62 protein-coding genes and 1 pseudogene are annotated in these 57,671 nt (G+C 35.2%); 52 read left to right on the plus strand and 11 right to left on the minus strand.

Annotation, left to right across the window (positions count from 1 at the left end; all coding sequences use genetic code 11):
* On the minus strand, nucleotides 1-118 hold a 118-nt coding region (locus JOD07_RS16025), incomplete at its 3' end, for an IS3 family transposase (protein WP_207756954.1).
* A gap of 86 nt (nucleotides 119-204) precedes the next feature.
* Nucleotides 205-726, minus strand: coding sequence for a helix-turn-helix domain-containing protein (locus tag JOD07_RS11660; RefSeq protein WP_204614087.1), 522 nt, complete (start codon nucleotides 724-726; stop codon nucleotides 205-207).
* Between the two features lie 155 nt (nucleotides 727-881).
* On the opposite strand from JOD07_RS11660, the pseudogene JOD07_RS15925 reads away from it, so the two are divergent.
* A pseudogene (locus tag JOD07_RS15925) lies at nucleotides 882-1,248 on the plus strand (N-acetyltransferase family protein).
* Between the two features lie 30 nt (nucleotides 1,249-1,278).
* Nucleotides 1,279-1,914: a uracil-DNA glycosylase gene (locus JOD07_RS11670; protein ID WP_207756952.1), complete on the plus strand. Its 636-nt coding sequence runs from the start codon at nucleotides 1,279-1,281 to the stop codon at nucleotides 1,912-1,914.
* Nucleotides 1,915-1,967: 53 nt separating this feature from the next.
* Here JOD07_RS11670 and JOD07_RS11675 read toward each other — a convergent pair whose 3' ends face one another.
* Together JOD07_RS11675 and JOD07_RS11680 are read right to left on the minus strand one after the other, a co-directional pair.
* Nucleotides 1,968-2,711, minus strand: a complete 744-nt coding sequence (locus tag JOD07_RS11675; RefSeq protein ID WP_158741530.1) for a peptidylprolyl isomerase — start codon at nucleotides 2,709-2,711, stop codon at nucleotides 1,968-1,970.
* Between the two features lie 144 nt (nucleotides 2,712-2,855).
* Nucleotides 2,856-3,131 carry a hypothetical protein gene (locus tag JOD07_RS11680; RefSeq protein WP_158741531.1) on the minus strand — a complete coding sequence of 92 codons (276 nt, stop codon included), beginning with the start codon at nucleotides 3,129-3,131 and terminating at the stop codon, nucleotides 2,856-2,858.
* Nucleotides 3,132-3,317: 186 nt separating this feature from the next.
* Between JOD07_RS11680 and JOD07_RS11685 the strand changes: the two genes are divergently transcribed.
* The 5 genes from JOD07_RS11685 to JOD07_RS11705 all read left to right on the plus strand — a co-directional run bounded on the left by JOD07_RS11685 (nucleotide 3,318) and on the right by JOD07_RS11705 (nucleotide 8,140).
* Nucleotides 3,318-4,349, plus strand: a complete 1,032-nt coding sequence (locus JOD07_RS11685) for a TFIIB-type zinc ribbon-containing protein (protein WP_158741532.1) — start codon at nucleotides 3,318-3,320, stop codon at nucleotides 4,347-4,349.
* A complete protein-coding gene (locus JOD07_RS11690; protein WP_204614089.1) occupies nucleotides 4,342-5,181 on the plus strand; it encodes a TPM domain-containing protein in 840 nt (279 codons plus the stop codon). The genes JOD07_RS11685 and JOD07_RS11690 overlap by 8 nt, the downstream gene beginning before the upstream one ends.
* A gap of 186 nt (nucleotides 5,182-5,367) precedes the next feature.
* A complete protein-coding gene (gene mnmL / locus JOD07_RS11695; RefSeq protein WP_243144630.1) occupies nucleotides 5,368-6,348 on the plus strand; it encodes a tRNA modification radical SAM protein MnmL/YtqA in 981 nt (326 codons plus the stop codon).
* Nucleotides 6,349-6,476: 128 nt separating this feature from the next.
* Nucleotides 6,477-7,376 carry a M23 family metallopeptidase gene (locus JOD07_RS11700; protein WP_243429314.1) on the plus strand — a complete coding sequence of 300 codons (900 nt, stop codon included), beginning with the start codon at nucleotides 6,477-6,479 and terminating at the stop codon, nucleotides 7,374-7,376.
* A gap of 74 nt (nucleotides 7,377-7,450) precedes the next feature.
* On the plus strand, nucleotides 7,451-8,140 hold the full coding sequence (locus JOD07_RS11705; RefSeq protein ID WP_158741533.1) for a metallophosphoesterase: 690 nt from the start codon (nucleotides 7,451-7,453) through the stop codon (nucleotides 8,138-8,140).
* Nucleotides 8,141-8,190: 50 nt separating this feature from the next.
* On the opposite strand, the gene JOD07_RS11710 is transcribed toward JOD07_RS11705, so the two are convergent.
* Nucleotides 8,191-8,427 carry a hypothetical protein gene (locus tag JOD07_RS11710; RefSeq protein WP_158741534.1) on the minus strand — a complete coding sequence of 79 codons (237 nt, stop codon included), beginning with the start codon at nucleotides 8,425-8,427 and terminating at the stop codon, nucleotides 8,191-8,193.
* A gap of 202 nt (nucleotides 8,428-8,629) precedes the next feature.
* Here JOD07_RS11710 and JOD07_RS11715 point away from each other — a divergent pair, with 202 nt between their 5' ends.
* The 5 genes from JOD07_RS11715 (at nucleotide 8,630) to JOD07_RS11735 (ending at nucleotide 13,862) form a co-directional block, all read left to right on the plus strand.
* Entirely contained in the window at nucleotides 8,630-8,902 is a 273-nt protein-coding gene (locus JOD07_RS11715; RefSeq protein ID WP_158741535.1) for a PilZ domain-containing protein, read from the plus strand.
* A 90-nt stretch (nucleotides 8,903-8,992) separates the two neighbouring features.
* Nucleotides 8,993-10,354 (plus strand): RsmF rRNA methyltransferase first C-terminal domain-containing protein, encoded by a 1,362-nt coding sequence (locus tag JOD07_RS11720; RefSeq protein WP_158741592.1) that lies wholly within the window; start codon nucleotides 8,993-8,995, stop codon nucleotides 10,352-10,354.
* Nucleotides 10,339-12,225 (plus strand): YgiQ family radical SAM protein, encoded by a 1,887-nt coding sequence (locus tag JOD07_RS11725; RefSeq protein WP_279380861.1) that lies wholly within the window; start codon nucleotides 10,339-10,341, stop codon nucleotides 12,223-12,225. The genes JOD07_RS11720 and JOD07_RS11725 overlap by 16 nt, the downstream gene beginning before the upstream one ends.
* A gap of 47 nt (nucleotides 12,226-12,272) precedes the next feature.
* Nucleotides 12,273-12,803 carry a PspA/IM30 family protein gene (locus tag JOD07_RS11730; RefSeq protein WP_204614091.1) on the plus strand — a complete coding sequence of 177 codons (531 nt, stop codon included), beginning with the start codon at nucleotides 12,273-12,275 and terminating at the stop codon, nucleotides 12,801-12,803.
* Between the two features lie 12 nt (nucleotides 12,804-12,815).
* A complete protein-coding gene (locus tag JOD07_RS11735; protein ID WP_158741538.1) occupies nucleotides 12,816-13,862 on the plus strand; it encodes an SPFH domain-containing protein in 1,047 nt (348 codons plus the stop codon).
* Between the two features lie 48 nt (nucleotides 13,863-13,910).
* Here JOD07_RS11735 and JOD07_RS11740 read toward each other — a convergent pair whose 3' ends face one another.
* The gene (locus JOD07_RS11740; RefSeq protein WP_158741539.1) at nucleotides 13,911-15,677 is read right to left on the minus strand and encodes a M3 family oligoendopeptidase; all 1,767 of its coding nucleotides are present in this window, start codon (nucleotides 15,675-15,677) and stop codon (nucleotides 13,911-13,913) included.
* Between the two features lie 191 nt (nucleotides 15,678-15,868).
* On the opposite strand from JOD07_RS11740, the gene JOD07_RS11745 reads away from it, so the two are divergent.
* Complete coding sequence (locus JOD07_RS11745) at nucleotides 15,869-17,335, plus strand: DUF1538 domain-containing protein (RefSeq protein WP_330636297.1); 1,467 nt, start codon at nucleotides 15,869-15,871, stop codon at nucleotides 17,333-17,335.
* Nucleotides 17,336-17,340: 5 nt separating this feature from the next.
* Complete coding sequence (locus JOD07_RS11750; RefSeq protein ID WP_158741541.1) at nucleotides 17,341-18,036, plus strand: P-II family nitrogen regulator; 696 nt, start codon at nucleotides 17,341-17,343, stop codon at nucleotides 18,034-18,036.
* Between the two features lie 88 nt (nucleotides 18,037-18,124).
* Here the strand turns inward: JOD07_RS11750 and JOD07_RS11755 are convergent, their stop codons facing one another.
* On the minus strand, nucleotides 18,125-19,714 hold the full coding sequence (locus JOD07_RS11755; protein ID WP_158741542.1) for an ABC-F family ATP-binding cassette domain-containing protein: 1,590 nt from the start codon (nucleotides 19,712-19,714) through the stop codon (nucleotides 18,125-18,127).
* Between the two features lie 174 nt (nucleotides 19,715-19,888).
* Here JOD07_RS11755 and JOD07_RS11760 point away from each other — a divergent pair, with 174 nt between their 5' ends.
* The 10 genes from JOD07_RS11760 (at nucleotide 19,889) to JOD07_RS11805 (ending at nucleotide 30,501) form a co-directional block, all read left to right on the plus strand.
* Nucleotides 19,889-20,509 (plus strand): DNA-3-methyladenine glycosylase, encoded by a 621-nt coding sequence (locus JOD07_RS11760; RefSeq protein WP_158741543.1) that lies wholly within the window; start codon nucleotides 19,889-19,891, stop codon nucleotides 20,507-20,509.
* Nucleotides 20,510-21,274: 765 nt separating this feature from the next.
* Nucleotides 21,275-21,649 carry a class II SORL domain-containing protein gene (locus JOD07_RS11765; RefSeq protein WP_158741544.1) on the plus strand — a complete coding sequence of 125 codons (375 nt, stop codon included), beginning with the start codon at nucleotides 21,275-21,277 and terminating at the stop codon, nucleotides 21,647-21,649.
* 118 nt (nucleotides 21,650-21,767) lie between these two features.
* Nucleotides 21,768-22,868 carry a rhomboid family intramembrane serine protease gene (locus JOD07_RS11770; RefSeq protein ID WP_204614095.1) on the plus strand — a complete coding sequence of 367 codons (1,101 nt, stop codon included), beginning with the start codon at nucleotides 21,768-21,770 and terminating at the stop codon, nucleotides 22,866-22,868.
* Between the two features lie 239 nt (nucleotides 22,869-23,107).
* Nucleotides 23,108-23,638, plus strand: a complete 531-nt coding sequence (locus tag JOD07_RS11775; RefSeq protein WP_158741546.1) for an NfeD family membrane protein — start codon at nucleotides 23,108-23,110, stop codon at nucleotides 23,636-23,638.
* Nucleotides 23,639-23,650: 12 nt separating this feature from the next.
* A complete protein-coding gene (locus tag JOD07_RS11780) occupies nucleotides 23,651-25,111 on the plus strand; it encodes a flotillin family protein (protein WP_158741547.1) in 1,461 nt (486 codons plus the stop codon).
* Between the two features lie 112 nt (nucleotides 25,112-25,223).
* Nucleotides 25,224-26,468 (plus strand): competence/damage-inducible protein A, encoded by a 1,245-nt coding sequence (locus tag JOD07_RS11785; RefSeq protein WP_158741548.1) that lies wholly within the window; start codon nucleotides 25,224-25,226, stop codon nucleotides 26,466-26,468.
* Nucleotides 26,469-26,608: 140 nt separating this feature from the next.
* Nucleotides 26,609-27,709, plus strand: coding sequence for a recombinase RecA (recA, locus tag JOD07_RS11790; RefSeq protein WP_274596596.1), 1,101 nt, complete (start codon nucleotides 26,609-26,611; stop codon nucleotides 27,707-27,709).
* 55 nt (nucleotides 27,710-27,764) lie between these two features.
* Nucleotides 27,765-28,379: a RecX family transcriptional regulator gene (locus JOD07_RS11795; RefSeq protein WP_158741549.1), complete on the plus strand. Its 615-nt coding sequence runs from the start codon at nucleotides 27,765-27,767 to the stop codon at nucleotides 28,377-28,379.
* Nucleotides 28,380-28,568: 189 nt separating this feature from the next.
* Nucleotides 28,569-30,053, plus strand: a complete 1,485-nt coding sequence (rny, locus tag JOD07_RS11800; protein WP_207756958.1) for a ribonuclease Y — start codon at nucleotides 28,569-28,571, stop codon at nucleotides 30,051-30,053.
* 187 nt (nucleotides 30,054-30,240) lie between these two features.
* Nucleotides 30,241-30,501, plus strand: a complete 261-nt coding sequence (locus tag JOD07_RS11805) for a stage V sporulation protein S (RefSeq protein WP_158741550.1) — start codon at nucleotides 30,241-30,243, stop codon at nucleotides 30,499-30,501.
* Between the two features lie 24 nt (nucleotides 30,502-30,525).
* Here JOD07_RS11805 and JOD07_RS11810 read toward each other — a convergent pair whose 3' ends face one another.
* Nucleotides 30,526-30,693, minus strand: coding sequence for a DUF1540 domain-containing protein (locus JOD07_RS11810; RefSeq protein ID WP_204614097.1), 168 nt, complete (start codon nucleotides 30,691-30,693; stop codon nucleotides 30,526-30,528).
* Between the two features lie 123 nt (nucleotides 30,694-30,816).
* Here JOD07_RS11810 and JOD07_RS11815 point away from each other — a divergent pair, with 123 nt between their 5' ends.
* From JOD07_RS11815 to JOD07_RS11835, 5 genes are all read left to right on the plus strand, one after another.
* Nucleotides 30,817-31,758 carry a dipeptidase gene (locus JOD07_RS11815; protein WP_158741552.1) on the plus strand — a complete coding sequence of 314 codons (942 nt, stop codon included), beginning with the start codon at nucleotides 30,817-30,819 and terminating at the stop codon, nucleotides 31,756-31,758.
* Between the two features lie 159 nt (nucleotides 31,759-31,917).
* The gene (locus JOD07_RS11820; RefSeq protein ID WP_158741553.1) at nucleotides 31,918-33,111 is read left to right on the plus strand and encodes a pyridoxal phosphate-dependent aminotransferase; all 1,194 of its coding nucleotides are present in this window, start codon (nucleotides 31,918-31,920) and stop codon (nucleotides 33,109-33,111) included.
* 107 nt (nucleotides 33,112-33,218) lie between these two features.
* Nucleotides 33,219-34,676 (plus strand): adenylosuccinate lyase, encoded by a 1,458-nt coding sequence (gene purB / locus JOD07_RS11825; RefSeq protein WP_330576607.1) that lies wholly within the window; start codon nucleotides 33,219-33,221, stop codon nucleotides 34,674-34,676.
* Nucleotides 34,677-34,857: 181 nt separating this feature from the next.
* Complete coding sequence (locus JOD07_RS11830) at nucleotides 34,858-35,271, plus strand: hypothetical protein (protein WP_158741554.1); 414 nt, start codon at nucleotides 34,858-34,860, stop codon at nucleotides 35,269-35,271.
* Between the two features lie 59 nt (nucleotides 35,272-35,330).
* Nucleotides 35,331-35,774, plus strand: a complete 444-nt coding sequence (locus tag JOD07_RS11835) for a hypothetical protein (RefSeq protein ID WP_158741555.1) — start codon at nucleotides 35,331-35,333, stop codon at nucleotides 35,772-35,774.
* A 90-nt stretch (nucleotides 35,775-35,864) separates the two neighbouring features.
* Here the strand turns inward: JOD07_RS11835 and JOD07_RS11840 are convergent, their stop codons facing one another.
* Entirely contained in the window at nucleotides 35,865-36,857 is a 993-nt protein-coding gene (locus tag JOD07_RS11840; RefSeq protein ID WP_158741556.1) for an SPFH domain-containing protein, read from the minus strand.
* A gap of 41 nt (nucleotides 36,858-36,898) precedes the next feature.
* Nucleotides 36,899-37,336: an NfeD family protein gene (locus JOD07_RS11845; protein ID WP_243144633.1), complete on the minus strand. Its 438-nt coding sequence runs from the start codon at nucleotides 37,334-37,336 to the stop codon at nucleotides 36,899-36,901.
* Between the two features lie 192 nt (nucleotides 37,337-37,528).
* On the opposite strand from JOD07_RS11845, the gene proC reads away from it, so the two are divergent.
* Genes proC through JOD07_RS11860 form a run of 3 tightly spaced genes read left to right on the plus strand, consistent with a single transcriptional unit; the run spans nucleotide 37,529 to nucleotide 40,038 of the window.
* Entirely contained in the window at nucleotides 37,529-38,326 is a 798-nt protein-coding gene (proC, locus tag JOD07_RS11850) for a pyrroline-5-carboxylate reductase (protein WP_158741558.1), read from the plus strand.
* Between the two features lie 10 nt (nucleotides 38,327-38,336).
* Complete coding sequence (locus tag JOD07_RS11855) at nucleotides 38,337-38,921, plus strand: ribonuclease H family protein (protein WP_158741559.1); 585 nt, start codon at nucleotides 38,337-38,339, stop codon at nucleotides 38,919-38,921.
* A 55-nt stretch (nucleotides 38,922-38,976) separates the two neighbouring features.
* Complete coding sequence (locus tag JOD07_RS11860; RefSeq protein ID WP_158741560.1) at nucleotides 38,977-40,038, plus strand: DUF3866 family protein; 1,062 nt, start codon at nucleotides 38,977-38,979, stop codon at nucleotides 40,036-40,038.
* On the opposite strand, the gene mciZ is transcribed toward JOD07_RS11860, so the two are convergent.
* Nucleotides 40,027-40,167: a Z-ring formation inhibitor MciZ gene (gene mciZ / locus JOD07_RS11865; RefSeq protein ID WP_158741561.1), complete on the minus strand. Its 141-nt coding sequence runs from the start codon at nucleotides 40,165-40,167 to the stop codon at nucleotides 40,027-40,029. The genes JOD07_RS11860 and mciZ overlap by 12 nt on opposite strands.
* 76 nt (nucleotides 40,168-40,243) lie before the next feature.
* Here mciZ and JOD07_RS11870 point away from each other — a divergent pair, with 76 nt between their 5' ends.
* The 20 genes from JOD07_RS11870 to JOD07_RS11965 all read left to right on the plus strand — a co-directional run bounded on the left by JOD07_RS11870 (nucleotide 40,244) and on the right by JOD07_RS11965 (nucleotide 57,671).
* On the plus strand, nucleotides 40,244-40,786 hold the full coding sequence (locus JOD07_RS11870; RefSeq protein ID WP_158741562.1) for an NUDIX domain-containing protein: 543 nt from the start codon (nucleotides 40,244-40,246) through the stop codon (nucleotides 40,784-40,786).
* A 123-nt stretch (nucleotides 40,787-40,909) separates the two neighbouring features.
* Nucleotides 40,910-41,527 carry a stage II sporulation protein M gene (gene spoIIM, locus JOD07_RS11875; protein WP_158741563.1) on the plus strand — a complete coding sequence of 206 codons (618 nt, stop codon included), beginning with the start codon at nucleotides 40,910-40,912 and terminating at the stop codon, nucleotides 41,525-41,527.
* 124 nt (nucleotides 41,528-41,651) lie between these two features.
* Nucleotides 41,652-42,542 (plus strand): site-specific tyrosine recombinase XerD, encoded by an 891-nt coding sequence (gene xerD / locus JOD07_RS11880; protein WP_204614099.1) that lies wholly within the window; start codon nucleotides 41,652-41,654, stop codon nucleotides 42,540-42,542.
* A gap of 79 nt (nucleotides 42,543-42,621) precedes the next feature.
* Nucleotides 42,622-43,800 carry a phosphopentomutase gene (locus tag JOD07_RS11885; RefSeq protein ID WP_408609352.1) on the plus strand — a complete coding sequence of 393 codons (1,179 nt, stop codon included), beginning with the start codon at nucleotides 42,622-42,624 and terminating at the stop codon, nucleotides 43,798-43,800.
* Between the two features lie 15 nt (nucleotides 43,801-43,815).
* Nucleotides 43,816-45,117, plus strand: a complete 1,302-nt coding sequence (locus tag JOD07_RS11890; protein WP_158741566.1) for a pyrimidine-nucleoside phosphorylase — start codon at nucleotides 43,816-43,818, stop codon at nucleotides 45,115-45,117.
* Nucleotides 45,118-45,255: 138 nt separating this feature from the next.
* Nucleotides 45,256-46,446, plus strand: coding sequence for a D-alanyl-D-alanine carboxypeptidase family protein (locus JOD07_RS11895; RefSeq protein WP_158741567.1), 1,191 nt, complete (start codon nucleotides 45,256-45,258; stop codon nucleotides 46,444-46,446).
* 127 nt (nucleotides 46,447-46,573) lie between these two features.
* Entirely contained in the window at nucleotides 46,574-47,188 is a 615-nt protein-coding gene (locus JOD07_RS11900) for a site-2 protease family protein (protein WP_204614101.1), read from the plus strand.
* 18 nt (nucleotides 47,189-47,206) lie between these two features.
* Nucleotides 47,207-47,986, plus strand: coding sequence for a segregation and condensation protein A (locus JOD07_RS11905; protein WP_158741569.1), 780 nt, complete (start codon nucleotides 47,207-47,209; stop codon nucleotides 47,984-47,986).
* A complete protein-coding gene (scpB, locus tag JOD07_RS11910; protein ID WP_158741570.1) occupies nucleotides 47,967-48,551 on the plus strand; it encodes an SMC-Scp complex subunit ScpB in 585 nt (194 codons plus the stop codon). The genes JOD07_RS11905 and scpB overlap by 20 nt, the downstream gene beginning before the upstream one ends.
* 91 nt (nucleotides 48,552-48,642) lie before the next feature.
* Nucleotides 48,643-49,167: a DUF2953 domain-containing protein gene (locus JOD07_RS11915; RefSeq protein ID WP_158741571.1), complete on the plus strand. Its 525-nt coding sequence runs from the start codon at nucleotides 48,643-48,645 to the stop codon at nucleotides 49,165-49,167.
* Nucleotides 49,139-49,642, plus strand: a complete 504-nt coding sequence (gene ytfJ, locus JOD07_RS11920; protein WP_204614109.1) for a GerW family sporulation protein — start codon at nucleotides 49,139-49,141, stop codon at nucleotides 49,640-49,642. Before JOD07_RS11915 ends, ytfJ begins: the two co-directional genes overlap by 29 nt.
* A 66-nt stretch (nucleotides 49,643-49,708) precedes the next feature.
* The gene (locus JOD07_RS11925) at nucleotides 49,709-50,896 is read left to right on the plus strand and encodes a D-alanyl-D-alanine carboxypeptidase family protein (RefSeq protein ID WP_180322479.1); all 1,188 of its coding nucleotides are present in this window, start codon (nucleotides 49,709-49,711) and stop codon (nucleotides 50,894-50,896) included.
* 38 nt (nucleotides 50,897-50,934) lie between these two features.
* Nucleotides 50,935-51,672, plus strand: coding sequence for a pseudouridine synthase (locus JOD07_RS11930; protein ID WP_158741573.1), 738 nt, complete (start codon nucleotides 50,935-50,937; stop codon nucleotides 51,670-51,672).
* A gap of 22 nt (nucleotides 51,673-51,694) precedes the next feature.
* On the plus strand, nucleotides 51,695-52,522 hold the full coding sequence (gene speE, locus JOD07_RS11935; RefSeq protein ID WP_158741574.1) for a polyamine aminopropyltransferase: 828 nt from the start codon (nucleotides 51,695-51,697) through the stop codon (nucleotides 52,520-52,522).
* A gap of 10 nt (nucleotides 52,523-52,532) precedes the next feature.
* Nucleotides 52,533-53,405: an agmatinase gene (gene speB, locus JOD07_RS11940; RefSeq protein ID WP_158741575.1), complete on the plus strand. Its 873-nt coding sequence runs from the start codon at nucleotides 52,533-52,535 to the stop codon at nucleotides 53,403-53,405.
* Between the two features lie 8 nt (nucleotides 53,406-53,413).
* Entirely contained in the window at nucleotides 53,414-53,977 is a 564-nt protein-coding gene (mnmM, locus tag JOD07_RS11945) for a tRNA 5-(aminomethyl)-2-thiouridylate-methyltransferase MnmM (RefSeq protein WP_243144632.1), read from the plus strand.
* A 181-nt stretch (nucleotides 53,978-54,158) separates the two neighbouring features.
* Entirely contained in the window at nucleotides 54,159-55,649 is a 1,491-nt protein-coding gene (locus tag JOD07_RS11950) for an acyl-CoA carboxylase subunit beta (protein ID WP_465220795.1), read from the plus strand.
* 19 nt (nucleotides 55,650-55,668) lie between these two features.
* A complete protein-coding gene (locus JOD07_RS11955) occupies nucleotides 55,669-56,037 on the plus strand; it encodes an OadG family protein (protein WP_158741577.1) in 369 nt (122 codons plus the stop codon).
* 30 nt (nucleotides 56,038-56,067) lie between these two features.
* The gene (locus JOD07_RS11960; protein ID WP_158741578.1) at nucleotides 56,068-56,463 is read left to right on the plus strand and encodes a biotin/lipoyl-containing protein; all 396 of its coding nucleotides are present in this window, start codon (nucleotides 56,068-56,070) and stop codon (nucleotides 56,461-56,463) included.
* A gap of 47 nt (nucleotides 56,464-56,510) precedes the next feature.
* Complete coding sequence (locus tag JOD07_RS11965) at nucleotides 56,511-57,671, plus strand: sodium ion-translocating decarboxylase subunit beta (protein WP_334299660.1); 1,161 nt, start codon at nucleotides 56,511-56,513, stop codon at nucleotides 57,669-57,671.

Genomic DNA, 57,671 nt, shown 5'->3' on the forward strand with positions numbered 1-57,671 from the left:
GATTCCGCATCTCAAGGGTAATCCGTCGATAGCCATATCGACCTTGATGCTCATGGTAAATCGCCGTGATCTCATCTTTTTCGATACGGTACTTGTCAGGCCGCTGAGCACGCTTCAAATAATAGTAATATGTACTTCTGGCAACACCAGCTAATTTAAGTAATGCTTCAAGCGGATATTTCTGCCTTAATTCAGAAATGACAGCTACTTTTTCTTCTGTTCTGACTTTTCCCGCTCTTGAATTAAGGCATTCAATTTTTTTAGATATTCATTCTCCATGCGAAGACGCTGAACTTCAGCAAGAAGATCCTCATTTTCTTTGATATCTTTCTTATCTTTCCTTGGCTTTTTTGTGCTCATTTTCCGTGACCGACCTCGCCGTTCTTCGTAAAGTGCTTCTTTTCCCTCTTCATAATAAGTACGTTCCCATTTTGATACTGTTGTTGGACTTTGAACTCCAAAAAGTGCTGCAGTTGATCTTATAGACAAAGAGTTCTGATGCATATATTCTACAACATGAATTTTGAACTCTCCACTAAAAGTTCTGCGGGCATTAATAAGCTGGTCTATTCCACCGTTTTTGTAGAGAGCAACCCAGTTTTTAATTATTGACGGGTTAATTCCATATTTAGCAGCTAAAGCACGATAGCCACCTGTATGACCGTCTAAATACTCACTTACAATTGCCAACTTAAACTCATCAGAATATTTCTTTTTCCCTGACATTCGAAAACCCCTTTCATTAGTATTTTGTCTAACGAAAGGGGTTCACTTCATTTTAGGTTAGTGTGTTTTTTATTTAATATTATTGTTAAAAAGCTATATGGATATTAAAATAAAAACGCTTAATGAAAAATATCACATCGAGGATGGATGAAATTATGGAAGTGTTTGTAAGAGAATATCAAGACAAAGATATACCATCTATGATTGCGATTTGGAATGAGATTGTGGAAGAAGGAAATGCATTTCCTCAAACAGATAAACTGGCTTTTGATGAGGCAAAAAGATTTTTTTGATCTCAAACCTATACAGGCGTAGCTTTAGATGGAAATGAAGTCCTTGGATTATATATTTTACATCCTAATAATTTAAAATTCTACAGTTTAATGCTGTAGTTTCTACAAATACAGTTGCAATTCGTTTATATGAAAAATAGGTTTTCATAGATTAGGTGTCATTCCTGGAGGATATTTGCTTAAAGACGGCAGTTACACAGATATAATTTTGTATTATATTGAGTTATAATAGAAACTAAAAAAGAGGATAAGTTTGATCATGAAAAGTATAAGTGAATTTGTGGAGCAATTAGCATCTATGGAAGTTACGCCGAACGTATTTAATCAGTACTCTTACGATTTTCCAGAGAACTCCATAAGAAGAGACAATCTCTTACTGTATTTAAATCAGATGGACCAATTAAAACCTAAAATTTTACTTGTAGGAGAAGCACCGGGATATAGAGGCTGTCGCCTTACAGGAGTTCCTTTTACCAGTGAGCATTTACTTATGAATAACATGGATGGGTTAAAATTATTCGGCAGCGCAAACTGTTATAAGCTGGCAGCCGAAAATTCGAAGTTATCAAAGGAAGCTACAGCTACTATTATATGGAGTACCCTTATAGAGTACAATATTATTGCATTAGGATGGAGTGCCTTTCCCTTTTATCCTCATAAAAAAGGTAATTCGAACAGTAACAGACCACCATTAAAAAAAGAGTTGGAAATTGGACAGAAGCCTCTTCTTCAGATCATAGAATTCTTTGATATAAAAAAAGTAATTGCAGTAGGCAATAAAGCTGATGAAAATCTTAAGGTATTAGGAATTAGCTGTGACAAAGTCAGACACCCTGCGCAGGGAGGAAAAAATGAATTTGTAAAGGGTATGAAAACACTATTAGGTCCTAGATAAAAAAATGGTGCCTTATCACAGGCACCGTTTTTTATTTACATACTATTTACACACTATTCAACAATGGTTACGGAATATTTTTTCATTAATTCTTCTTGTTTTTCTATATATGCTTTTTGTTGTTTATAGAATAAGCATTGGTTTTTTGCTTCATCTTTTACTTCTTCAAAGGAGCTTTCCTTTTCTTCATTTACTTTGTCAACTTTAATGATATGATAGCCAAATTGAGTTTGAACAGGTTTGCTGATTTCTCCGGCTTCCATAGAAAAAACAGCCTGGTCAAATTCAGGCACCATTTTTCCTTGAGAGAATTCACCAAGGACACCGCCGCTATCTTTGGAAGGGCATCTTGAATATTTACGAGCTGCATCAGAAAAATCCAGTCCGTGCTCGATCTCATCTAATATGTTCAATGCTTCTTCTTCACTATCTACTAAAATATGACTGGCAGCTACAGTTTTTGGCTGGATAAACATCGCTTTATTTTCTTCAAAATATTTTTGAACTTCTTCGTCACTTACGGAAACAGAAGACATGAATTTATTTGCAGCATACTGCATTAGTAAGGACTTTTTCATCTGCTCTAATACTGTAACAAAATTCTCTTCTTTGTCAAATTCTTTTTCTAAAGCTTCAGAGTAAAGTAATTCCTGAGCAATAATCTCGTTAAGTAATTGCTTTTGGCCTTGTGGGCTTCTAAAATGTGCAGCCTGTTGACCTAAATTTTGCATAAGTGAATAAATATCTGATTCTTTGATTTCTCTGCCATCAACAATGGCTAATACCTTATTTTCCATGAAAAAATCTCCTTTGTCATATTAAGTATCCACAAAAGTGTACCATGAAATCAGCAGAATGTAAAATGAAGTTTGATCTAAATCAAATAAAAATAGAAGTTAACAGAAAGCACCCTGTTAACTTCTCTATACATATATAATATATTAGCAGCAACGTTCTTTAAAGAGACCTTCTATAACGTCTGCAGGATCAGCAATGACTTCACAGATGCAGTCAATGTCAACGAATTTAATATCTCCATTTGGGCTGGCGATGAGCAGATTTCCTTCTACACCGAGTATAGTAACTTCTTCACATTTTCCGGATTTTAATACGATTATTACATCTTCATCAATGAGACTTTTTAAAATGTCTTTAATGTTGCGAGGTAATACGACATTATTTTTTGTAGTTCCTTGAACTTCCATTTTTCTTTTCATTTTATCACCTCCTTCTAGTATCAATATATGAATTTCTTTCGGACATGTTGCAAAAATTCGACAAAGATTTTTAAAATACTATTGATTTGATTAAAGCTGGAAGGAATCATATGTTTTTGATAAAATATGAATAAAGTGCAATTGGGTATCAAAAGGGTTAGAAAATCATTGAAGAGGAGAGATCAGATGGATGTAGTAAAAGGATATAGGTGTACCAGTTGTGGAGGAGGATTGAAATTTGATCCTGCTTCTCAAAAGTGGAAATGTCAGTATTGCTTGAGTGAGTTTAGTAAGAATGAAATTGAAACGGATACACCAATAGAAGAATCTCTTGAAAAAGATATTTCAGACTTGGATTCTTATCATTGTACCAGTTGTGGAGCTGAATTGATTGCAGACAATACAACTTCTGCCACTTTTTGTTTGTATTGCAGAAGTCATAGTATTATTAAGTCCAGGTTTTCGGGGAAATTCAAGCCAAAGAGTCTTATTCCTTTTAAAATAACAAAGGATCAAGCTGAAGAACTTTATAAAAAGTGGATTAGCAAGCGTATATTTGCTCCCAAGGATTTTAAACGTAAAGAAGAAATTGAAAAGATCACAGGAATATATGCTCCATTTTGGCTGTTTAATTGTAAAAGTGAAGGTATGATTAGAGGAGAAGGCACTCGGACGCGATCCTGGACCAGTGGAAATTATCAGTATACCCAAACCAAATATTATCACGTGATGCGGGGAGGGCATGCTAAATATCACAAAGTGCCGGTGGATGCTTCAAAAAAACTGGATGATAAGTTTATGCATATGATAGAGCCATACAATTATAATGATTTGACTGATTTTTCAATGAAATATATGTCAGGATTTATGGCTGAAAAATACGATGTGGAAGCATCGGAAGCAGAAGTAGTTATGAAAGGCAGAGTAGAGAAATACATGGAAGAACGGTTAAGAGAAACTGTAGACGGGTACACATCGTTTTCTCTCCACGACAAAAAGGTATCTCTTTCAGATATACATAACGAATACTCAATGCTCCCTATTTATCTTCTGAATAACAAATATAAAGGAAAAGACCATATATTTATTGTAAATGGCCAAACAGGAAAAGTAGTAGGAGACACACCGATTAGCCGTTCACGACAGTTTGCATTTATGGGAATTGTTTTTGCAATAGTTTGGATCATATCTGTGTTTGGAGGTGCCTTCTTTGTTTAAAAGATTAAATGTTTTATTGATTGCTTTTATATTTTTCATGATTATTGGTCCAGCTTATGCTGTTTCCGGTGAATTAAGCAATGTTAAAGATTATTTAGATTATCTGACAGATGATGAAGAAAGTGAATTACAAGAGGCTATTGACAGTGTTAGAACCGGTTACAATCTGGATGTTGTTATTGTGATTACGGATGATACAGAAGGCAAATCATCCAAAGATTTTGCCGACGATTATTATGATTATAACGGACATGGTGTCGGCAGTGATTCTTCCGGGCTACTTATGCTTATTAATATGGCTGAAAGAGAGGTCTGGATTTCTACAACCGGTAAAGCGATTGATATATTTACAGACAGCAGAATTGCAGAAATGATTGATGATGTTGTAGGACCTCTTTCTGAGGGTGAGTATTTTGAAGCTTCCAATACCTTTATTGATGATATAAGATACTATGTAGAAATGGGAGTACCCCAGGGACAGCATAGGGTAGAGCAGGAATATCAGGGGCAGTCCAGTACAGCCTATTATCATAAAGTTACTTATTTCGATAAAGTTCTAGGATTGATGCAGTCTTTTTATGTATTTCTTTTCGCTTTGATTATTTCAGGAATCGCTACTATACTAGCATCTCTTTCCAGTAAAGGAACTGTTACGATTAATAACCATACTTATGAAGCAAAAGGTTCATTTGTCCTTTCAAGTAGCAGAGATGATTTCATAAGAGAAACTACTACAAAAACTGAAATTCACAAGGATTCCGGAGATTCAACCAGCAGCATTCATACTGGCAGCAGCGGAACGACCCATGGTGGTGGAGGCGGAAAGTTTTAGAAACATTCTTAGAAGCTTATTTAATCAGAAATTAATTTCTGAATTAAGTAAGCTTTTTACATACTTGGCATAGTAAAAGGATGCAGAAAAAACACCGATTTTTATTAAAAATTCCCTTGATCCCAAATATTTTAGAGGCTTTTTCTTTATGCTATAATAGTAAAAATATAAAAATACATAAAGGTTGTGAAATCATTGAATAACAGCAAGCCAAATAAGGACACTTTATATAGAAGGTATTCAGAGTACTTACGAGAAAAATACGGCGAAAAAGTATATAAACTTCCAATTAATTTACCTGTTACTTGTCCCAATAGAGATGGTATATCAGGATGCGGTGGATGTACTTTTTGCGGAGATGAAGGGGCGGGGTTTGAAAATTTATCTAATTTAATACCTGTACCTGAGCAAATTCGTAAAAATAAAGAATATATCAGCAAGAAATATAAAGCGAGAAAATTTATTGCTTATTTTCAAAACTTTAGTAATACCTATATGCCTTTTGATACTTTTAAAATGGTTATGGAACAGGCTGCCAGAGAAAATATTGTCCAACTGGCCATTTCTACCAGGCCAGATTGCATCAGAGAAGAGTATTTGCAGTTTTTATCGGAATTAAAGATCAAATATAATATTGATATTGCGGTAGAATTGGGCCTTCAGACGGTTAACTATCATTCTCTTCGTAAAATCAACAGGGGGCATACTTTGGCTGAATTCATAGATGCTGTATTGAGAATAAAAAAATATGGTTTTGAAACATGTGCGCATTTAATTTTAAATCTTCCCTGGGATACGAGAATGGATGTTATAGAAAGTGCAAAAATTCTGTCAGCGCTTTCTGTTGATCAGGTGAAGCTCCATTCTTTGTATATTGTAGAAAATACCGTAATGGGGGAGCAATTTAAAAATAGAGAATTTGAGATGATTTCTGTTGAAGAGTATAAAAAAAGAGTTATAGATTTTCTTGAATATCTTTCTCCGTATATCGTTATTCAAAGACTTATTGGAAGGGCTCCTGAAGAAAATACCTTGTTTGTTAACTGGAATACAAGCTGGTGGAAGATCAGAGACGAAATAGAGGAAGAAATGCGAGCAAATCATTATTATCAAGGACGGTTGTGTAATTATCTGAACGGAAGTGCTGTACGACATTTTTTTGATTGAGAAAAGACTAAGAGCCCTTCTTAACAAATAAGAGGGATAAAAGAATTAACATGGATTTCCATAATCGATGCATATAATAAGACAGAACCTAAGGATCTGTCTTTTTTAATTTGTAAAGGGGTGCCAAAATGAAAAAAAAGAGGAAAAAAGTAATATGGAGAAAGAGGAGAAACTATGATAAAATATATTTGATTTTGGTCCTTGTTGTATTAATGAGTATTTTCTTAATAAGAAAATGTGTTTATAAAGACAGCAGACAACTTCCGGCACTTGTTGAAAAAGTAGCAGCATTTAATATTCCGGGGGATATTTTATATAAATTAAAAAATATCTCTGAAATAACAGAAACAGATTTCATTGAAGCGGTTACATTTTATGCTTTGGAAAATGATTTTACTATAGCTGAAAACATCACGATCGATCAGAAAGAACTTTATACATTTTGTACAGAGGACATGAATAAAATTAGAAAAAAGTATAATAAAAAAGAGGTTCAAAAACTTTATAGGATCTATGAACAGGCATTAAAGGATGTTAATGTATTTCCAGTTCCAGATATAGGGGAATATATCTATTCTAATTCCTGGGGGGCAGATAGAGATTACGGAGGAAAAAGAAAGCATTTAGGAACAGATATCATTGATGTTCATAATCAACGGGGAAGTATACCTATTGTCAGTATGACAGATGGGATTGTTGAGCAAATGGGATGGAATGAAAAGGGTGGATGGAGAATAGGCATCAGATCTCCCAGTGGAGCTTATTTTTATTACGCTCATCTGGATTCTTATTCTTCTGAGGTTAGCGAGGGGATGGAAATCAAATCAGGACAATGTATAGGATATATGGGAGATTCAGGATATGGAAAAGAGCCTGGTACAATAGGGAACTTTCCGGTTCACCTGCATTTAGGCATTATGCTTGATGTTTCATTTGTAAAAGAAGAATTGTGGATCAACCCCTATGCTATCCTTAAGTATGCAGAATATAATAAAGTAAATTGGAATGGACCAGATGAAAGGTTTTAGGGTCACGTTTAACGATTTATATGATATAATCTAACAGTTAATAGATTTTTGATATACTAAGGAAGAGGGGTCATATGTCTATATATGCAATAGGTGATTTGCATTTAAGTGGATCAGTTGATAAACCTATGGATAAATTCGGTAAAAATTGGGAGAATCATGCTGAAAAAATTAAAAAGCATTGGCTCGACATCATTTCTGAAGAAGATACAGTATTAATTCCTGGAGATATTTCATGGGGAATGACATTGGAAGAAGCAGAAATTGATTTGCAATACATCTATGAGTTGCCGGGAAAGAAAATACTTATTAGAGGTAATCATGATTATTGGTGGAAGTCTGTAACGAAATTAAATACGATATATGATAACATGTACTTTCTTCAAAATGATTTTACAGTTGCAGAAAGTTTTGCTATTTGTGGCGGAAGAGGCTGGATTTGTCCTAACGATACAAAATTTACTGCCCATGATCAGAAGATTTATGAACGAGAAGAAAAAAGATTACGGTTGTCCCTTTTGGCAGCTAAGAAGGCAAACTATGACAGAATCATTGTGATCATGCATTATCCTCCCACAAATGAAAATCTGGAGCCTTCCATTTATACTCAGTTATTTGAAGAATTTAAGGTGGAAAAAGTTATTTACGGCCATCTTCATGGAAAAGAGTCTTTTAATCTGGGGCTGCAGGGACATTATAACGGCATTGAATATAGATTGGTTTCTTCTGATTATATTGATTTTAAGCCGGTCCTTATTTATTAAGCCATGGCAGGAGCGTTTGCCACGGCTTATATACCATCTAGATCCAAAAGTTACTCGTAATTTTCTACTGCTTTTAGAATCATTTCTTTTAAATCATCTTCATCGTAGTCTTTTGGATCGGTTTCGATATCTAATTCTTCAAATTCACCGGTTATAGAATTGTAATTGGCCTGAAAAGTTGTTAGTAATTCTTCTTCGAAAGTAATTTCGCCTTCAATGAGCCAAACGTCATCGGATTTATCTACAGTAATAATATTAATTTCTGTAATATTCATTACGGTTGCCATAATTAATCTCCTTTCTTATCAATAACTTGGTATTTATATATCAATGTTTTATGTAATTTTGTGAAAATAATACATGCAAAATAATTACAAAGATTAACAATTCGACAAAATCAGATTGTAATTCTGAAATAATTATTATAAAATAAATAAAAAGGAGATTATTATAAAATTATAGATAAATATCAATAGGGGGGAGAAAAAGGTGGAAACTAACGAAAAAAGAAGATTCTTACGTTTCCCTAATGAATCTGAAGTAAAAATAAAAATGAATGATACTTTGTCATCCTATCCTATGGAAGATTTTTCTGCTGGTGGGTTTAGAATAAGTTATGTTGAGGATTTTGAAATAGGTCAAATTGTAGAAGCTGAAATAGACTTTGATTACGGTCAGTTTGTAACAAAAGCAAAAGTTAAATGGATTAATAAAGAAAGAGGAGTAGGTTTTGAATTTATAGATCTTGAAATGTTTTCTTAAAAGAGCTTAAGAAGCTCTTTTTTTGATGAAATGAGTTATAATGTTTATACTATTTATAAAATCCATTTTTAAAGAGGAGTAGATACATTGATTAAGTTACCTGCACAATTTGAAGAAAAGATGAGAGGTCTTCTTAAAGATGAATTTAATGAATATGTTAAGTCTTTTGAAGAGAAAAGATATTATGGATTGAGGGTCAATACCTTGAAAATAGAACCTGGTACATTTAAGGAACGGGTGGATTTTCAATTAAGTCCAGTGCCCTGGTGTAAGGAAGGCTTTTATTACTCAGAAGAAGACAAGCCTGCAAAGCATCCATACTATTATGCAGGGTTGTATTACATTCAGGAACCCAGTGCGATGGCACCGGGAGCTATTTTAGATGTCCAGCCGGGAGATAAGGTGCTGGATTTATGTGCAGCTCCCGGAGGAAAAAGCACACAGCTTGGAGCGAAGTTAAAGCAGGAAGGCGTCCTTTTTGCCAATGATATTAGTGCGAGCAGAATAAAAGCACTTATAAAAAACATTGAGATGGCAGGGATTAGAAATGCAGTGATTACCAATGAAACTCCGGAAAAGCTATCCCTGCGTTTAGAAGAATATTTTGATAAAATATTGGTGGATGCGCCCTGTTCCGGTGAAGGAATGTTCCGGAAAGAACCCCAGGCTCTAAAGAACTGGGAAACCCATGGAGTAGAAAAATGTTGCACGATGCAAAGAAATATACTTCCCCATGCAGCAAAAATGCTTAAGCCAGGAGGATACATGCTGTATTCTACCTGTACCTTTTCTCCTGAGGAAAATGAAGGGACGATAGAAGAATTTTTAAAAACGCATCCTGATTTTGAAGTTGTTCCAATTCCCCACGAAAATGGCTTTTCGCCGGGGAGACCTGAATGGATCGGAGGACGGGAAAGTTTAAGGGGAGCTGCCAGATTATGGCCTCATAAAGTAAAAGGAGAAGGACATTTTTTGGTCCTTCTGCATAAAAAAGAAGGAGAAGTAAAAAATAAAATTTCGATTCCTAAACGGGAAGTATCAGATAAGCAGTTAGAAGATTTTTATAACTTTATGAAAGAGAATATTAATGTTACCTTAAAAGGGGACTTTAAAATTCATAGAGACAATCTTTACCTGGTTCCAAACGATGTACCGGATCTTAATGGTTTAAGAATTATACGATCGGGATGGCTTTTGGGAAGTTTGAAAAAGAACCGTTTTGAGCCTTCTCATGTAATGGCTATGGGACTTACAAAAAATATGGTTAAGAATAGTATTGATTTACCGCTAGGTGATCCCAATGTGATGCGCTATTTAAAAGGTGAAACCCTTCAAATAGCAGGCAATAAGGGATGGAATCTGGTATGTGTAGATGGTTATCCCCTGGGGTGGGGTAAAATGCAGCAAAACATGTTAAAAAATAAATATTATCCTGCATGGCGATGGATTTAGTGGAGGCTGAAATGACAGATTTTTTACCGATTTCAAAAAGAGATATGGAAAAAAGAGGATGGGAATATGTTGATTTTGTTTTGATATCAGGTGATGCTTACGTAGATCATCCTTCTTTTGGAACTGCGATCATTGGACGTATTTTAGAAAGCAGGGGATATAAGGTAGGAATTATTGCACAACCTTCCTGGAAAGATGCTTCTGATTTTAAAAAACTGGGAAAGCCGAGACTCGGGTTTTTAATTACCAGTGGAAACATTGATTCCATGGTAAATCATTATACTGTAGCGAAAAAGAGACGAAATCAAGATGCTTATTCTCCGGGGGGAAAAGCAGGTATGCGGCCGGATAGGGCAACCATTGTCTATGCCAACAGAGCACGGGAAGCCTATAAAGATGTTCCAATAATATTAGGCGGTATTGAAGCAAGTTTAAGAAGACTGGCCCATTATGATTATTGGGACAATAAGGTAAGACGATCGATTTTATTAGACTCTAAGGCCGATTTGATCGTATATGGCATGGGAGAAAAAGCGATTGTTGAAATTGCGGAGGCGTTAGATAGTGGAATACCGGTCAATGAAATAACTTATATCAGGGGAACGGTATATAAGACAAAAGATAAAGAAAGAGCCTATGACTATATGGTGCTTCCGCCTTATAATGAGATTATAAGCTCAAAAGAAAAATATGGAGAGAGCTTCTTAATACAATATGAAAATACTGATGCAATAGCTGCAAAGACGCTTATAGAACCCTATGGGGACATTTATGTGGTTCAAAATCCTCCGGCAATGCCTTTAAGCCAAAAGGAATTAGATGCTGTTTACGATCTTCCTTATATGAGAACCTATCATCCCATATATGAGTCTCAAGGGGGCATTCCCGCCTTACAGGAGGTTAAATTCAGTATTATAAACAATAGAGGATGTTTTGGAAGCTGCAGTTTTTGTGCATTGACTTTTCATCAGGGACGAGTGGTACAGTCGAGAAGCCATGAATCTATTATTCATGAGGCTGAGGCCATGACAGAAGACCCAGAGTTTAAAGGCTACATTCATGATGTGGGAGGGCCTACGGCCAATTTTAGAGAGCCAGCCTGTCAGAAGCAGAAAAGTAAAGGAGCATGTATCAAAAAGCAATGCTTATTTCCTAATCCCTGTAAGCAGCTAAAAGTAGATCATAAGGATTATTTGACTCTTCTTCATAAATTGAGAAACATTCCTAAAGTAAAAAAAGTGTTTATTCGTTCAGGGATTCGTTATGATTATTTGATTTATGATCAGGATGAAAGTTTCTTCAGGGAACTGTGCCAGTATCATATCAGCGGACAACTTAAAGTTGCACCTGAACATATTTCATCCAGAGTGCTTCAGAAGATGGGAAAGCCCAACAGAAATGTATATGATAAATTTGTAAGAAGATACTACGAAATTAATAAAGAGCTGGGGAAAAATCAATTCTTAGTTCCTTATTTGATGTCGAGCCATCCTGGATCGGATATCGAAGCAGCTATTGAGCTGGCAGAATATTTAAGAGATTTAGGCTACATGCCGGAACAGGTGCAGGATTTTTATCCTACCCCCGGGACACTGTCAACATGCATGTATTACACTGAAATGGATCCCAGAACAAAGGAAAAAGTATATGTTGCAAAATCTCCCCATGAGAAAGCCGTCCAGAGAGCATTAATGCAATTTAGAAAGACTGAAAACTACTCGCTTGTCCTGGAAGCGTTGAAGAAAGCCGGCAGAGAGGATTTAATCGGGTATGATAAAAAGTGTTTAATTAAGCCTCGGAAGAAAAACGAACCACAAGAGAAAAGTAAAAAAAGATATAACGGTAAAAGGTTGAAAGATCAACACAAATAATATACAATAAAACAAATTAGCGAGCACGATTTGGGGGGACGGATAACATGTCTCTTTTTAAGAGATTTACTAAGAATACTGCTTCTGATAAAGAAATTACTCAACTTTTAAAAACACTGGATGAAGAAATGGCAAAAATTAAGGTTGAATCCTCAACAATGGAAGCAACTCAGTCCAGAACCAAACGAGAGCTGGACGAATGCCGTGAAGAAATAAAAAAGATGCAGGATTATATAGAACATGCCAGAAACTCAGGAAATACGGAGAACGAAAGGATATTCCTGACCAAAAAGGCTGCACTGGAAGAAAAAGAGAAAACACTGAAAAATGCTTTTGATGCTATGATTAATCATATGCAAAGAATGAATCAGTCTCAAGATCTAATAGTATCTAAAATGAATGAGTTAAAAAATCGCAAGGATGCTATAGATATCAAAATTGAGAGAGCTAAAATATTAGAAAAATTAAATGAGATCAATACCAATGCTTTTTCAGCTTTAGAAGAAAAAGTTAATAGAAGGTTAGACCTGGTAGAAGCACTAGCTGAACTTGATGAGATAGAAAAAGGAAATTTCTAAGGGGGCTAAGTCATGGGTATTTTTGGAAAACAATTATTGAATGTGATTGAATGGAATGAAACAAGGGATGATGTGCTGTTCTGGAAATGGAATAATGATGAAATTAAAAAAGGAAGCAGATTAATCATTAGACCGGGGCAAGATGCCATTTTTCTTTATAATGGTAAGATAGAAGGCATATTTAAAGATGAAGGCAATTATGAAATAGAAACAGAGATCATACCTTTTTTAAGTACATTGAAAGGATTTAAGTTTGGTTTTAACAGTGGACTTAGGGCAGAAATTGTGTTCGTAAATACTAAAGAATTTTTAATCAGATGGGGGACAAAAAATGCCATCAACATTCCTGCTCCAAGTATGCCAGGAGGTATTCCCATACGCAGTTTTGGAACTTTTACGGTTAAAGTGGATGATTATTTAGTGCTTATTGATAAAATCGTAGGAATAAAGAAAACTTTCACAGTGGATGATATCAGGGAAAGGGCCTTAGCAGTCTTAGATCAGCTGCTTATGAAATGGATTGTCAAAGAAGGCAAAAATATGTTTAACCTTCAGGCAAATGCTTTTGATATTGCCAGAGGAATAAGAACGGATTTGGATATGGAAATGATTAAGATTGGATTGACCGTTACCGATCTTACGATATCCAGTTTCAACTATCCGGAACAAATCCAGAAGATGATCGAAAAGAATGCATCTTTTGAAATGGTTGGAAATGTAGACAAGTATCAGAAGATCAGCATAATAGATTCTTTAGAAAAGAATCCCGGTGGTAATATAGGAAGTACCCTTCAAGCCGGTATGGGAATTTCTATCGGAATGGAAATGGCAAAGCAAATGACAAAGCCCCTTACTGAAAACAATCCTTTTGCTGGGCAGAAATTCTGTAAAAAATGTTACGAACCTATAGCCCCTGATACGAAATTTTGCAGCAATTGTGGGGAAAAAGTTGTGGATGATGTTCCAACTGCACCCAAAAAGCAATTTTGCTCTGAATGTGGAGCTAAATTACAGGATGGAGCAAAGTTCTGCAGCGAGTGTGGAAGTAAAATCATATAGATATAAAGGAAAAAAGATGGATCAATATGATGATCCATCTATTGCATTTTATAAATGAATAAATTTGTCTATATCTTTTTCAATAAGCTTAAGAGAATTTTTCCAAAATTCTACAGAGTGAAGATCAATATTCATTTTTTTGGCCACATCCACTAAATTGCTTTTGCCTGTGGCAGCAAGCAAATCATCAAATTCTTTTACAAAGGTTTCGCCTCGTTCTAAATATAAAGCATAGAGTCCTTTAGAGAATAAAAGTCCAAAAGCATAAGGGAAGTTATAATAATTGTAATCGGCATAATAATAATGAGGCTTGCAGACCCACATATAAGGATGAAGGTAATTTTCGTCAAGGCCCTCGCCGTAGGCTTCCTTTTGAGATTCCAGCATCATCTTTTTAAGCTCATTGACAGATAAAGAACCATGTTCTCTTCTTTTAAAAAGTTCATCTTCGAATAAGAAACGACTGTAGATATCCACGATTACTTGAGTTGAACTCATCAGATCGCTTTCAAGTATGGCAAAGGCTTCTTCGGGAGAAGCTTCCTTAAGAGCCGCATTGATGATAATTGTTTCAGCGAAAATGGATGCAGTTTCTGCAATGGGCATAGGATAATCACTGTTTAAATAAGTTTCATTTTTTAAACACTCACCATGATATCCGTGACCAAGTTCATGAGCAAGGGTCACCACGTCATTGAATGTTCCTGTAAAGTTGCTTAAAATTCGACTTTCTTTTATGGCATGGATATTTGAACAGAAAGCACCGCCTCGTTTGCCGTCTCTGGGTTCTGCATCAATCCATCTTTTTTCAAAGGCATTCTTTGCAAAGTTTCCTAAAGCAGGACTAAATTTGCTAAAATTCTTTACGATGAAATCTTTTGCTTCTTCATAAGTGAATTTCATTTCCACTTCACCCATAGGGGCAAACAAATCATAGAAAGGAATTCCATTTTTATGTCCCAGCAGTTCTGCTTTTTTCTTAAGATATTTCCTAAAAGAAGGCAGAGATTCCATAATGGATGAAAACATTGCATCCAAGGTTTCTTGATCCATTCTTGAATGAATCAGTGTCATTTCAAGAGGAGAATGATATCCTCTCATTTTGGATTCAGTGATGACTTCACCCTTGATACCGTTTAAGGATGCAGCAGAGGCTTCTGCAATTTTATCATAGGCCTTAAGTTCAGCTTCATAAGCTGTCTTTCTAAGCTCAGCATCCTTTTCATATGCCATATTGCGTACAATCGGAAGGGGCAATTGCTTGCTTTCTCCATTGATTGTAATATCTACAAGCAAAGTGGATGAAAGGAGTTCCTGAAGTTTTTCCCAGGCTTTTGAACCGGTGTTTTTCATCTTAGCCAGTAAAATTTCTTCTTCGTCGCTTAATAAGTAATTAGTTTCTAAAATAAGTTCTTTTAAATAAAAAGTATGTTCTTTTAAAAGATCCGAACAGCAAATCAAAGTATCTAAATTGCCTAAGGAGTTAAGCCATTTTTTGAACTTCGTTAAGGGTTCGGCAAGATCAGTAATTTTGGCTTCCAATTTTTCTATTACTTGCAGAGCTGTTTCGTTTTTTGCGTCTACACTCATAGTTAAAGAAGCATATTCATATAATCGACTATAAAGATTTCCAAATTCAATTTGCATTTTGAGGTAGTTTTCAATTTTGGAAACAGAACTTTCGATGGAATCTAAATTGTTCTTTGACCATTCTTTTATGGTTTCAATTTTTTCAAATACTTCTTCAAAATCTTTTTGAAACGATTCTGAGTCAAACGAAGGGTATAATTCTTCAAGACTCCAGCGCATATCCATGATGATCACTCCTGTATATATTCTATGGTATAGTATTATAATACCCTTTATTTTAATAAACTACAATATGTATTAATCGAGGAAGTTTAAACTTTACCAGAATGGTCAAGGGAAAAGCTTAACTTTACATAATTTTTATGCTATACTTTAATTGGACAATAAATAAGAAGGGATGTTGATCGCGGTTGAATATGTTAATGCAGAAATTAAAAGAGGTCATAATATCTGTTCTTCCCATTACACTTATTGTACTATTACTTAATTTTACGATAGTTCCTATTGGTAGTAATTTGGTGGGGAGATTTATAGTAGGAGCAGTACTGATTATTTTGGGGCTGTCAATCTTTTTATTTGGAGTAGATCTAGGAATACAACCTATAGGAACGCTTATGGGTGAAAGCATTACAAAAAGTAAAAAGCTATGGGTTGTTTTAATCTTTGGATTTATTCTTGGATTCTTTGTTAATATTGCCGAGCCGGATTTGCAGGTGTTGGCAAAGCAAGTCAGTGATGTTACTTCAGGAGTAATCTCGCAAACGAGTTTACTAGTGGTTGTTTCAATTGGTATAGGCTTAATGGTTTCAGTTGGGTTAGGAAGAATCGTCTTTAATTTCCCCCTTAATAAACTTCTGATCATTTTGTATGGAATTATACTTATCTTAGGATTATTGGCGCCTTCTTCGATTTTAGGCATAGCTTTTGATTCAGGAGGCGCTACAACTGGATCGATGACCGTTCCTTTTATTTTGGCTTTAGGGTTAGGAGTATCCTCCATTCGAGGGGGGAAAGAATCTGAAGAAGATAGTTTCGGTTTAGTGGGAATAGCTTCTACTGGTCCCATGATTGCCGTTTTTATAATGAGTATTTTTTCTGGAATCAAAGAATTAACAGGAGATTTATCAGCGAACACCATAGATGAAATGGGAATCATAGCCCCTTTTATTCATGAAATTCCTAAGATCTCTTTTGAAGTTACAATGGCGTTACTTCCTTTCTTAATCCTTTTCTTTATTTTCCAAAGACTTTTCTTCAAGTTAACCAAAAGACAATTTAGTAAAATCTTAAAAGGTTTGATTTATACTTTTATTGGATTTGTGCTATTTTTAACAGGAGTAAATGCAGGCTTTATGGAAGCAGGCACAATGATTGGTTATGGACTTGCATCTCTGGAGAATAATTGGATTGTCGTACCTATAGGATTTATTCTTGGATTTGCAGTTATTTTAGCGGAGCCTGCTGTTTATGTATTAAATGAGCAAATTGAAGACGTTACTAGTGGACATATTAGAAAAAAAGTAATATTATATACATTGGCAATAGGAGTTGCAGTAGCAGTTTCTCTTTCCATGCTTCGAATAATGGTGAAAGGCATTCAGTTATGGCACTTTCTTTTACCTTTATATGTCTTAGCAATCGTATTATCTTATTTTGCACCCAAAATTTTTGTAGGAATTGCCTTTGACTCCGGTGGAGTGGCTTCCGGCCCTATGACGGCAACATTTATTCTGGCATTTGCCCAAGGGGTGGCGAAGTCCATTGATGGAGCAGATGTTTTAATGGATGGTTTTGGTGTAATTGCTATGGTAGCATTAACCCCACTGATTGCAATACAGATTTTAGGATTAATATATGAATATAAGGCTTCTAAAAGGAGTTGAAATAGATGGAATCGGATACTATGAATAATTATATTCTTACCCTTGTTGTGGTAAATCCCGGAGTGGGCAGTAAGGTTTTGGCAGAAGCAAAACATATCGGTGTAAATGGTGGAACAATTTTTTTAGGAAAAGGAACAACAACCAACCGATTGCTAGAATTTCTTGGATTTGATGAAGAAAAAAAGGAAATTGTATTATTGGGTTCGGAAGATAAATATGAAAGCATACTCCATGAAACTTTAACAAGTAAATTTCATATGGATAAACCTAATCAGGGAATTATCATTACGATACCAATAAAAAGTATAATCGGCAGAATAACTGATATAGGATCTGATGTTGTCAGGGAATTGAAAACAGGAGGGAACCATGACATGCAAATGGAATATGAAGCGGTCTTCACGATCGTAGACAGAGGACTTGGTCATGAAGTTGTGGATGTAGCTAGTTCGGCAGGAGCAAGGGGAGCAACAATTATAAATGCAAGAGGTTCGGGAATTCATGAAGATAATAAATTTTTTGCAATGAATATCGAGCCAGAAAAAGAGATTGTAATGATTATCGTTCCAAAAGAAATATCTGATGCAGTTGTTAAAATTATAAGGGAAAAAATGAAAATAGATGAACCTGGAAAGGGCATAATGTTTGTTATGAATGTTAGCAAGACTTCAGGTTTATTTAGAGAGGATACACACAAATAAAAACATCGACTTTGGTCGATGTTTTTATTTTGAAATGAAGAAAGTATGCTTTGCAAGTTTTTTGAAAATGCGACGAAACACTTTCTTGTTATAAGTTTCTATATTCCAGATATTCGTCATATGTCATTTGCTTATCAATGATACCATCCGGAGTAAATTCAATGATTCGGTTTGCAACGGTTTGAATCAGTTGATGGTCATGGGATGCAATCAAAATATTGCTTTTAAAATCAATCAGGCCATTATTTAGTGCTGTGATAGATTCTAAGTCCAGGTGATTGGTAGGCTGATCCAACATCAGAACATTGGCATTGCTTAACATCATTTTTGCCAGCATACAGCGAACCTTTTCGCCACCGGAAAGGACTTTTACTTGTTTTAGGGCTTCTTCCCCTGAAAAGAGCATTCTTCCTAAAAATCCTCTTATATAAGTTTCTGTTTGGTCTTGAGAATACTGTCTGAGCCAGTCTACTAAATTCAATTCTACATCATTGAAGTATTTTGAATGATCTTTTGGGAAATAAGCAGTGGTGATCGTTACTCCCCATTTATATTCTCCACTGTCAGGTTCCATTTCTCCTGCGAGGATTTGAAATAGGGTGGTTTTTGCAATATCATTTTCTCCTACAAAAGCAATGCGATCTCCTTTTAGTACGGTAAAACTTACATTGTTTAAAACTTTTTCACCATTGATGGTTTTAGATAATCCGTCTACTCTTAAGATATCATTTCCTACTTCTCTTTCAGGCTTAAATGCAACATAGGGATATCTTCTTGTTGAAGGCTGAATATCCTCCAAAGTAATCTTTTCCAAAAGTTTTTTACGGGATGTAGCTTGTCTGGACTTAGAAGCATTGGCACTAAATCTGGCAATGAATGCTTGCAGTTCTTTGATCTTTTCTTCTTTTTTCTTGTTTTGCTCCTTTGCCATTTGAAGAGCCAATTGACTGGATTCATACCAAAAATCATAGTTACCTACATATAATTTGATTTTACCAAAGTCCACATCGGCAATATGTGTACATACATTATTAAGAAAGTGTCGGTCATGGGAAACAACAATAACGATGCCTTCAAATTCTATTAAAAAGTCTTCGAGCCATCGAATGGATTTAATGTCCAGATGGTTGGTAGGCTCGTCTAAAATCAGTATGCCAGGTTTTCCAAAAAGCGCTTGGGCAAGCAGAACTTTAACCTTTTGGGGACCTGATAATTCTTCCATGGTTTTATAGTGAAGTTCTGTTTCAATTCCTAAACCATTTAAAATAGTTGCTGCTTCTGATTCTGCTTCCCATCCATTGAGTTCAGCAAATTCAAATTCCAATTCAGAAGCCTTTACACCGTCTTCTTCAGTAAACTCGGATTTTGCGTACAAAGCATCTTTTTCTTTAATAATCTGATAAAGTCTTGGATTTCCCATAATGACTGTTTCCAGGACAGGATAGGCGTCATATTGGAAATGGTCTTGTTTTAAAACGGAGAGTCTTGTTCCCGGAGTTATAGAAACTTCTCCTGTGTTAGGAGTAATCTCTCCGGATAAAATTTTTAAAAATGTACTTTTTCCCGCACCATTGGCTCCAATTACACCATAGCAATTCCCTGGGGTGAATTTAAGATTTACATCTTCAAAAAGTAATTTATCTCCATATCTTAAGCTAACATTAGTTACTGTAATCACGTCTGTACCTTCCTTTACTTGTGTAATTGCATTCGGGGACTATTATACCATAGATGTTATAGAAATTCATCTTATTTTGATATCTGAAAAAAATAGGTATATTATAAAAGAGTAAAATCTATCTGGAATGAGATCATTTCGTAAATAACAGAGTTGAAAAGGCAGGTGAGAGATATGAAGAAGCTGGATCGATCATTTTATGACAGAGATACTCTAATTGTTGCTAAAGAATTATTGGGAAAATATATTATTCATAAAGTGGATGGAAGGGAGCTTATAGGAAAAATTGTTGAAGCAGAAGCTTATAAAGGAGCAATGGATAAAGCAGCGCACAGCTATCAGAACAGACGAACCAATAGAACTGAAGTGATGTTTGGTCCTCCGGGGCATGCTTATGTGTTTTTGATTTATGGCATGTATCCCTGTATGAACATTGTGACAGAGGAAGAAGGCAATCCATGTGCAGTACTGCTTAGAAGCATTGAACCCATCAAAGGCCTGGATGATATGGCTAAAAGAAGATTTAATAAAACTTATGATGCATTAACTAAGGCACAAAAAATAAATATAGGTAATGGACCCGGAAAACTCTGCTTGGCAATGGATATTACGCTTAAGGATTATGGCTTGGATCTTTGCGGAAATGAATTATATATATGTGACGGAGAAGAAAATGATACATTTGAAATCGTTGAAGCCAAAAGAGTCAATATAGATTATGCAGAAGAAGCAGCGGATTTTCTTTGGAGATTTTATGTCAAAGATAATCCCTATGTATCTGTAAAGAGCAAATAGATACATTTCTATCTATTTCTTAAAATTAAGCTTGAAATTTAAGAAAAAAGAGAGAAATGCTTGAAATTTCTCTCTTTTTAAATTATACTTATTATTAATTAAAACTTAATTTTTCTTATCGGCATTTTCTGAATTATTTACTTTTTGAGATTTTCTTACCAGATAAACAGTCCCAATTCCTGTAAATACTAATAATGCAATCACAAAGATATCAGTACCCATGAAATCACCTCCCGTTTCTAAATTTGAAACAGGTGATTCCTCCATTTAAGATCATTCCCTTGAAAATAATGTGGAAATAATTTAAAGATGTATTTTCTTTTATCCAAAACTACTTGGTTTTTTCTTTGATCACTGTAGGACTCGAAAGGAAAATAGACTGTAGAATCCATTGGCATAAAGGATCGAATCTTAATGGGGAGCAGTTTGTTTACGATAATTCTATTTAAGCCCAAGGACGGGATTACGAATTCCATATGGGTACCATAGGCGATTAACATCAAAGGTGCTGGAGATGATTTTACTTGGTGTTCTGGGGAATAAAGAGGATATACTGAAATATTAACGATATAACATATTAAGATTATGCAACAGATTTTTTGGAGATTTTTACGTAGGCAATTTTTCAATATCGTTCTCCTTTCCGATAAAAATATTAATTGCTTTTATTATACATTAAGGAAAAGCTTTTTTATAGAATAATAATAATTAAAATATTATTTTAGGTAATAATATAATAATGATTATTTTAAAGGAGGGTTTATGATGCAAAGCTTAGGACAACTTATTCAAACTGGAGACTGGAAAGGAGAAAAGCATGTTCCTGTTATTCACATCCCCCAAGGAGTAAAATTGGGAGAAGCTTTCGAATTAAAGGTTTCCATAGGGGATGAAATCAAACATCCTAATGAATTGGAACATCATATCAAGTGGATAAAGTTATATTACTTTAAAGAAGATGGAAAATTTCCAGTTGAAATTGCGTCATTTGATTTTGTATCCCATGGTGAAGCTGGAGTGATTAGTGAACCGGTTGGCTCTGTCAGTGTTAAACTGAACGCACCTGGATTTATTTATGCTTTGGCATACTGCAATATTCATGGTTTATGGGAAAATAAAGCAGAAATTAAGTTTGATTAAAAAGTAAGGGCGTAAGCCCTTACTTTTTCTGTGTGATTCAGCAGCATTTTCAATCATGTTGATTATTGCATTAGAATTTAGTACTATAGTATTGAAAAACATAATGAGGAAGTGGCCTATGTTTACTCGTTTTATACATAATGCTTATCCGGTTTTTGTAGAAGAAGGATTTGAATTGTTATCTGACAGAAAAGAAGTAGATATTTTTTCTGAAGATGTTGAAGTGGTTCGATTCATTAAAAGACATAATACGATTTTATATATCATTAATTTTTGGAATATGCTGAATATCGATTTTGAAGTTTTTACTCATAGGAATAATGCCTATGAGAAGAAACTTACTGAATTCTTTGAGCGACTGAATTGCAGTCACATTATTGTCCTTAATTTACTCATTACTGAAGAAGAAATGGAATTTAAAAATGTAAGTATTTTTCATCCTGATCAAGATATTTACTCTGTATCATGGATTGTGGAATTGCCCACGAAAAAGATCCTTGTTAACAAAGGCGATGCCGACGAGGTATTAAATATAAGACAATTAGTTAATAAGGTTTTTAATATAATGGACCCTTCTTTTGATAGTGAAGAAGAAAATTTACGCAAATATAAAGACAAGATCAGAAGAAAGATCCCTTTAAAAGAAAAAAGTAATAATACTGCATTAACCTATGGAATAATTGTTGTAAATCTTATTATATGGTTTGTACTGGAATTAAATGGTGGTTCTGAAGATGTTAATACATTGCTTTTATTTGGCGCCAATGAACCTTTCCTTGTGTTAAAAAGAGAGCAGTATTGGAGATTAGTTACTTCTATGTTTCTCCATATTGGGTTCAGTCATTTATTGTATAACAATTTTGCCTTATATTTATTTGGAACAAGAATTGAAAGATATTATGGTAAAGTAAAATTCATATTAATTTATTTTACTTCGGGTATTATTGGAAGTATCGCCAGCATCTTTTTTAGTAATACAGTATCTGCGGGAGCATCAGGAGCCATATATGGGCTTTCGGGGGCTTTGTTGTTTTTAGCGTATAAAACCAGGAAAGAAATAGATGGATTCAATACGTACACGATCTTAGTTATGATACTGATTGGTATTGGTTTAGGATGGGTCATGCCTTCTATAGACAATGCTGCCCATTTAGCCGGCTTTTTGTCGGGATTATTTGCTGGGAAATTATTATTATTCCCATGGAAGAATAGGCAATAGACTAATCCATTGATCATATGTTCAAGACAGGGGCATATTAATGTAAAGGGATTGTACGAGTTTTGAGTAATAATTGAATTACTTCTTCTAAAGATGGAAAATATTAAAAGATTTCTTGACAAACCAATAAGAGAGCGTTACAATATATATTGTAGAGCGATACACTACTATCATTCAACCCAATACACGACAGCAATATTTTATAAAATCCAGGATGTGGTTGAGGGAGGAAAGAATATATGCTAAAAGTTTTTTATGTTTGTTTTTTTACCGGAGTTCTATATACTGCCGTTTCATTTATATTAGGTCAGATTTTTGACTTTTTGGGATTGGACGGAGATGTAGATATGGATGGTGATTTTCTTGGCATCGGAATTTCTCCCTTAAAACCTGTCATCATTGCTGTTTTTGTTACTGTATTCGGCGGTGTTGGCATCATAGCGGAAAAGAGCAACTTAGGGGATATTATAAGTTTAATCATTGCACTTATTTTCGCAGTGACTGTTTCATTTCTTATTTTTCGTTTCGTTGTAGTTCCTTTATATAGACTTCAAAGTAAAGGAGCTGTGGAGCAGAAAGCGCTCATCGGACATATTGCCAAGGTAACACTAACCATTAAAGACGGTCAATTTGGAAAAATTCATTATGTTGTAGACGGCCACACTTATTCTGCTCCGGCAAAGTCTGTAAATAATGAAACGATTGCAAAAGGTGATGAAGTAGTTATTGTCGAAATAAGAAATAATGCATTTTATGTAAAAAAATTATGAGGAGGGTTTTATATGGAACTAGAGTCAGCAATCACTATTGCAGGGATGATCGTAGGAGTTATTATACTTTTAACAATCAGTATCCTTACAATGTGGAAAAAAGTCTCCCAAGATAAGGCATTGGTTATAACAGGTCTTAAGAAAAGAGTTATTTCAGGGGGAGGAGGATTTGTTATTCCTCTTTTAGAAAGAACCGATGTTATTTCTTTGGAGAATATGAAAATAGTGGTTAGAACTGAAGGTGCACTTACTGAGCAAGGTGTAGATATTATTGCAGACGGTGTAGCCGTTATTAAGGTTAAATCCGATAAAGAATCGATTTTGGCTGCAGTTGAGCAGTTTAATACAGGTTCTGAAAAAAAGACAATAGAAGTGATTAAAGATACAGCAAACGATGTCCTGGAAGGGAAATTAAGAGAAATCATCTCTAAGATGACTGTTGAGGAAATTTATAAAGACAGAGAAAAATTTGCTTCCCAGGTCCAAGAAGTTGCTGCAGTGGATTTAGCAGAAATGGGTTTGGAGATCAAAGCCTTTACTATTCGTGATATATCTGATAATAATGGTTATTTGGAAGCCTTAGGTAAAAAGCGCATAGCTGAAGTAAAAAGAGATGCACAGATTGCCGAAGCAGAAGCTCAAAAGGAAACAAAGATAAAAACAGCTGATGCTGCAAGATATGGTGAAGAAGCAAGACTGCAGGCAGAAACCCTGATTGCTGAGGCTGCTAAAGAAAAAGAATTAAAAGTACAGGCATATCGAAAAGAACAAGAAACCGAAAAAGCAAAAGCTGACCTTGCTTACGAAATTGAAACCAGTAAAATTCAACAAGAAATTGAAAAAGAAAAAATGCAGATTCAAATCGTAAGAAAGCAAAAAGAAATTGAATTGGCAGAACAAGAAGCGGCAAGAAAAGAAAAAGAATTAGAAGCGACTGTGAAAAAACTGGCGGATGCTGAAAAATATAGTGCAGAAAAGAGAGCAGAGGCCTTAAAGTACAAAGAAATTCAGGAAGCTTTGGCACAGGCGGAAGCCATTAAAGCTACAGGGGCAGCACAGGCAGAAGCTAATCGTCTTGCAGGGATGACTGAAGTTGAAATCATTCGTGAAAAAGGAAAGGCCGAAGCAGAAGCTATGCTTAAGAAAGCAGAAGCTTTCAAATTATACAATGATGCAGCGATTACACAAATGATTATAGAAAAACTTCCAGAGATTGCAAAAGCTATTGCAGAACCTTTATCAAAGGTAGAAAAGATTGTTATTGTGGATTCAGGTAATGGTGAAGGAAAAGGTGCTTCCAAGGTAACTGGATACGTAACGGAAATCATGTCCAGTCTTCCTGAAACTATAGAAACTTTGACAGGGGTTGATCTGAAGAAAGTATTAAGTAATCCTGAAGTTATGAAAACAACACAAAAGATCGCTCCTGAAGTAGAAACAGCACCTGTTACCGACGAAAAAAGTAAAGCATAAATCTATAAAAATTTTTCCTTTAAAAATCGGCAGTTTTGCCGATTTTTTTCTTTTAGAGTTTGTAAAACTGGTATAAAATATAAGAAGCAATTAAGGTAAGAGGAGGAAGTTTATGAATGCAGAGATTTTAGCAGTAGGCACAGAACTGCTCCTAGGGGATATTGTAAATACCAATGCACAATATATCGCCAGAAGATTAGCGGATATAGGAGTAAACGTATATTATCAGTCTGTTGTCGGTGACAATGAAAGTCGTTTATACAAATCTTTTGAATTAGCACTGGAAAGAGCAGATATTGTTATCACAACAGGAGGTTTGGGACCGACGAACGATGATTTAACAAAAGAAACGGCCACAGCCATTGCAGGGAAACCTTTGGTTTTGGATCAAAAATCTTTAGAATGGATAGAATCCTATTTTAGCAAACTTGGCAGGAAAATGACCGAAAACAATAGAAAGCAAGCATATTTTCCAGAAGGCTCTGTTATTTTTCACAATGAATATGGAACTGCTCCAGGTTGTGCCATTGAGGTAGGTAAAAAGAAAATCATATTACTGCCCGGTCCTCCAAGGGAAATGAAACCGATGTTTGAAAATAGTGTGATCCCTTACCTGACTCAATTTCAGGATGGTGTTCTTGTTTCAAAAGTTTTGAGAATCTGTGGGCTTGGTGAAAGTCAGGTGGTGGATATGCTAAAAGACATCATAGATGCTCAAACTAATCCTACTATAGCGCCTTATGCCAAAACGGGGGAGGTAACCCTGCGTATTACCAGCAAGGCAAAAACCAGAGACGAAGCAAGCAAAAAGATCTTTCCTGTTGAAGAAAAAATAAGAAATATTTTAGGTAATCATATTTATGGTGAAGGAGAAGATACGACTTTAGAGTCGGTAGTCGCAGAAATGCTTATTCGTCACAATAAAACTATTGCTGTAGCTGAATCATGTACAGGAGGACTTCTTGCAGCAAGACTGGTCAATTATCCGGGAATTTCATCAGTATTTATGGAAGGAGCAGTAACATACAGCAATGCATCTAAAATCCGCCAACTGAGTGTTAAAGAGGAAACTTTAAGTAAATATGGTGCAGTAAGCAAAGAAACTGCAGAAGAAATGGCAAAAGGAATCTGTCAAAGCGCTGGAACGGATATAGGTATATCCACAACAGGAATCGCAGGACCTGGTGGAGGAAGCGCTGAAAAGCCGGTAGGACTTGTATATTCAGGAGTGTGTATTGACGGAGAAGTGTTTTCTAAAAAATTTAGCTTCACTGGAGACAGACAGAATATAAGAGAACGTACAGTGATTTCTGTTTTAGATTGGGTCAGAAGAATTTTAAGTGAAAAATACATATAAGAAAAATGCCCGTACTTTTTGAATTTTTGTTGACTAATAGGTGAAAGTATACTATAATAAGAACATCAGTTCGATTGTTTAATTTGTATAAAAATGGTTATTACTTTATTATAAAAAGAAGAAAGGTGGTGTCCCGAAAGATGAAAAAGGCATCAATCGGGAGCAGTATGGCTTCAGAGAAAGAAAAAGCATTAGAGGCAGCTATCAGTCAAATTCAGAAACAGTTTGGTAAAGGTTCTATTATGAAATTGGGAGAAGCAACTGAACATAATATTTCAACAATTCCTACTGGTTCTTTGAGTTTAGACATTGCTCTCGGTGTAGGCGGTATTCCAAGAGGAAGGATTATTGAGATCTTTGGACCGGAGTCTTCAGGGAAAACAACTGTTGCCCTCCATATGATTGCTGAGGCACAAAAATTAGGAGGAATAGCTGCATTTATTGATGCAGAGCATGCTTTAGATCCTGGATATGCAGCAAAACTAGGTGTTAATATTAATGATTTATATATTTCACAGCCTGATCATGGAGAACAGGCTTTAGAAATTGCTGAAACGATGGTTCGATCCGGAGCCATTGATATAGTCATCATTGACTCTGTAGCAGCATTAGTTCCCAAAGCAGAAATAGAAGGGGAAATGGGAGACAGCCATATGGGGCTGCAAGCACGTTTAATGTCTCAGGCCCTTAGAAAATTAACCGGAATTGTCAATAAATCTAAATGTATTGTGGTATTTATTAATCAGCTCCGTGAAAAAGTTGGTGTTGTTTTTGGAAGTCCTGAAACAACAACTGGAGGCCGTGCTCTTAAATTTTATGCCTCTATTCGGTTAGACGTTAGAAAAGTAGAAACGTTAAAGCAAAGTAATGATTCTGTAGGAAGCCGTACTCGAATTAAAGTAGTCAAGAATAAAGTTGCTCCTCCATTCAAGCAAGCAGAATTCGATATTATGTATGGAGAAGGCATTTCAAAAGAAGGGGATATATTGGACCTGGCTACAGAAATCGATATTGTTAATAAAAGTGGAGCATGGTATTCTTATGGAGATCTTCGATTAGGGCAAGGCAGGGAGAATGCCAAAGAGTTTTTAAAAGAAAATCCTCATGTATGCAATGAAATTGAAAATTTGGTTAGAAAATATTATGATTTGCCTCCACGAGATGCAGGAGAGCCAGTTGACCAGGAAACAGCAGATCAGGAAACAGAGCAGGAAGAACAGATAAAATTAAAAGATGAGTAATATTTGCAAACCTCTTTGAATTTCAAGGAGGTTTTTGTATTTTGGGAGTGAGCGTATGAAAATAACCAAGATTGAAAAGCAAAAAAACAACCAGGACAGATGGTCTGTTTTTATAGATGGAGAGTTTGCCTTTGGAGTTACGACGGAAGAGGTATTTGTTTTTAAACTGACAGTAGGCAAAGAAATCAGTGAAATCGAATTGGAGAAAATGATCAAAGAAAAAGACTATTCCAAGGCTAAAGATGTTGCGCTTAAATTTTTAAGTTACAGAGCCAGAAGTGAAAAAGAATTAAGAGACAAACTGATCAGCAAGGAATTTGACCCGGTAACAATTGATCGGGTAATTGAGTTTCTTAAAAGATATGATTATGTTAATGATGAAAAATTTGCAAAAAGCTATGTGCGAGAACGTATTCGACTGAAATTTGAAGGAAGAAAAAAATTAATATACGATTTAAAGCAAAAAGGAATAAAACAAGAAATTATTGACCATGTTTTAAATAACACCGATATCAATGAAATTGACCATGCTCTTAAACTTTTAGAAAAGAAAGTGCCTGATAAAACTGAATTGGGCCTAAAAGAAAAGCAAAGAATTTATCAGTTTTTATTAAGAAAAGGTTTTTCTTATGATATTATTCAAAAAGCATTTAATGTGTATTTTCACTAAAGATAATAGTTATTTCCTTATTTATTGTAGTACTTGACATAATTTTTAAAAAGTTATACAATCATTATGTTATCCTATAATAACTTGAACCATGAAAACTGAATAAAGGAGGTGTTACCCATCGAACCATTTTTGATTGCAATAGTTGTTTTAATTACTGCAATTGTTGTTGGAGCAATTACCTTTGCTATGGGGGTTTCTTATAGAAAACGTATTGCTGAAGCACAAATCGGTTCTGCTGAAGAAAGAGCTAGGAAAATCATAGACGATGCTATTAGCACTTCTGAAGCTAAGAAACGTGAAATTATGTTAGAAGCCAAAGAAGAAACATTAAAAGCAAAGAATGAACTTGACCAGGAAATCAGAGAGCGTCGTGGTGAACTGCAGCGCTTAGAAAGAAGATTACAGCAGAAAGAAGAAAGCTTGGATAGAAAAACTGAAGCTTTAGAGAAAAAGGAAGATGCTCTTAATAAAAAAGCAGAACAGATCGAAGAATTACGGGAAGAAATTATTGCTCTTCAACAAAAAGAAATACAGGAATTAGAAAGAATTTCCGGACTCACCTCCGAGGAAGCTAAAGAATACCTGTTAAAAACTATTGAAAATGAAGTTAAACATGAATCAGCTATGCTCATTAAAGAAATTGAAACCAAGGCGAAACAGGAAGCAGAAAAGAAGGCAAGAGATATTATTGCCAATGCCATTCAAAAGTGTGCTGCCGATCATGTTGCTGATACTACAGTATCTGTAGTGCCACTTCCTAATGATGAAATGAAAGGAAGAATCATTGGTCGAGAAGGGCGCAACATTAGAACATTGGAAACGCTGACGGGAATCGATTTGATTATTGATGATACACCGGAAGCTGTTATTTTATCAGGATTTGATCCTATTAGAAGAGAAGTTGCCAGAATTGCCTTGGAGAAATTGATTGTTGATGGAAGAATTCATCCAGCAAGAATCGAAGAGATGGTTGAAAAGGCCAAGAAAGAAGTAGAAACATTAATTCGTGAAGAAGGAGAAGCTGCTACATTTGAAACCAATGTACACGGTCTCCATCCAGAGCTTATTCGTTTACTGGGTAAATTACGATTTAGAACAAGTTATGGTCAAAATGTTTTGAAACATTCTATTGAAGTTGCAAATCTTTGTGGCTTGATTGCTGCTGAATTAGGTGTTGATGTTCGATTAGCCAAACGTGCCGGACTGCTTCATGATATTGGAAAAGCAGTAGATCACGAAATGGAAGGATCTCATATCAGTATCGGTGTTGAATTGTGTAGAAAATATCGTGAATCCAGTATTGTTCTGAATGCAATTGAAGCGCATCATGGAGATGTGGAACCAGAAAGTATTATTGCCGTTATTGTTCAGGCGGCGGATACCATTTCAGCTGCACGACCAGGAGCAAGAAGAGAAACCTTGGAAACTTATATTAAACGTTTGCAAAAATTAGAAGAGATTGCAGATTCGTTTAAAGGAGTAGAAAAATCGTTTGCGATTCAGGCGGGTAGAGAACTTCGTATCATGGTTATACCTGAAGAAACTGATGATGCGCAAATGGTATTGTTATCAAGAGAAATAGCTAAGAAAATCGAAAACGAACTGGAATATCCAGGTCAAATAAAAGTACATCTTATTCGTGAAACTAGGGCAATAGAATATGCAAAATAGAAAAGAGAAAGTGCGAAATCGCGCTTTCTCTTTTTTATTTTGCACAGAATACAACATATGATATAATACAATATATGTAATAATAAACATATTTTAAAAAAATTATATTTTAAAAAAGGATTTAGGAAAAGAATGGAGAATATATTATAGGAATTAGTTTTTATCCTAAGAAAAGGGGGTCATAAAAGTGGAAGTATTAAAAGTTGCTTCAAAATCGAACCCTAATGCTGTTGCAGGCGCCTTAGCAAACACTATTCGTGAAAAAGGTGGTGCAGAACTTCAGGCAATAGGGGCAGGTGCTCTTAATCAAGCACTAAAAGCAGTGATTATTGCACGAGGATATGTAGCGCCCTCGGGAATTGATTTAATCTGTGTGCCGGCATTTACCGACATTGAGATTAATGGTGAAGAAAGAACTGCGATAAAACTAATAATACAAGCTCGCTAAGAGCTTGTATTATTTTTTGCCTTGTTATTCCATTTCAGGTTCAAAACTCATACAGTCTGTTTCGTGTTTTGATTTGGCATCGCTAACATGTTCGCCTACTAAAATATCTTCTAATGTGCAGTATCTCACTTTATCATTAAATTTACAGGATTTTACATTGCATTTAATTACTTGAGAATTTGGACGTGCCAATATACTCATCTCCTTTATTTATTGGACTTAAATTATAAGTCTCTATCATTATTTGCAGAATCAAATGATTTTATTCTTTTGCATATTGGTATATTATAGTTTACTTTGTGGAGGCAGATTTTTATGAATGCATTCTTTCTGGATGCGCATTGCGATACTATTACAAAAATAATGCATACAAAAGAATCTTTGTATAAAAATAATGATCAAGTTGATATAGAAAGACTGAAAAATTTTTCTCATCCAATACAGTTTTTTGCAATATGGATGCATCCTAAATTTTATGGAAATCCGCTTATATACACCTTAAAAGCAATAGACTATTTTTATAAAGAAATCGAAAAAAATGAACCCTATATTGCAGCTGCAGTTTCTTTAAAAGAAATAGAAAGGAATATTGCAGAAAATAAAATCAGTGCTGTATTAACTGTTGAAGGCGGAGAAGCGCTGGAAGGAGAAATAGAGATTCTTAGAACTTTATACAGGTTAGGTGTCAGATGTATGACATTAACATGGAATTATCAAAACTGTGTTGGTTGTGGAGCAATGGAAGAGCAATTAAAAAAAGGTCTTACTGATTTTGGCATTGAGGTTGTTAAAGAAATGAATGCATTAGGAATGCTTGTAGATGTATCTCATTTGTCAGAGAGCAGCTTTTGGGATGTGAAAAAGACTTCTTCAAAGCCATTTATAGCTAGTCATTCCAATGTAAGGGAGATTTGTAATCATCCAAGAAATTTAAGCGACAAGCAATTAAAAGCCATAGCAGATGCAGCAGGTGTCGTAGGAATAACTACTTATCCACTCTTTCTTAATTCTTCAGGAGAGGCGGATATAGAAGATTTTTTTGCTCATATGGATTATATGGTCAAATTGATAGGAATAGATTATATAGGCTTAGGTTGTGATTTTGATGGCATAGCGACTTTTTCAAAAGGTTTGGAAGATGTGTCAAAACTTAAAAAAGTTTGCGAGCGCCTGGAGAAAAAATATGGTTGTAGCGGTGCAGAAAAAATCTTACACAAGAATTTTTTAAGAGTTATAAAAGAAGTATGGATTGAATAGTGAATAGTGAATAGTCAAAAAAATAACTTGCAATGTACTTTATAATAATTTGATGAATATAATAAAATATGGCATAAAAAGAATTATATGAATTGACATCTTGCAAATATCTGAAAAATATATTACAATATTAAAAAATGATAATGGATGGTGAAATAAATGAAGCTTTCAAATAAAGTAATGGATATTACGCCTTCATCAACTTTAGCTGTTACCGCTAAAGCAAAGCAAATGAAAGCAGAGGGAATAGATGTTGTAGGATTTGGTGCCGGAGAACCGGATTTTGATACACCCGAGCATATTAAGCAAGCGGCAATTAAAGCTATAGAAGATGGATTTACAAAATATACTCCTGCTTCAGGTACAGTAGAGTTAAAGAAAGCAATCTGCCACAAACTCAAGAATGAAAATGGTTTAGACTATAAGCAAAATCAAATTGTGATCAGCAATGGGGCAAAACATTCCCTGACCAATGCATTTACGGCAATATTAAACCCGGGCGATGAAGTGATTATCCCGGCTCCTTTCTGGCTAAGCTATCCTCAAATGGTTAAATTGGCGGATGGAGTTCCTGTTATTGTTTATGCAAAAAAAGAAAATGATTTTAAAGTTACAATAGAAGATTTAGAAAAAGCAGTAACAGATAAGACGAAGGCTCTTGTGGTTAATAGCCCCTCTAATCCAACGGGGGTTGTTTATACTGAAAAAGAATTAAGAGCAATTGCAGATTTTGCTGTAAAATATGATTTATATGTTATATCTGATGAAATTTATGAAAAGCTTATTTACGATGGTATAAAACATGTCAGCATTGCATCTTTTAATGAGGAAATTTATAAAAGAACAATTATTATAAATGGTGTTTCTAAAAGTTATTCTATGACAGGATGGAGAATAGGATATCTTGCAGCGCCTGAGGATGTTGCAAAAGCTATTTCAAACGTGCAAAGTCATGCGACTTCCAATCCAAATTCCATCGCCCAAAAAGCTGCTTTAGCTGCTCTTACAGGACCTCAGGATTGTGTGGAGGTAATGCGTAAGGAATTTGAAGCGCGAAGAAATTACATGGTAGAACGATTAAGTAAGATCTCTTCTTTTTCAATTATAAAGCCACAGGGTGCTTTTTATGTGGTGATCGATATCTCCAATATTTTAGGCAAGGAATTTGAAGGAAGAAAGATTGAAACTGCAGATGATTTCTCAGAAATTTTATTGGAAAAAGAAAGTGTTGCAGTAGTTTCTTGTACAGATTTTGGATTTTCTAATTGTATTCGTTTGTCTTATGCTATTTCTCTCGAAAATATTAAGAAGGGATTAGACCGAATCGAAAACTTTGTGAATAATAAATTATAATCTGACGGATAGAGTGTAGACTCTATCCTAAATTTTTGATATTATTTAATGGAAAATTTAAAAAACTAGTGAAAAAGCAGTAATTCAAAGTTAATTTATGGATTACAATGAAAATGAAGAAAGGAATGAATGGAGTGTACGATATTTATCAAAGTCCATTTAGTGAAAGATATTCCAGCAAGGAAATGCAGTATCTTTTTTCCTCAGACAAGAAATTCAAGACCTGGAGAAAATTATGGATTGCTCTTGCAGAAGCAGAGAAAGAATTGGGTCTTCCCATTACCGATGAGCAAATAGAAGAACTTAAAAAATATGCAGAAGACATCAATTATGAAGTGGCAAAGCAAAGAGAAAAAGAAGTACGTCATGATGTTATGTCCCATGTTTACGCTTATGGAGAACAAGCAAAGAAAGCAAAACCGATTATCCATTTAGGGGCAACCAGCTGTTTTGTAGGAGACAATACAGATATTATTATCATGCATGAAGCTTTGGAGCTCATTCGAAAAAAGCTTATAAATGTCATACATAAATTATCTCTTTTTGCAAAGCGTTATAAAGATCTGCCTACCCTTGGCTTTACCCATTTCCAGCCTGCTCAGCTTACGACCGTGGGGAAAAGGGCGTGTCTTTGGATACAGGATTTATGGATGGATTTGCAGGACGTGGAGTACCAGCTTTCCAAAAAAAGATTAAGAGGTGTAAAGGGAACAACTGGAACACAGGCAAGCTTCTTAAGTTTATTTGAAGGGGATCATGAAAAAGTAAGGCAACTGGAGAAGCTTGTTGCAGAGAAAATGGGTTATACGGCATGGTTTCCTGTAACCGGTCAAACTTATCCAAGAAAATTAGATTCACAAATGCTTCAGATCTTAAGTTCTATTGCGCAATCAGCATACAAATTCAGTAATGATATACGACTTTTACAAAATTTAAAAGAAATAGAAGAGCCATTTGAAAAGAATCAAATAGGATCTTCTGCTATGGCTTATAAAAGAAATCCTATGCGCACAGAAAGAATGTCGTCTTTAGCCCGATATGTCATTTGTACGGCGCTTAATCCAGCAATAACAGCTTCTACTCAGTGGTTTGAAAGAACTTTAGATGACAGTGCCAATAAAAGAATTAGTGTTGCAGAAAGCTTTTTAGCTGTAGACGGTATTTTGGACATTTATTTGAATGTCGTGGATGGACTGGTGGTATATCCTAAGGTCATCGAGCAAAGAATCATGTCTGAACTTCCTTTTATGGCTACTGAAACCATTTTAATGGAAGGGGTTAAAAGAGGAGGAGACCGTCAGGAACTTCATGAAAAGATCCGTGTTCATTCCATGGAGGCAGCAAAAGTTGTTAAGATGGAAGGAAAACCTAATGATTTGATTGAAAGAATTATTCAGGATGAAAGTTTTCTTATGACTAAAGAAGAAATATTAGATATTTTAGATCCAAAAAACTTTATTGGACGAGCTCCCGAGCAAGTGGATGAATTCCTTGAGGAGTACATCAATCCGATATTAGAAGAAAGCAAAGAATTATTAGGATTATCCTCACAGTTAAATGTATAAATGCAAAATCTTTTGATATGTAGTTTATACCTGCTGATTAGATCAATCAGGAGGTATTTTTTTATGTACTAAAAAGTGAAAAAGGTAGAGTCACATTATGTCGAATGTGTGAATAGGATATAATAGGTTGTCAACCAAATTAAAAGACAACCCAAAAAAACAAAAAAGAAGGGAGAATTCTATGGCAAAAACCCGTTACAGGTTAGTACCCGTAGAAAAAGATATCGATGTGAATAAACAAGATTTATTAGATATCGATGTCAATCAACTAAAGAATAATAATAAGCAAATTGATATTGAAGAAGAATACGAAGCTGACGAAACCAGCCAAGGGAATAAACAGTATAATAAGCAGATCAACTACAACCTTATGAAGCAATATTCTAAAATTAACTCAGAAGCTGATGCTGAATCCGATTCCGAAGCCGATGCAAAACAATCACAAAAATCTGATGCCGATGCGAAGCAATCACAAAAAGTTGATACGGATGCTATTGCATATTCGGAAGCTATCGCAGCTGCTCTTAGTGAGATCAGCATTGCATTGAATAAAATCAATGCATTTTTAAGCAGTATTGAAGTGGATAAAGAGTAATACAGAAGAAAATAGTGGGGGATTACTCCCACTATTTTTACATTGGAAGGGGGGAGGATATGAAAATTCATAAAGAGTATAGAGGTGTTAAAGATAGAAAAAAATCTCCAATTGAAATAGTACCCCGAGAGCAAACCAATACCCAGGAAAATCTGCAGGATATGGATCAGAATCAAAATGTAGATGTAAAGCCAGCCCAATTTGTATCTGTAACAGTGAACAATCAGATTGAAAACTTTACAGGTAAAATAACTGGATATGTGTATAAGGAAAGGGATGAAGCATATCCTTATCCCATAAACATTATCCTTTATTTCGGTAATTATAGAAAGTATCCGATAGATCAAAAAGTTTTAGATAAAAATTTGGAGTTTGCTTTTGAAGAATTACCTCCCGGATTCTATATGATTGAATTAAATAGTGATGGACAATTATTAAAAAGGATTCCGAATATAAAGATATTACCCAATCAAAACATCCATCAATCTATTATTTTAGAGTAAAGCCTATTATTAATAAAAACCTCCTAAAAAAGATTATTGATATTGCCTCAAAATTCTTTTTAGGAGGTTCACTGTTATAAAAGATATTTCTTACTCTTGCTGATTTGCATTAGACTCATTTATATCTACATCATTATTTATATCTGAATCATGAAGAATTTCTTTTATACCTTTGATTGAGCCTAACAGACTAACTGCTTCTGAAGGAAGAACAAGTTTGCTGGATTTTCCGTCAGCAATTTTTTCCAGAGCTTCCATTGAACGGATGGCAAGTACAGCTTCATTGGGTTCGCTTTCTTTAATAGCCATGTATAGTTTTTTAAGACCTTCTGCTTTGGCTGCTTGAACAGCAAGAAATGCTTCAGCTTCCCCTTGCGCTCGAAGAATTTGAGACAGCTTTTCTCCTTCAGCTCGTCTGATATTTGCTTCTTTTTCAGCTTCAGCCTTAAGAATTGCGGATTCCTTGCTTCCTTCTGCTTCCAGAATGGCAGCGCTTTTTTGCCCTTCCGCTCTTAAAATAGCTTCTCTTCTTTGGCGTTCCGCACGCATTTGCTTTTCCATAGCATCTTGAATGTCTTTTGGAGGATTAATATTTTTAAGTTCTACTCTGTTTACTTTAATTCCCCATTTATCTGTGGCTTCATCAAGAATAGAGCGAAGTTTTGAATTGATGATATCTCTTGATGTAAGGGTTTCATCTAAATCCAGTTCTCCAATAATGTTTCTAAGTGTCGTTGCTGTAAGATATTCTATTGCAGAAATTGGATTTGCGATCTCATAGGTATAAAATATTGGATCGGTAACTTTGTAATAAACTACTGTATCAATTTGCATGGTAACATTGTCTTTTGTAATCACAGGCTGTGGTGGAAAATCTATTACTCTTTCTCTTAAATCTATGATCGTTCTCATGGAATCAATGAAAGGTACTAAGAAGTTAATACCTGTTTCAGCTTTCCTATGAAATTTTCCTAGGCGTTCAACAATTCCAACACTGGATTGTCGTATAATTCGGATACTTGAAAAGGCAAGGATCACTATAAATAATAAAATTATTAAAAAAGCAAGAATAGCGTAAGCCATATTCATTCCTCCTATTATTTTAATTTATTTTGAATTTTAACTCAGTTTAGGGTAACATCTGGACTTACTATTAATTTTACCCCTTTTACCTCAAAAACTATAATCTTAGTATTTACTGCAATAATTTCATCATTAGCTGACAAAGCGGACCATATTTCTCCCTGAACTTTTACTTGTCCTGTTCCTTTGCTATTATTAATCTCCTCTATAACAACTCCTTGGGCATTTTTTAATGCATCTATATTGGTTTTATAAGAGGGTTTAGATGTAATAAAATTTTTTGTAATTTTATGAGTCAAAATAAGCAGTATAGTAGAAATAATCAAGAAGACTGAAAACTGAATGATAAAGTTAGAAGTTAGCAAAGACGCAATCAGTGCTCCGATGGCACCTGCAGAAAACCAAATCATGAAAAAACTTGTATTAGCCATCTCGATGATTGCAAATCCAATTGCTAATATGAGCCATATTAGCCACATTAATTCCACATTACCACCTCCCAAATATTAATAAGTGTAGAGCGACACTCTATGATTTATTATAATCTATACAGCAATCTTTGTCAATGATTTTTCATAGTATTTATATTTTATGTATTGAATTAAACATAAATGTTTCTATTTTTTATGGTATAATTTGATTTAATATTAAAGAAACAAAGGAGGCTAAATATGAAAAAATATGGATTTATTGGTGCAGGAAATATGGGATATGCTATGTTGAAAGGTTTAATCAAGGATGGGAAAAAGGATGATATTATTTTTACAGATGCATCCAAGGAAAGAATCCAATGGATTAAAAATCAATTAGATATAGAACCATGCAGTGGCAATAAAGATCTGGTAAATGGCGCAAAATACATAGTATTAGCCATAAAGCCACAATATTATGCTTCTGTATTAGAAGAAATAAAAGAAGCAGTGAATCATAGCCATATCATTATTAGTATTGCACCAGGGATTACCATTGATTCGATTAAAAAGCAACTGTCAAATAAGATAAAAATTGTTCGTGCCATGCCAAACACTCCCGCGTTAATCGGAGAAGGAATGAGTGCAGTAAGTTTTTCTGATGATGCATTTAGCAAAGAAGAAAGAGAAGACATCATTCAATTCTTTTCTTCTTTTGGAGTAATGGAAGAAATAGAAGAAAAGTTAATGAATGCAGTTGTACCCATATCGGGCAGTTCTCCTGCCTATGTATATATGATGATTGAAGCCATGGCAGATGCCGGAGTTTTGGCGGGACTTCCAAGAAAATTGGCATATACATTAGCCTCCCAAAGCGTTTTAGGCTCTGCTAAAATGGTGTTAGAAACAGGTAATCATCCTGGGGAGTTAAAAGATGCGGTTTGCTCTCCAGGCGGTACTACGATTGAAGCAGTGGCTGCATTAGAAAAATCTGGTTTCAGAAGCAGTATTATTGAGGCAATGAATGCGTGCTTTGAAAAAACTAAGAAAATGGGTTAAGGAGGATATTATGTCCCTGTTTGAAGTATATACGGATGGAGCTTGCACTAATAATCAAGGAGAAGGCTTGCAGCCGGGGGGATGGGCTGCAGTTTTTGTGGATGGACCTGCATTATCAGGTGGTGAAAGCGCAACAACCAACAATAGGATGGAAATGCGGGCAGTCATTGAAGCATTAAAAAATACTCCTCCCCATAGTCATGTTAGAATTTATTCTGATTCCGCGTATGTAATTAATTGCTTTAATCAAAAATGGATTGACAAATGGGAGAAAAATGGCTGGATGACATCATCAAAGAAACCGGTGGAAAATAAGGACTTATGGCTGGAAATGCGTCAACTGGAAAAAGAAAGACAAGTTGAGTGGATTAAGGTCAAAGGGCATAGCGGAAATCAATGGAATGAGATGGCAGATACTTTGGCTGTTGCTGCAATCCCAAAAGACAAAAATAATGATGATCAATCTAGAAAAGAAATCTGCTTGTATTTGACACAAGATGAGAAAATCAATTTATTAAGCTTTTTGGATTGTAATCAATTAAACCTTAATGATGTATTAAAGAATGTTTTAGTTAAGCTTCAAAAACTGGAATAAAATAACGGAAAGATGGCTATAATTGGGATAAATAGTTTTCTAAAAGGAGCTTTTCATGATTCATTTGAGAGAAGGAAAAGTAACCCGGATTTTAGAAAGACATAATGATATGATTGAAATTCTTGCGATGATTAATGAGACGGAATACAAGGCTATCGTATATCCCCAAATTACTGGAGAAGTTTCAATTGGAGATATTGTTAAATTGAATACAACTGCAGTAGATTTAAATTTGGGAACAGGAGGATATCACTTTGTTGTTTCGAACAACAATACATGTGAGATCCATTCAGAGCCTTCTGGACATATTATGAAATTAAGATATACGCCTGTTCAAATAAAATGCTTAACGATAGAAGAAATCTATCCTCATGTTATTAATTCTTTTACATCCTTAGGCGGAATGCCTGTTGCTATAGGAAGCATTCATAGTATGCTTCCGCCCTTAGCTGCAGTCATTAAAGAAGCCAGACCAGATGTACGTATTGCCTATATTATGACTGATGGAGGGGCCTTACCCATCGGATTTAGTCATATTGTTCGCATGCTTAAAGAAAAGCAGCTCCTTGATTGCACAATTACTTGTGGCAACGCTTTTGGAGGAGACTTTGAGGCAGTAAATCTTTATACTGCTTTGATTGGAGCAAAATATATAGCAAGATGTGATGCTGCTATTGTCATTATGGGACCGGGGCACGTAGGGACTGGAACAAAATTTGGTTTTACCGGCATGGAGATAGCTAACAATGCGCATATTGTTTACTCTATGGGAGGTATTCCGATTTGTGTCCCAAGAGTGAGTTTTAAAGAAAAAAGAGAAAGACACTATGGAATAAGTCATCATTTTTTAACAGCTATGGGTTCTTATTGCTTAGTATCCTGTCATATGGCTTTTCCGTGTCTTTCAGGATATGAAAAAGATTTTATAGTTAAGCAATATGAATCATTCGAATTAGATCAAAAACATAAGATTTCTTTTTTAAATGAAAATACCATTTCTATAATGGAAAAGCATAATTTATGTATTAAAACCATGGGAAGAAGTATGAAAGAAGATCCTGTTTTTTTCAGAACAGGGGGCGCTTGCGGCATGCTTTTAACCAATTTACTTTCGTAAGAACTTTTGCTTTTCGTAGATATATTCTTTAATTGTTTTGTACTGATTTTGAAGATCCGAGAGGTAAGAAATAATTTCATCGATTTTACCCACACATGTAAATTGATTTTCTGTAATAATTGTTTTCATATGATCACCTCATTTTTTATAGTTATTCTTAGTGTATTCTTAAAGGGACAAGTTTATGAATGAAAGGAGAAATAAAATGAATTTGGAACATAAAACAGTTTCAAGAGATGAAATTTATAAGGGGGCTATTATATCTGTAGTTAAAGACACGATCACTTTGCCAAATGGTAAGACTGCAGAGCGTGAACTTGTGTTGCATAATGGGGCAGCGGCAGTTGTTCCTGTGGATGAAGAGGGGAATATATTCTTTGTTCGTCAATACAGACATTCTACGGGAAAGGAGCTGCTTGAGATTCCAGCAGGAACACTGGAAGCAGGAGAAGATCCGCTGGAATGTGCAAAAAGAGAGCTGGAAGAAGAAACGGGATATAAAGCTTCAGAGTTTTATCATATATTCTCTATTTACACAGCAGTAGGTTTTTGCACAGAAAAAATACATATTTATTTAGCCAAAGGTTTACATGAAGGTGAACAGAATTTAGATGAGGATGAGTTTGTGAATGTAGAAAAACATTCTTTGAATGAAGCACTGGAAATGATTTTTGACGGCAGGATTGAAGATGCTAAAACGATTTCAGGAATCTTTGGCGCAAAGAGGTTTTTGGAAAGTAAAGAGTAATTAAGTGTACAAGCAGTTCTATTTCCTTTCAGAGATTCATATATTATTTTTGACGAAACCTTCTAATTGGAAAGCCAAAAGTTTTGAATTAGAAGGATTTTATTTACTGAAAGGAAGAGAGCTGTGAGGAACAGACAAAAAAGCATTTCAAAAACATATATGTTGTATGGAATAAGTATTTTCGTATTACTAATCGGAATTTGTGTTGGAGCAATATTTGCCAATTATATGAATTCAATTCAGAACGAAGAATTATTGCAATACTTGAATGAGTTTTTTCTCAGATTTCCCGAGGAAAGCTTTTCTCGTTCTGTAGCTTTGCAGCAAGCATTTTGGTCCCATGGTAAAACGATAGGAATTATGTGGGCTTTAGGACTTGGCTTAATTGGAATACCTTTTGTTCTTTTAGCGGTTTTTATAAAGGGATTTTCTTATGGATTCACTTCGGCTTTTTTATTCATACATTATGGATGGAATGGTTTTACATTTAGCATAGTATCTTGTCTTCCGCAGAGTATTGTGCTCATTCCGGGGATAGTATTTATATCTGCTGCTAGCATTAATTTTGCCTTGTCCAATTATAAAAGTAATCCGAAATATTTAAAAGAGAGAAAAGGAAAGTGGATCGAATATGGTTTGGTTCTTTTGATCGGTTTACTGATTGTCCTTTTGACAGGTGTTATAGAGACCTTTATTTCACCACTTTTCATGGAAATGATTATGCCTAAAATGATTGGATGAGTTTCTAAAGAAATATGTTGCATTTTCGCGTAAATTTTTTGGGAAAAATATCGACTTTTTATACGAAATATTTTATAATTAAAAATAGCTTGGAAATATTAGCAAATACAAAGGAGTACATAAGATGGAAGAAGTCGTTGAAAAATATGCAGTTTATTTAAGAGATTTGAAAGGTGCATCAGAAAATACGATTCTTTCCTATCAAAGAGATCTTCGACATTTTATTTGCTTTTTAAAAGACTCAGGGATAGAGAAAATTCAGGATGTTACTCGAACAAATATAACTGCATACTTGTTAAATCTGCAAAAAAAAGGGAGATCGACTTCGACAATTTCAAGGAATATTGCTTCTATTCGCTCGTTTTTTCAATTCTTACAGAAGACAAATGTGATCAAAGAAGATTTAACCCAAGATTTAGAGTCTCCTAAGATTGAAAAGAAGCTTCCCGAAATCCTATCTGTTCAAGAAGTAGATCTTTTACTACGGCAACCCAATGAAAAGGATCTTAAAGGGATCAGAGATAAGGCGATGCTTGAAGTTTTATATGCTACAGGGATTAGAGTTTCGGAATTAATTTGCTTAGAAGAAAGTGATGTGAATTTAACTCTAGAATATATAAAGTGCGCTGATCCTAACCATTCAAGAGAGAGAATCATTCCTTTAGGTGCATCTGCCGTTAAAGCTCTTAAATTATATTTAGAAAAAGTAAGGTTTGCGATGATTCGAGATCCTAATGAATCTGCCTTATTTGTAAATTGTAATGGTAAACCAATGACCAGACAAGGATTTTGGAAGATTATTAAAGTATATTCCAAAAAAGCGAATATCAATAAAGAGATTACTCCACATATGTTACGACATTCATTTGCTGCACATCTTGTTGCAAATGGAGCTGATTTGCAATCTGTTCAGGAGATGCTTGGGCATTCAGATATATCCACAACTCAAATTTATGCACAATTAAATAGAAATAAGCTGAAAGAAGTTTATTCTAAAGCACATCCAAGGGCTTAGGCCCTTTTTTGTTTTCTGAATATTGAATATAGATTTTTAAATAGAGGAATAATCATTACAGAAAGGTGGGAGAAAAATGATTGACAGAATAATATGGATTATTTTAGATAGCGTAGGAATGGGAGAATTGCCAGATGCGCACAAATTCGGCGATCAGGGAAGTAATACCATTGGCAATATTTCAAAAATGGTTGGAGGCCTTAATGTTCCTAATTTAGTGTCTTTAGGGCTTGGCAATATAGAAGGAATGATCGGACTACCTAAAACGGAAAAACCTTTGGGTTGTTTTGGGCGTTTTGGAGAGATTTCCAATGGAAAAGATACGGTAACAGGTCATTGGGAGATGGCTGGAGTTTTTTCAGAAAAACCATTTCCTACTTATCCCAATGGATTTCCCAAAGAGATTATTGAAGCCTTTGAGAAAGCGATCGGTACCAAAACTTTGGGAAACAAGCCTGCTTCGGGAACAGAAATCTTAGAAGAATTAGGTGAAGAACACTTAAGAACCGGTTATCCCATTGTATATACTTCAGCCGATAGTGTTTTTCAAATTGCTGCCCATGAAGAAGTGATACCAATTGAGAAATTATACGAGATTTGCTCCATCGCCAGAGATTTGCTTGTGGGAGAACATGCTGTCGCAAGAGTGATCGCAAGGCCTTTTATAGGAAAAAAAGCTGGAAGTTTTACAAGAACTCCAAATAGACGTGATTATGCTCTGGCACCTCCTCACGATACGATATTAGACAAAATCAAAGATAAGAATTTAGATGTTATTGCAGTGGGAAAAATTGAAGACATTTTCTCAGGCAGAGGTATTACAGAAGCTGTTCATACCCAGGATAATATGGATGGCGTGAATAAGACCATACAATATATGAAGCAAAACAATAGAGGACTAATATTTACTAATTTAGTCGATTTTGATATGAAGTGGGGTCACAGAAACGATTATAAAGCCTATGCCCAGGGACTTGAAGAATTTGATAAAAGACTTCCTGAAATACTGGATGCTATGGGAGAAAACGATGTATTAATGATTAATGCGGATCATGGATGTGATCCTACGACCCCTAGTACGGACCATTCAAGAGAATATGTTCCTTTTATAGCCTATGGAAAAAAACTTAATCAAAACGTAGATTTAAAAACTAGAAGAACTTTTGCAGATATTGGTCAGACGATAGGTGAAATTTTGGGTACCGACAGAATTAAAAACGGTGAAAGTTTTGCCAAAGAAATATTAAAGAAAAATTAAAGAGGGTGGAAAATCATGAGAATGTATGATCTCATATTAAAGAAAAGAAATGGCGAAGAATTAACTAAAGAAGAGATTGATTTTATCATTAGTGGATACGTACAGGGAGAAATACCGGATTATCAAATCTCGACATTTTTAATGGCAGTATATTTTAGGGGGATGACTAAGCAAGAGATTTCAAATCTTACGCTTTCTTTTGTTCACTCAGGAGATGTGGTTGATTTGTCTTCTATTGAAGGCATTAAAGTAGATAAACATTCTACCGGCGGGGTAGGAGACAAGATTAGCTTAATTATCATTCCTTTGGTTGCTTCCTTGGGCATTCCTGTTGCTAAAATGAGTGGAAGAGGACTAGGGCATACCGGTGGAACCATTGATAAATTAGAATCTATAGAAGGTTTCAGAACGGAACTGGATAGCAGTGAATTTATACACAATGTAAACACTTATAAAATGGCTATTGTAGGACAAACAGCCAACCTAACGCCTGCTGATAAGAAAATTTATGCTTTAAGGGATGTTACAGCGACAGTAGATAGTATTCCTTTAATTGCCAGCTCTATAATGAGCAAAAAAATTGCTTCAGGTTCCGATGCCATTGTATTAGATGTAAAAGTAGGATCCGGTGCATTTATGAAGAGCATAGATGATGCGGAAGAATTGGCAAGGACGATGGTTGATATAGGAAAATCTTTAAACAGGAAAACTATAGCAGTTCTTACCAATATGGATCAACCCCTTGGCCATGAGGTAGGAAATGCTAACGAAATAAAAGAAGTTATTGATGTATTAAGTAATAAAGGCGCTGAAGATGAAACTACTATTGCGCTGACCATTGCTTCTCATATGGCAGTACTGGGAGGAGCATACAATGATTTTGATTCAGCTTTCAGAGTTTTGAAAGCAAAAATTGAAAATGGAGAAGCCATCAATAAATTCAAAGAATTTATTAAAATTCAAGGAGGCAATCCAGAGGTTGTTGATCATCCTGAATTACTTCCTCAGGCAAAACATCACATCGAAATAAAAGCTTCTTCTTCAGGATATATCACATCCATCAATGCAGAAAGCATAGGAATTTCTGCTATGCTTTTGGGCGCAGGCCGAAGAACGAAAGAAGATAAGATCGATTTTGCCGCCGGAATTACTCTTACGAAGAAAATTGGGGACAAAGTAGATGTTGGAGAGACCATTTGCGTCTTACATACAAATCTTGAGAATACTAACGAAGCACAGAATATAGCAAAGGAAGCTTTCAGGATCAGTGAAGAAAAACCTGCTCCTGTAAAATATGTTTATAAAGTGATTCAATAAACTTTTAAATGGAATGGTTTTGGCCATTCCATTTTTTGTGGAAAGAATTACATCCCTTGTATTCATGTGCATATTTTATCAAAATTGGTCTACCCTAAATATAGAGAAAAACATAATAAGTGCATAAGGAGGTAGACTATGTCATTTTATAGACGTGTAGCAATTATACTTATAATCGTTTTGATGATCAATCTTGTACCTTTTAGTGTTGCAGAAGGGGAAGAAACAAGTCCGCAACAGGCCAATGCTGAAATTCAGATAGAATCTCCTGCTGCTGTACTTATGGAAGCAAAAACCGGTAAAGTTCTATTTGAAAAGAATATGCACGAAAAACGCTATCCAGCCAGTGTGACCAAAATTATGACACTTCTTCTGATCTATGAAGCAGTTGAAAACGGAAAAATCAGTTGGGATGATATAGTTACTGTCAGTGAACATGCAGGAAGTATGGGGGGCTCTCAGGTATATTTAGAGCCAAATGAACAGCAAACAGTGAAAACTTTAACCAAATGCATAGCAGTTGCATCTGCCAATGACGCTTCGGTGGCTATGGCAGAACATATTGCCGGAAGTGAAGAAGCTTTCGTTAAGATGATGAATGAAAAAGCTAAAGAATTGGGAATGAACGATACAAATTTTGTCAATGCCTGTGGTTTACATGATGATGCCCATGTGACATCTGCATATGATATTGCCTTGATGTCGCGAGAATTAATCAATAAATATCCTGAGATCCATGAACTTGCAACGATTTGGACAGATACCATTATTCATAAAACAAGAAGAGGAGAAGAAGAATTCGGCCTTACCAACACCAATAATTTGTTCAAATGGTATCCAGGAGCCAATGGACTTAAAACAGGTTTTACAAGTCAGTCTATGTATTGCTTGTCGGGAACGGCTGAAAGAGACGGACTGAGTTTAATCGCAGTTGTTATGGGAGCGAAAAGTAAACAAGCAAGAAATTCAGAAGTAGCTAAAATGTTAAACTATGGCTTTGCAAATTATGCGGTTATTCAAGGAGATCCGGTTGGAAAAGTAGTAGGCAGTGTCAAAGTATATAAGGGGAATGTACCTGCTGTAGATTGTGCAATTAAAAAAGATGTAAAATTATTGGTGAGCAAAAAAATAGCCAATCAAAAAATCGAATCAAAAGTTGAACTGCCGGAATATATTCAAGCTCCTGTAGAAAAAGGTATGAAAGTTGGAGAAATCATTTACTTATTCCAGGACAAAGAAGTTGGACGTTCAGATTTAGTTGCGACAGATTCTGTAAAGAAAGCAAGCCTGAAAACTATGATGAATGTACTATTGAAACAATGGTTCTAAGTTTTAAGCGCCTAAGAATTTTCTTAGGCGCTTAAAATTATATTTGAAATTTTTATGTTATACCTTTACAATATACCTAGTAAATATCTTAAAAATCTTTTGATTAACACTAAAAGGAGGACGGATTTTGAACAATCCTATATTGGAAATAATTATAAAAATACTAGGAATATTGGTAGGAGTTACTTTTCATGAATTTGCCCATGGACTGATGGCATATTGCTTCGGGGATAAAACACCGAAAAAAGAAGGGAGACTAACACTTAATCCAATATCTCATATTGATCCTATAGGCCTAATATTGCTGTTTTTTATGAATTTTGGATGGTCCAGACCAATACATACAAATCCCACGAATTTTAAGAATAGAAAACCAGCAATGATTATGGTATCATTAGCTGGTTGTATAGCTAATTTACTTATAGCAGTTGTATTCGCAATGATATTAAAGCTTTTGAATGTGTATAACATAGAATATGATTTGTTTTTTCAAATTTTGCTCTATGGAATCTATATCAATATAGTATTGGCAATTTTTAATTTAATTCCCATACCTCCTATGGACGGCTCAAAAATATTATTTAATCTTATTCCTCCAAGGACCTATTTTAAAATTATACAGTATGAATATATACTGCAGATTATCTTGATCATACTTTTACTGATTGGCGCTATTCCTATGCTTTTAAACCCAATAGTTTTGCAGATATATAATTTTTTAATCAAGCTGATTGGATTATAATGAAAAGGGGTACAAGATTTGAGTATTACAGTAAAATTAGAAGCATTTGAAGGCCCTTTTGATTTGCTTTTTCATTTGATAGAGAAGAATAAAATCAATATCTATGATATACCAATAGCCCTTATTACAGACCAATTTATGGAATACGTGGATGCAATGCAGGAAAGAAATATGGACAATATGAGTGAGTTTTTAGTGATGGCTGCAACCCTTTTAGAAATCAAATCTAAAATGTTGCTGCCGATTCCTAAAAAAGAAGAGGAAGAAGAAGAGGATCCAAGAGAAGAATTGGTGAATAAACTCTTGGAGTATAAGAAAATCAAACATTTCTCAGAAGAATTAAAGATGAGGCAAGTAGAAGCACAAAAGGTGTTTTATAGAAATTCAACATTGCCGCAGCATGTAAAAAATATGCTTCAGGATGTACCGGTAGAGATTTCTGAGATTTTGGATGGTATTACGCTCCAAAATATGTTTTCTATTTTTCAGGACTTATTGAAGAGAAAAGAAAGAAAGATTGATACTGTACGAAGTGGGTTTAAATCTGTTCAAAGAGATGTTTATAAAATTGAAGATAAAATTACATATATTATGGATTTATTGGTGATATACCCTGTTATTCATTTTCATGAATTATTTTATGAAGACTCAGACAAAATGGAAATTGTCGTGACTTTTTTGGCTTTATTGGAATTAATAAGAAGTAAAAAAGTTAAAATTGAACAAAAATACCCATTCAAAGATATTTTGATTATGACGTATGATGGGATGGATGTAAATGAAACTGACGAAAGATGAGGCTGCGATAGAAGCAATTTTATTTATATCGGGAGAAGCTGTTTCACTGAAAAAATTATCTGAAATTATTCAAAAAGATCTCCATACAACGAGAAATATTATTGAGAATTTGATTGCCAGGTACAGGGATGAAGGGCGGGGTATTCAGATTATTGAAGTGAATAATGCATTTCAAATGTGTACAAGTCCTCAGTTTTTTGAGTTAATTCAATCTTTTTATCAAAATCCTAAAAAATTTAATATGACTCAGGCTCTTTTAGAAACTTTAGCAATCATTGCTTACAAACAGCCTGTAACTAAGGCTGATATTGAAGAAATCAGAGGGGTACGCTCTGATCACGTAGTTAATAAATTAATAGAGTATAATCTGGTTTGTGAAGTGGGGAGAATGGAAGCACCAGGCAAGCCGATTTTATTTGGAACGACGGAGGAGTTTTTAAGATATTTTGGTTTTAAAAATATCAATGAACTTCCTCAGCTTCAAGAAGAATTGCTGAAACAGCTTCAGAAAGAAGTGCAAAATGAAGTAAAGCAAATAGGGTTATTTGATGACCAAGAGGAGTGAAAAGCTTCTTTTGGTCATTTTTGTTTTTTGCATGGTTTATTGATCTTGGGGAAAAATAAATTTAAATGTAACAAAATAAGCAGGTGAAATCTTGAAAGTAATCATTCATTATGAAAAAAGAGGCGAGAATCAGGATTTAACCGTAAGTGTATATTTATTTCGGTATATTAGAATTTACAAACTTAATCTTGTTGAATATATGCAGACTAAAATTGAGGAATATCTAAAGGGAAATTATAGCAAGTTTTTTTCAACAAAATCATACATAAACTATAAAAATTCAGCAAAAATAATATGGAATAGAATTGAAAAATTTAAGAAGCATATATACATCAATTCCCTGGATTTGAAGTTGCATCTTGGTACAGGTGATCCGGCTGTTACAGCTCTTCTTTATGGTTTAATTTACAGCATACTGCCCAATATAGTTTATTTTGTTCATCAATTCATTACAATAAAAAAACATTATTATCGAATACTTCCTCAATTTGATTCTTCCGCGACCAATATTTCATTGACTTGTGAGATGATGATTCATCCTGTTTTCGTCGTTTATCAGTATTTTATTACAAAAAGGAGGCTTAAAGATGACAAATTCGAATCAACATCCCATTGAATCCTTGATGAAAACTGCAATGAGCAATATAAAAGAAATGGTTGAAGTCAATACGGTAGTAGGGGATCCAATAGAAACTGCTGAAGGAACAGTGATTATGCCTATCACAAAAGCTACATTCGGCTTTGCCGCGGGAGGAGCTGAGTATGGGACTGCTATGAGGGATGACGGATCTAGTGATGAAGGAAGTGGTCATTCCGAAAGATTCCCCTTTGGAGGAGGAAGCGGTGCCGGAGTCTGTATTCAGCCAGTCGCATTTATGGTGGTTGAAGATGGTAAGGTGCAAATAAGGCATGTAAATTATCACTTTGGAACCATGTCAAAAGTAATGGAAGAAGTACCGGAACTTATTGGCAAATTAGGAACTTATTTTAATTCAAAAGGGAAAAGTAAAGGAAAAGTGAAAGATGAGAGCAAAGAAAATAGTGAAAAGAACTTAACAAAAGTATTGGAAGTTTATGAATCTGAGAAATAAAATTTCTGCATAAAATAAGCTGTTACCTTTTATGATAAATATAAGGATTTTTAAAAGGAGTAAGGTATGACTAAAAGGAAATTCAGACTGATGATATCTGTTATATTACTTCTTATATTTGCATCTCCAGCTTATGGAGCAGAAAGCAATGAGCCTAAAGTAGAAGCACAATCAGCTATTCTAATAGAAGCGGATACAGGGCGAATACTGTGGGAAAAAAATGCCCATGAACCAAGGCCAATGGCAAGTACAACAAAAATCATGACATGTATCCTTGCGTTAGAAAGTGGAATGCTTGACGATATTGTTACAGTAAGCAAAAGAGCTGCCCTGGCTCCAGAAGTAAAACTTCGACTAAAAGCCGGAGAAAAACAGAGATTGGAAGACCTGCTCTATGCGCTGATGATGAAATCATCTAATGATGCTGCCGTTGCAATTGCTGAGCATATCAGTGGTTCTGTAGAAGCATTTTGTGAAAAAATGACTCAAAAAGCAAAAGAGCTGGGAGCAAAAAATACAGTTTTTAGAACCCCTAATGGACTGGATGCAGATGGACATCAGTCTACAGCATATGATTTGGCATTGATTACCCGTTATGCAATGAAAAATCCTAAATTTGTTGAAATCATTAATACAAGACAGATTACCATCCCTAAGGAAGGGAATTTTCGCTCTTATTATTTAAGTAATGCAAATAGATTTTTATATGAATATCCCGGAGCAAATGGCGTAAAAACTGGTTATACAGGTAAAGCAGGTTATTGCTTTGTAGGCGCTGCCAATCAAAATGGAATGCAGCTCATTTCTGTTGTACTTGCCAGCGGATGGGGATCCAGAGGAAAAGAGCAAAAATGGGTTGATACCAAGAGAATCATGAATTATGGTTTTCAGAATTACAAGAAGGTTTGTCTTTTAGAAAAAAATAAACTTCTTAAAACGATACCTGTAGAACGGGCAAAAGAAACCAGCGTCTCTTTATATTCTGACAAAACTATTGTTTCCGTCCTAAATGAAGAGGAAAAGTCTAAAGTCCAAATAAAAATTGATGTCCCACAGTCTGTGGAAGCCCCGGTAACTAAAGGGCAGGAAATTGGAAGGGCGAAAGTGATTTTAGGGGATGAGATTCTAGGAACTGTGTCATTGGTTGCCGACAGAGACATTGAGAGACATGACTTTCCAGCATGTATAAAGAAAGTATTAAATAATTGGTTAAGATTGACCAAGTACGGTATAATAATAGGTGAAAAGGAATGACCTTTAGCCTATTATTTTTTTATGAGGGGAAGGAACATATGAATACTGAAAAGAAAAAAACAGCAGAGGTTAGACTTCAGAAGTTTTTAGCAGATGCAGGAATTGCATCGAGAAGAAAAGCGGAAGAGTATATTCTTCAAGGTAAAGTAAAGGTAAATGGTCAGGTTGTCACCAGTTTAGGTACAAAAATAAATCCTGATCAGGATATTGTTTACTATAATGATAAAAAAGTAGAAATTAAAAAAAAGAAGATATATCTTTTGTTGAATAAACCCGAAAATTATGTTACAACTGTAAATGACCAGTTTAATAGGCCGACGGTTATGAATTTACTCCATTCTGTACCAGAGAGAGTTTATCCTGTTGGTCGACTGGATTATAATACATCCGGACTTCTGCTGCTTACTAATGATGGGGATTTAACTTATAAAATTACCCATCCAAAACACCATATTGATAAGGTGTATCTGGCAACCGTTAAGGGGATTCCCAGTGAAGCTTCATTGAATAAGCTGAGACGAGGAGTTGTGATAGACGATTATAAAACAGCTCCTGCAAAGGTTGAGATGATTCATACATCTTCAAATAATGCCACCCTTCAAATTACGATCCATGAAGGAAGAAACAGGCAGGTCAGAAAGATGTGCGAAGCTATAGGACATCCTGTAATTCGCTTAAAAAGGATTGCCATTGGAAAAATTTTGTTGGGAGATCTTCCTGTAGGCAAATATCGAAGTCTGACACCAAAAGAGATTGATTACTTAAAAAACATATAAACTTTATGAAAGGAGCAAGTCAATGGAACTTTGGTTTACTGAAAAGCAAACTGAAAATTTTGGTATCACTGCTAAGGTGATTCAAAGCCTTCATACGGAAAAAACGCAGTATCAGCAGTTGGATATGATCCAAACTAAAGAATTTGGTAACATGCTGGTATTGGATGGGATGGTGATGACTACCGAAAAAGATGAATTTGTATATCATGAAATGGTGACCCATCCAGTGCTTTTTACTCATCCTAATCCGAAAAACGTTTTAGTTGTCGGAGGCGGAGATGGAGGAGCTATAAGAGAAGTTTTAAAACATCCAGAAGTAGAAAAGGTTGTTTTAGTTGAGATTGATGGAAAAGTAATCGAATACTCTAAAAAGTATCTTCCAAGCATAGCAGGCAAATTAGATGATGAAAGAGTACAAGTATTGATTGACGACGGATTTATGCACATACATAAAAATAAAAATAAATATGACGTGATCATGGTTGATTCTACTGAACCGGTAGGGCCAGCAGCTCCGCTGTTTGAGAGAGGTTTTTATCAAGGTATTTATGAAACTTTAAAAGAAGATGGTATATTTGTCGCGCAGACTGACAATCCTTGGTTTAAAGGAGAACTTATTAAAAAAGTTTTCAAAGATGTCAAAGAAATCTTCCCTATTACAAAACTTTATACCTGTAATATTCCTACTTATCCCAGTGGTATGTGGACATTTACAATAGGTTCTAAAAAATATGATCCGGAGGCTGTTGACATTACAGCAATCCCTGATATAGATACCAAATATTATACACCGCAGATTCACAAAGCATGTTTTGTATTACCAAGATTTGTTGAATTATTAACTAAGTAGGAGAATGTGTATGAGCATACTAAAGAATAAACAGACGCTTTTTCCGCATTTTATGGGTTCAGCTGAAAAGTATGAAGACGCAGATATCATTTTATTTGGTGTGCCAATGGACTTTACAACCAGCTTCAGACCTGGTACAAGGCAAGGGCCCATGAAGATTCGAGAAGTATCCATAGGTATCGAAGAATATAGCTTTTACCAAAATAAAAGTCTGGAAGATATTTCTTATTATGACGGCGGTGACTTGGATCTTCCTTTTGGGAATGTGGACAAATGTTTGTCGCTTATTTCACAAGCAACAAAGGAAGTATTGGATGATCACAAACTTCCTATAGTAATAGGGGGAGAGCATTTAATAAGTCTTCCTGTCATTCAGGAAGTTTACAATAAATATAAAAAGGATTTGGTACTTATTCATATTGATGCTCATGCTGATCTCAGAGAAGACTATATTGGAGAAAACAGATCCCATGCAACAGTAATAAGACGCTGTTGTGATTTTATCAATCCTAAGAATATCTATCAATTTGGCATTCGTTCCGGAACAAAAGAAGAGTTTGAATTTGCTAAAAAGAATCTGAACTTCTATCCCTTTGAGGTATTGGAACCGCTTAAAGGATGCATTGAGAAATTAAAAGGCAGACCGATTCATGTTACCTTAGATATCGATGTTTTGGACCCTGCATATGCTTGTGCTACTGGAACACCTGAAGCTGGAGGGATATCGTCAAAGGAAATGATTGAGAGTATTTTGCTTTTTAATTCTCTTAATATCGTAGGGTTTGATTTGGTTGAAGTTTCTCCTGTATACGATGTGGCTGACCGTACTTCTCTATTAGCAGCTAAACTGATTAGAGAAATGATGCTCATAGTATCAAAGTAGGTGATGAATTGTTTTTAAATACCAAATTAACAGAAATGATTCATGAAATACTAAGACCAATCATTAAGCCGGGAGATTTGGTAGTAGATGCAACACTTGGTAACGGCTTTGATACGTTGTTTTTGGCAAAAGCGGTAGGACCTCAGGGAAAGGTTATTGGATTTGACATTCAGGAGTGCGCTATTGAGAATGTGAGAAGAAGATTGGAAAATGAAGGATTACTGGAACGAGTCAGCCTCATTCAAGACAGTCATAGCAATATTGACAAATATATTTTTGAACCTATTGGGGGAGCTATGTTCAATTTGGGTTATTTACCTGGTGGAGATAAAGAATTGATCACGAAACCTCAATCGACTGTAGAAGCATTAGAAAAGACTTCTTGCTTGTTATCCCGGGGAGGATTTATTACTATATTAAGTTACTGGGGACATGCTGGCGGAAAAGATGAAAAAGAAGCCGTTGAAAAATTTCTAAGCAAGCTGGACAATAAAATATTTCTTACTGCAAAGTTTAAATTTCTAAACCGTTCAGGGAATCCACCAGTTATTTATCTAGTTCAAAAGTTATAAAAAAGTTATAAATTTAATATATTTTATATTTTTAAAGTACTTGCATGGATTAGAATAATAATGTAGAATAAACTTGGCGATTGTTGCGTTTTTTGAGAGCCTAAAATTTAAAAATGGAGGGTTATAAATGAGTACATTGTCTAAAGTAAATGAACTCGATGCACGTCGTTCTGCAATAAAAATGGGCGGCGGTGAAGCAGAAATCAAGAAGCTTCACACTGATGGCAAGTTGACTGCTAGAGAACGCATCGAAAAATTTCTTGATGAAAACAGTTTTGTAGAAATTGGTACATTTGTTACACACCGTTCTACAGCCTTCAATATGGCAGATAAAGAGGCTCCTGCTGATGGAGTTGTAACAGGTTATGGTACTGTTGAAGGGCGATTGGTATATGTATATAGCCAGGATTCTACTGTGCTTGGAGGATCTGTGGGTGAAATGCATGCACAAAAGATTAATTCTCTTTACGATCAAGCAATGAAAATGGGAGCTCCAATCGTTGCATTTTTAGACTCAGCTGGATTGAGACTCCAGGAAAGTGTAGATGGTCTGGATGGCTATGGAAAGCTGTTTTTGCGACAATCCCTTGCATCTGGAGTGATCCCTCAAATCTCTGTTATTCTCGGAGATTGCGTAGGTGGAGCTGGATTTATACCGGGACTTTCAGATTTTACTTTTATGGTTTCTAAAAATGCAAGATTGTTTATGAACAGCCCAAATACAATTGAAGGTCCAGAAGGTAAAAGTGCAACTTTTGATACTATAGGAAGTGCCAAAGTACATAGTGAAAAGAGTGGAATGGTACATTTCCAATATGATAAAGAAGAAGAGTGCATTGAGAATGTAAGAAAATTAATTGCTTATCTTCCTGCGAATAATTTGGAAGATGCACCTGTTTATGAAGTAAATGATGATTTAAATCGTGTGGATTCTGTTTTGAATTCCATTGTTCCAGATGATTTGAATGCATCTTTTGATATTAAGACAGTTATAAGATCTCTGGCTGATGACAGAGAACTTTTTGAAGTACAAGCCCAATTTGCTAAAAATCTTGTGGTTGGTTTCATTCGTCTTAATGGAAGCACTGTAGGAATAGTAGCTAACCAGTCTCAAGAAGAAGGTGGACTGCTAGACAGTAAAGCTGCCCAAAAAGGAGCTGAATTCATCCAATTCTGTGATGCCTTTAATATTCCTATTGTTTCTATTACAGATGTGGCAGGCTTTAGGGCTTCTGTTGAAGAAGAGCAAAGAGGAGTATTAAAGCAAAGCAGTAAGCTGGTATATGCATTTGCTCATGCAACAGTTCCAAAAGTAAATGTCATTGTAAGAAAAGCTTTCGGAAGTGCTTATATTGCAATGAACAGTAAACATATAGGTGCTGATATTGTTTTTGCTTGGCCAACTGCTCAAATTTCTGTGATGAATCCGGAAGGGGCAGTAAATATTATGTATGCGGAAGAATTAAAAACATCCGAAGATCCTCACAGCTTAAGAGCAGAAAAAATTGAAGAGTTCTCTGCTATGCAAGCTAGTCCATATACAGTTGCCGCAAGAGGATACATTGATGATATTATTGAACCGGCGGCTACAAGAAAACGCGTAATTGCAGCTTTAGAAATGCTTTATAGTAAAAGAGAGCAAAGATCAACTAAAAAGCATGGCACGGTTTAAATAAACGTGAGGTGATAAAATGGAAGAATTTATTCATGGTTTAATGGTAACAGTCATTGGTATGGGAGTAACATTTCTGGCTTTGATTGCTTTATCCTTCATTCTTGATCTCTTTCGTGTTCTTGCCGAAGGTCCTTCCAGTAAAAAAGTAGAAGCACCAAAGCAAGAAGCAACAGTTATTGAAGAAACAGCGGTCAAAGAAGAAGCATCAGAAGAAATTATTGAGCAAGATGATTTAGAATTAATTGCTGTGATTACTGCAGCGATCGCAGCCAGTTTAGAAACTTCTACAGATCAATTAAGAGTGCGTTCTTTCAGAAGAATTAATTCTAATGGTTCGGCGTGGAACAAAGCAGGCCGAATGAATCAAGTTCAAAATACATTTTAATTAAGTTCTAATATTAAAGGAGGAGTTAAAATGAGAAAATTTCAAGTTACAGTAAATGGAAATATATATGAAGTTGAAGTGGAAGAATTACAAGGAGGTCAAGCAGTGACTCCAGCAGCGGCACCAGCAACTGCGGCACCTGCACCAGCGGCACCTGCAGCTCCAAAAGTAGCGCCACAAAAAGCTTCTGCACCAGCAGCAGTACCAGCAGGTGCTACAAAAGTTACTTCCCCAATGCCTGGAACAATTTTAGACATTAAAGTAAGTGTAGGAGATAGCGTAAAAGTAGGAGATACAATAGCTATTCTTGAAGCAATGAAAATGGAAAATGAAATTGTTGCAACAGCTGACGGTAAAATAGCTTCTATCAATACATCCAAAGGAGCGTCTGTAAATACAGGAGACTTAATCGCAACCATCGGCTAATATCCTGACCATCATTTGAAAAGGAGGGAGCAAGTCAAATGAACTTTATAAACATGATCGTAGATACGTTAGGAGATTTGTATTCTACTTCTGGTTTTGCCGGCTTAACGATAAGCAGTGTCATTATGATTGGCGTTTCATTGGTTTTAATATATCTTGCAATTAAAAAAGAGTATGAGCCTTTGTTATTGTTACCAATTTCTTTCGGAATGTTGCTCACGAATTTACCTCTGGCAGGAATGATGTCAGGTCCTTCCAATGGTGAAGTAGGCGGTATTCTTTATTATTTATATCAAGGCGTTAAATTAGGAATTTTCCCACCTCTTATTTTCTTGGGAGTAGGAGCGATGACGGATTTTGGCCCCCTGATTGCAAATCCAAGAAGTATTTTATTAGGAGCAGCAGCTCAATTTGGAATTTTCTTTGCATTCATTGGAGCTTTGTTATTAAAACACGTTATACCAGCAATTAACTTTACCGGTGCAGAAGCGGCTAGTATTGGTATTATCGGAGGGGCAGACGGTCCAACAGCGATTTATCTAACATCCAGACTAGCCCCGCACTTATTAGGACCTATTGCTGTAGCTGCTTATTCTTATATGGCTTTGGTGCCTATTATTCAGCCACCAATCATGAGAGCGTTAACAACTCCAGAAGAAAGAAAAGTAAAAATGGAACAGTTAAGACCTGTTTCTCAAAATGAAAAAATTATATTTCCAATTATCGTTACAATATTAGTTTCTCTCTTGCTTCCATCAGCAGCACCTCTTATAGGAATGCTTATGTTTGGTAACTTAATGAGAGAAAGCGGTGTTGTAGGTAAATTAGTTGAAACAGCATCCAATGCTTTGATGTATATCATAACAATATTCTTAGGTACTACTGTTGGCGCAACAGCCAGTGCAGAAAACTTTTTAAATCCAAAAACTTTAGGTATTATAGCCCTTGGTTTGGTAGCTTTTTCAATTGGAACAGCGGCTGGAGTTCTTTTTGGTAAAATCATGTATAAAGTATCTGGAGGAAAAGTCAATCCTCTGATCGGTGCAGCGGGGGTTTCTGCAGTACCTATGGCAGCCCGTGTGGCACAAAAAGTAGGTAAAGAAGAAAATCCAACGAATTTCTTACTGATGCATGCGATGGGACCGAACGTTGCAGGAGTTATAGGTTCGGCAGTTGCAGCAGGAGTATTATTGTCAATCTTCGGTTAA

The sequence above is a fragment of the Defluviitalea raffinosedens genome (assembly GCF_016908775.1).
GTDB classification, from domain to species: Bacteria; Bacillota; Clostridia; order Lachnospirales; family Defluviitaleaceae; genus Defluviitalea; species Defluviitalea raffinosedens.

Bases quoted from the DNA above. Each gene is read 5' to 3' on its own strand.
- JOD07_RS11925 (WP_180322479.1), top strand. From the start codon at position 49,709: ATGACTAAAAGGAAATTCAGACTGATGATATCTGTTATATTACTTCTT.
- JOD07_RS11860 (WP_158741560.1), top strand. From the start codon at position 38,977: ATGATTCATTTGAGAGAAGGAAAAGTAACCCGGATTTTAGAAAGACAT.
- JOD07_RS11830 (WP_158741554.1), top strand. From the start codon at position 34,858: ATGGCAAAAACCCGTTACAGGTTAGTACCCGTAGAAAAAGATATCGAT.
- JOD07_RS11675 (WP_158741530.1), bottom strand. From the start codon at position 2,711: ATGGAAAATAAGGTATTAGCCATTGTTGATGGCAGAGAAATCAAAGAA.
- JOD07_RS11960 (WP_158741578.1), top strand. From the start codon at position 56,068: ATGAGAAAATTTCAAGTTACAGTAAATGGAAATATATATGAAGTTGAA.
- JOD07_RS11660 (WP_204614087.1), bottom strand. From the start codon at position 726: ATGTCAGGGAAAAAGAAATATTCTGATGAGTTTAAGTTGGCAATTGTA.
- JOD07_RS11950 (WP_465220795.1), top strand. From the start codon at position 54,159: ATGGGCGGCGGTGAAGCAGAAATCAAGAAGCTTCACACTGATGGCAAG.
- JOD07_RS11700 (WP_243429314.1), top strand. From the start codon at position 6,477: ATGAAAAAAAAGAGGAAAAAAGTAATATGGAGAAAGAGGAGAAACTAT.
- JOD07_RS11745 (WP_330636297.1), top strand. From the start codon at position 15,869: ATGTTAATGCAGAAATTAAAAGAGGTCATAATATCTGTTCTTCCCATT.
- JOD07_RS11750 (WP_158741541.1), top strand. From the start codon at position 17,341: ATGGAATCGGATACTATGAATAATTATATTCTTACCCTTGTTGTGGTA.
- ytfJ (WP_204614109.1), top strand. From the start codon at position 49,139: ATGACAAATTCGAATCAACATCCCATTGAATCCTTGATGAAAACTGCA.
- JOD07_RS11760 (WP_158741543.1), top strand. From the start codon at position 19,889: ATGAAGAAGCTGGATCGATCATTTTATGACAGAGATACTCTAATTGTT.
- JOD07_RS11680 (WP_158741531.1), bottom strand. From the start codon at position 3,131: ATGAAAAGAAAAATGGAAGTTCAAGGAACTACAAAAAATAATGTCGTA.
- JOD07_RS11780 (WP_158741547.1), top strand. From the start codon at position 23,651: ATGGAACTAGAGTCAGCAATCACTATTGCAGGGATGATCGTAGGAGTT.
- recA (WP_274596596.1), top strand. From the start codon at position 26,609: ATGAAAAAGGCATCAATCGGGAGCAGTATGGCTTCAGAGAAAGAAAAA.
- JOD07_RS11855 (WP_158741559.1), top strand. From the start codon at position 38,337: ATGTCCCTGTTTGAAGTATATACGGATGGAGCTTGCACTAATAATCAA.
- JOD07_RS11840 (WP_158741556.1), bottom strand. From the start codon at position 36,857: ATGGCTTACGCTATTCTTGCTTTTTTAATAATTTTATTATTTATAGTG.
- JOD07_RS11815 (WP_158741552.1), top strand. From the start codon at position 30,817: ATGAATGCATTCTTTCTGGATGCGCATTGCGATACTATTACAAAAATA.
- JOD07_RS11820 (WP_158741553.1), top strand. From the start codon at position 31,918: ATGAAGCTTTCAAATAAAGTAATGGATATTACGCCTTCATCAACTTTA.
- JOD07_RS11955 (WP_158741577.1), top strand. From the start codon at position 55,669: ATGGAAGAATTTATTCATGGTTTAATGGTAACAGTCATTGGTATGGGA.
- scpB (WP_158741570.1), top strand. From the start codon at position 47,967: ATGAAACTGACGAAAGATGAGGCTGCGATAGAAGCAATTTTATTTATA.
- JOD07_RS11835 (WP_158741555.1), top strand. From the start codon at position 35,331: ATGAAAATTCATAAAGAGTATAGAGGTGTTAAAGATAGAAAAAAATCT.
- JOD07_RS11775 (WP_158741546.1), top strand. From the start codon at position 23,108: ATGCTAAAAGTTTTTTATGTTTGTTTTTTTACCGGAGTTCTATATACT.
- JOD07_RS11710 (WP_158741534.1), bottom strand. From the start codon at position 8,427: ATGGCAACCGTAATGAATATTACAGAAATTAATATTATTACTGTAGAT.
- mciZ (WP_158741561.1), bottom strand. From the start codon at position 40,167: ATGAAAACAATTATTACAGAAAATCAATTTACATGTGTGGGTAAAATC.
- JOD07_RS11685 (WP_158741532.1), top strand. From the start codon at position 3,318: ATGGATGTAGTAAAAGGATATAGGTGTACCAGTTGTGGAGGAGGATTG.
- JOD07_RS11705 (WP_158741533.1), top strand. From the start codon at position 7,451: ATGTCTATATATGCAATAGGTGATTTGCATTTAAGTGGATCAGTTGAT.
- JOD07_RS11765 (WP_158741544.1), top strand. From the start codon at position 21,275: ATGCAAAGCTTAGGACAACTTATTCAAACTGGAGACTGGAAAGGAGAA.
- JOD07_RS11895 (WP_158741567.1), top strand. From the start codon at position 45,256: ATGTCATTTTATAGACGTGTAGCAATTATACTTATAATCGTTTTGATG.
- speE (WP_158741574.1), top strand. From the start codon at position 51,695: ATGGAACTTTGGTTTACTGAAAAGCAAACTGAAAATTTTGGTATCACT.
- purB (WP_330576607.1), top strand. From the start codon at position 33,219: ATGAAAATGAAGAAAGGAATGAATGGAGTGTACGATATTTATCAAAGT.
- proC (WP_158741558.1), top strand. From the start codon at position 37,529: ATGAAAAAATATGGATTTATTGGTGCAGGAAATATGGGATATGCTATG.
- JOD07_RS11870 (WP_158741562.1), top strand. From the start codon at position 40,244: ATGAATTTGGAACATAAAACAGTTTCAAGAGATGAAATTTATAAGGGG.
- JOD07_RS11725 (WP_279380861.1), top strand. From the start codon at position 10,339: ATGGCGATGGATTTAGTGGAGGCTGAAATGACAGATTTTTTACCGATT.
- rny (WP_207756958.1), top strand. From the start codon at position 28,569: ATGGGGGTTTCTTATAGAAAACGTATTGCTGAAGCACAAATCGGTTCT.
- JOD07_RS11785 (WP_158741548.1), top strand. From the start codon at position 25,224: ATGAATGCAGAGATTTTAGCAGTAGGCACAGAACTGCTCCTAGGGGAT.
- JOD07_RS11735 (WP_158741538.1), top strand. From the start codon at position 12,816: ATGGGTATTTTTGGAAAACAATTATTGAATGTGATTGAATGGAATGAA.
- JOD07_RS11670 (WP_207756952.1), top strand. From the start codon at position 1,279: ATGAAAAGTATAAGTGAATTTGTGGAGCAATTAGCATCTATGGAAGTT.
- JOD07_RS11890 (WP_158741566.1), top strand. From the start codon at position 43,816: ATGAGAATGTATGATCTCATATTAAAGAAAAGAAATGGCGAAGAATTA.
- JOD07_RS11845 (WP_243144633.1), bottom strand. From the start codon at position 37,336: ATGTGGCTAATATGGCTCATATTAGCAATTGGATTTGCAATCATCGAG.
- JOD07_RS11795 (WP_158741549.1), top strand. From the start codon at position 27,765: ATGAAAATAACCAAGATTGAAAAGCAAAAAAACAACCAGGACAGATGG.
- JOD07_RS11730 (WP_204614091.1), top strand. From the start codon at position 12,273: ATGTCTCTTTTTAAGAGATTTACTAAGAATACTGCTTCTGATAAAGAA.
- JOD07_RS11740 (WP_158741539.1), bottom strand. From the start codon at position 15,677: ATGGATATGCGCTGGAGTCTTGAAGAATTATACCCTTCGTTTGACTCA.
- xerD (WP_204614099.1), top strand. From the start codon at position 41,652: ATGGAAGAAGTCGTTGAAAAATATGCAGTTTATTTAAGAGATTTGAAA.
- JOD07_RS11770 (WP_204614095.1), top strand. From the start codon at position 21,768: ATGTTTACTCGTTTTATACATAATGCTTATCCGGTTTTTGTAGAAGAA.
- JOD07_RS11930 (WP_158741573.1), top strand. From the start codon at position 50,935: ATGAATACTGAAAAGAAAAAAACAGCAGAGGTTAGACTTCAGAAGTTT.
- speB (WP_158741575.1), top strand. From the start codon at position 52,533: ATGAGCATACTAAAGAATAAACAGACGCTTTTTCCGCATTTTATGGGT.